The sequence below is a fragment of the Acinetobacter nosocomialis NIPH 2119 genome (assembly GCF_000368085.1).
Taxonomy (GTDB): domain Bacteria; phylum Pseudomonadota; class Gammaproteobacteria; order Pseudomonadales; family Moraxellaceae; genus Acinetobacter; species Acinetobacter nosocomialis.
In genome coordinates this window covers 3345414-3403084 of record NZ_KB849239.1, presented here as the reverse complement: position 1 = coordinate 3403084, position 57671 = coordinate 3345414, and the positions used below count along the sequence as shown (strand labels likewise).

Here is a 57671-nt window from a genome sequence, read left to right as displayed (position 1 = left end):
AAAAGTAAGACAGAAATATGCGACATAGGAGTTAAATCATAGCGTAAAAATGTAACTGCACATTATCACCTTGTTTACGATGAACACCAAACGGCTTTTTGTAGGAAAATATTAATTTTTCATAGAGAAAACCGTTTTCTTTGCATTTTTTAAGCAAAATAAAAAGCAAGCTCACCTTTTCAGGTTCACTTGCTTCAATATGAAAAGTTTAATTAATTTTTAAACTAGGGAGCTGCCCATATTTTATTTACTGTTTCCCATCATAAATCTGATCAAAGATGGCCCCATTGGCAAAGTGAGTTTGCTGAGCTTTTGCCCAGCCACCAAAAACGTCATTAATCGTAAATAATTTAATTTTTGGAAATTGTGCTGCATATTTAGCAGCGACTTGAGGATTACGTGGACGAAAATAATGTTTCGCAGCTAACTCTTGCCCTAATGGTGAATATAAAAAGTTGAGATAGCCTTTTGCTAAAGTACGGTTACCGTCCTTATCGACTGTTTTATCTACAATCGCAACAGAAGGCTCTGCCAAAATTGAAATTGATGGGTACACAATTTCATATTTATCTTTATCGAGACCTTTCGTTGCCAATAATGCTTCATTTTCCCAAGAAAGTAGAACATCTCCAATTCCACGCTCAGCAAATGTAGTAAGCGAACCACGGGCTCCCGAATCTAGCACCTTAACATTGTGATAAAGTTTTTTAACTAGCTCTTTTGCTTTGGCGTCATTGCCACCCGGCTGTTTTAAAGCATATCCCCACGCAGAAAGATAAATCCAGCGCGGTGCTCCACCCGTTTTCGGATTAGGTGTAATAATTTCAACACCTGGTTTAGTTAAGTCATTCCAATCACGGATATTCTTTGGATTACCTTTTCTAACCAGAAAAACCACTGTAGAGGTATAAGGCGCAGAGTTATTAGGAAACTCTTTTTGCCAGTTTGGCTGGATATATCCAGCTTTAACAATCTCATCAATATCATTTGCTAAAGCCAAGGTTACTACATCGGCTTGAAGACCAGTTGCTACAGCTCGCGCCTGTTTTCCGGAGCCCCCATGGGATTGTTTAAAATCGACATCCTGTCCGGTGCGTTGTTTCCAGAATTTTCCAAATGCCTGATTATATTCTTGATAAAATTCACGCGTTGGATCATAAGAAACATTTAAAAATGTAGTCGCAGCCTGTACTGCACTTACTGCTAACCCCATATATGTAGCGAGCGCAATTTTTACTATTCTTTTCATTTATAAATACCAATTTTACTTTTAAACTATATTACATTTTTATATTTTAATTTTTCTATCAAACACTTATAACAATTCAAGGTTTATTAATCACTTTAAACGATATCATTCACGCTTACTTTTTATTCATAATTTCGAAAAGTTTTGTAATTATTCTTATAGTTTATTTATAGTCTTCACTTTATCTACACATTAATTTGTTAAATAATGAGACGTAATGGATACAGATAGGCTACATTTGAAAGATACCAACGTAAAATAAAGGTATTTTTTGTAAAAAGTGTGACATGGTTCTACTTTTTTATTAAAATTTATGTTTGAATCGTAGCGTTACCGTAATTTTACATTTGGTTAAACTCAAAAAATAGACGAAATGTACGTACTGAGGGGATGAGTAAAAATGAAAATTAAGTATGGAAAAGCTTTGAGTTTGGGTTTGGTGCTCAGTTTTGCATCACAATTATCAGTTGCCGCAGCACTCAAAGACACACCAACCAAAAGCGTTTCTGACCGCCAGTCTTCGCTTATTGAAAAAGCACTCGACCAGCAAAAACGCAATACTATAGCTCTACCATCTACAGATGATGAGTTAAAAGTACTTAACACTATTCGTGTAACACCTACTCAAAACTTTCTTGCAGCACAGCATGAGCGTTTCTCACGTTTTGTTCAGGCCATCTTCCAGCCACATACTTCTTAATATTTGAAACGACCCCTCATCGTTTCAACTTAAGCCCAGTCTGCCGTTAAATAAAAACGTCAGAATACTGGGCTTTTTCGTTATAATAGTTTCAATTTTTATTTTGACCCATTATCTATGAAAGTTCGTACTCGTATTGCACCTTCTCCTACTGGTTTCCCACATGTTGGTACTGCCTACATTGCTTTATTCAATATGTGTTTTGCGAAACAACATGGCGGGGAATTTATTTTAAGAATTGAAGATACCGACCAACTTCGCTCTACACCAGAATCTGAAAAAATGATTTTAGATTCTTTACGCTGGTTAGGTTTAAATTGGTCTGAAGGTCCAGATGTGGGTGGCCCACACGCGCCTTATCGCCAATCAGAGCGTATGGGAATTTATAAGCAATACGCGTTAGAACTTGTTGAAAAAGGCCATGCTTTTTACTGTTTCGCGACAGCAGAAGAACTTGATCAAATGCGTGCCGAACAGCAGGCTCGCGGTGAAACACCAAAATATGATGGCCGCGGTTTAAAGCTTTCTCAAGAAGAAGTAACTCGCCGCCTAGAAGCAGGCGAACCTCATGTCATCCGTATGAAAGTTCCAGAAGAAGGTGTATGTAAATTTAACGACTTACTCCGTGGGGAAGTAGAAATTCCTTGGGCACAAGTCGACATGCAAGTCCTTCTTAAGACTGATGGTTTACCAACTTACCATTTAGCGAATGTCGTTGATGACCATTTAATGGAAATCACTCATGTATTACGTGGTGAAGAATGGCTTCCATCTGCACCGAAGCATCAATTGCTTTACCAATACTTTGGTTGGGAAATGCCAACGCTTTGCCATATGCCTTTGCTACGTAATCCAGATAAATCGAAGTTATCTAAACGTAAAAATCCAACATCAATTAACTACTACCGTGATATTGGTGTTCTACCAGAAGCCTTACTCAACTATTTAGGCCGTATGGGCTGGTCAATGCCAGATGAGCGTGAAGTATTTACCCTGCAAGACATGATGGATCACTTTGATATTCAACGTGTATCTTTAGGCGGCCCAATTTTCGATGTTGAAAAACTCAATTGGTTAAATGGTCAATGGATTAAAGGTTTAACACCAGGCCAGCTACTAGACCGTTTACTTACTTGGAAGAGTGACCGCAATACATTAGAAGATATTGCTGCTGCAATTCAACCGCGTATTAATTTACTTTCTGAAGCAGTAAATTGGGCTGGTTTCTACTTTAACCATATGCCACAAATTACAGCCGAAATGTTTGAAAGTAAAAAATTGACTCAAGAACAAGTTCGCCAAAGCTTACAATTTGCTATTTGGCGTCTTGAAAGTCAGTTTACTTGGAATAATGACACGGTTAGCCAAACCTTAATGGACTTGGCAAATCAAATGGGTATTAAACTACGTGATTTTATGCCTGCTTTCTTTATCGCAATTGCTGGCTCAACCAGTTCAACACCAGTGATGCAATCAATGGTTACGCTTGGTCCAGATTTAACCTTTGCTCGCTTACGACATGCATTAGAAATTATTGGTGCACCGAGTAAAAAAGAGGTAAAAAACTGGGAAAAGCTCAATGAAAGCTTAAAACTGCCGAAAAATGAAGCAACTAGCGAAGCTTAATTCATTTTTTTGTTGACGTGTGGGCGCATTCACCCTAATATTGCGCTCACACAAACTGGGGCCATAGCTCAGTTGGTAGAGCGCTACAATGGCATTGTAGAGGTCAGCGGTTCGATCCCGCTTGGCTCCACCAAGATCCTTTGTGTTTGCCTCATCAAGTCCCTATCGTCTAGAGGCCTAGGACATCGCCCTTTCACGGCGGTAACCGGGGTTCGAATCCCCGTAGGGACGCCATTTTCTATTTTAAAAATTCCTTTTAAAGACTCTATCGTCACCTTCCTGTCTATTCTTTGACACCTTCTTGATTGCACATTTGTCTATTTTATCTAAAATAGCGTCTTTCTTAAATTCTCTCAATGTGTAATATGCAGCCATCTGACAATCAACTAGATGCTCAGCATCAGAACAGTACTGCACCTTTAAAAAGAGCCATGAGTACTCGCCACCTTGTGATGTTATCGCTAGGCGGTGCAATCGGTACTGGTTTATTTTTGGGTTCAGGGGAAGTCATTTCACAAACTGGACCTATTGGCGCAATTATTGCCTACATTCTTGGGGGTGCAATTGCTTACATGGTTATGCTCTGTTTAGGCGAGCTGGCTGTGCACATGCCTGTTTCTGGTTCTTTTGGTGCATATGCCCAAAAGTACATTAGTCCAAGTACAGGCTACATGATTTCATGGATGTATTGGCTAACATGGACAGCAACGCTAGGGACCGAATTTACCGCCGCTGCCCTACTCATGCAGGAATGGTTTCCGCAAATTTCAATGTGGATCTGGACACTTATTTTTGCAGTGACGATTTTTGGGCTAAATATTAGTTCAACTCGAGTATTTGCTGAATCTGAGTTCTGGTTAGCGCTTGTTAAGGTTGTTACCGTTATTGCCTTTATTGTGCTTGGGTTATTAGCCATTTTTGGTTTAATTCCTTTTCATGGCGCTCAAACTGCTCCTCTGTTTAGTAATTTAACAGCCCAAGGCTGGTTCCCACACGGTTTCCTCCCTATCTTTACTACCATGCTGATTGTGAATTTTGCGTTCTCTGGGACAGAACTAATTGGTGTGGCTGCTGGTGAAACTAAAGATCCTGCACAAAACGTCCCTAAAGCGATTAATGCTGCAATCTGGCGCCTTCTTATTTTCTTTGTCGGCACCATTATTGTGATCAGTGCATTACTCCCTTTCCAGCTTGCAGGCTTAAGCAGTGAAAGTGTAAGTAGCAGTCCTTTCGTTACTGTATTTAATTACATTGGTATTCCATATGCAGATGATATCATTCGTTTTGTAATTATTACTGCACTGCTCTCAGCCGCCAATTCAGGTTTATATGCCGCTTCACGCATGATGTGGTCTTTATCAGAACAAAAGCTTCTTCCAAGTGTATTTGCCAAGCTTTCAAAAAGTGGGACACCTATTGTTGCTTTAGTAGTTACCATGTTTGGCGCAATCCCAGGTTTGTTATCGGAACAGTTTGCACCTGAAACCATCTTTAAAAACTTACTCGGCGTTGCAGCTTTCACCATGGTTATTGTCTGGATGAGTATCTGTTTAAGTCAGTTCAATTTCCGTAGACACTGGTACCGAGCTGGACATACGGTTAAAGATTTAAAATATGCTGCACCATTATTTCCTATTGTCCCAATTTTAGGTTTTCTATTCTGCTTTATTACCTGTTTAAGTATGGCAGCAGACCCTCAAATGCGAGCAGGTTTTGTAGGTTGCTTAATTTTTACGGCTCTTTGCTATATCAGTTATTTTATTTTTTATCGCCATAAGGCCTAAGTGCTTGTAATTAAAAAGTGTAGCAAAAAGCTACACTTTTTTTTGTTTAGATACTGGCTTTATAGAATCTACCGTTGTAGATTAAAATTTATATTAAAAACAATTCCTTGTATACAATGAAAATTATATTTATCCATGGGATGAATCAACAAAATTACACAGCACATCGTTTAAAAGAGCACTGGCTAAGAGTCTTTAAACTGGGCTTAAAACAATTGCACTGTAGAGTTAATTTAAGAGATTTACATATACACATGCCTTTTTATGGCGATTTAATGACGAAATATCAACTCTCTAATCAATTAGATTTAAACACCTTACTTCCAAAATCCTTTAACTTTCATTTGCCTATCCATTTACACTCACAAGCCAACACACCTAAGGAACATACTCCTTTTGTGCCACATCTTCCTCTTTCCCCCGATCAACCCGCAGAAAGCTTATCAGAACGTTTATATCTGACTTCACAGTTAGTAAAAGATCGCGTTCTTAAAGAAATGGTGGTTCTTTTAAATAATTTTCCTAAATTACATGAGAGCTTAATTCAACAATTCTTGATTGAAACTTACATGTACTTATCTAATCCTGATTTTATGTACGAAGTTCATCAAAGAATTTTAAAACAAATGCATGATGATGAAGATTGTATTGTAGTCGCCCACTCTTTAGGTTCCGTAATCGCATTTCACTTGTTATCAGACCCGGCTTATCACTTTTCAGTACAACGCTTTGTTACCTTAGCTTCACCACTTTCTTTTCGGGTGATCCAAAGTAAACTCCCTATTCCGATTGAACGACCAAAATGCCTCAATGGCGATTGGTATAATTTCTACTCAAAAGATGATTTTTTAACAGCTTTCCCATTAAGTGAAGCACCTTTTAATTTCACTCCACCAATTATCAATCAAGAAATTTTTACTTTTGCGAACCAACCCCATGAAATTGTAGGGTACTTACAACACCATGCAGTCATCAAAGCAATTATTGAACCTTTTCAATAAAAATTAGCCATAAATGCCTATATTTTCTACAATTTGAGTTATTTTTAAGCGCTTGAATGTTTTTTTTAATATTTCTTTAGAAAACTATTTGACACTTTTATTAAATCGACCTAATATACGCCCACCTCTGAAACGTCCCTATCGTCTAGAGGCCTAGGACATCGCCCTTTCACGGCGGTAACCGGGGTTCGAATCCCCGTAGGGACGCCACTAAATTCGAGGAAAAGCAAAGATTAATTATCTTTGCCGAGAATTTAGGCAAGCAGTTTACTGCGCGCAGGTAACTAGCCTCATATAAGTCCCTATCGTCTAGAGGCCTAGGACATCGCCCTTTCACGGCGGTAACCGGGGTTCGAATCCCCGTAGGGACGCCACTAAATTCGAGGAAAAGCAAAGATTAATTATCTTTGCCGAGAATTTAGGCAAGCAGTTTACTGCGCGCAGGTAACTAGCCTCATATAAGTCCCTATCGTCTAGAGGCCTAGGACATCGCCCTTTCACGGCGGTAACCGGGGTTCGAATCCCCGTAGGGACGCCAAATTCTAAAAAGCCACTGCATGAAGACAGTGGCTTTTTTCTTATCTACGCAATAAAAAAGCTGATCATCAATCAGCTTCTCATTTATGTAATTTAATTCGCAATTCCAACTTGGACTTCAAGACGACCTGATTGAACCCGTAGTCCTTTTATTTCGAATTGATCTACCAGTTGCTGCACAAGCTCCCGGCTTTCCCTCAAAATATTGAGTCCCGGTAAAATACTAAAGTCTGTCAAACTTAAAAGTTTTTCTACCATCCATGAACGGTTGTTAATAAAATCAATAAACCCTGCCTGTTCAAGGTCAATAAACCACATACGGTGACCATCACGCTGAATACCCGGAATATCACGAATCAAATGATTAATCAGTGATGGTATAGGCAACATGTTAATGACTTCAAAACCTACTCGGCCAATACGGCGGACTGCCCAATTCGACAATGTTCCACCATGACGAATTTGTACATCTAGGCTTTCATCCATTTGACGTAAACGTAAGAATTTTTCTTGCCCAATACGGCATTCCAATACCCGAAAATCTAAACTCAGCCGATATAGGAAACGGTGATAGTGCCCATCGATTTCCACCTGAAACCGATCATTGCCACATTGAACTTTAATATCATCAATTTCTGACCGATCTATACGTTTACGAATTTGACTGTTTAACAACATCTCAGGCAAATATAAATTCAGCGTACTTTTTCCCAGAAAAGTACGAGCCATAATTAAGGCAACCTGACGCGCAGTTTCACTGGTTTCAGACACCATATCTCTAACAGTTCCTGCTGCCAGATTGGTCATGCCAACGACCCCACGCTTTGTATGAGTTGTTACATGATCTAAAGCATCCAAGGCTGCATCTGCAACCTCTGCAAGATTACGTGTCGTATCACTAGCGAACCCAACGGCATCATGAGCATGTTGCAAGGTCTTATGCAGCAAACGGCGTGAGAATGACAGTTTTATAGGGTCAGGGTTCCCTGAAACTGTTGATGTCGTTATAGGCTCCGTCTTATTGTCATCTTCTTGACCCAAGTCCCTCTCCTTTTTATATTTCTTTCGCATCCCATTAATCAGCTTTTCAGCTCATTTCCAGTGTTGAACACACTTGGTTTTTATCTAGATTAGCATGCTCTACGGTACTATTTTAACTTTTATGTGTACGCATAAATCATCATTTTTTCATATATGCTTGTTTCAAAAAAGTATTTTTATATCTAACTTTTATATCACTTTTTAAAAGCCCTACAATTTTTTTCCTTTCTTTGCATTTCCGTTAGAATAGATTCAAATTTAATGTGGAGCTGTCATGCAATATCGTTGCCCTCAATGTCAAAGTGTTAAAATTATGCCAGTAAGCCAAGGTGTTAACAGTGCCAAACCTGTTGTGCCTAAGAGCTTAGTGATTTTAGTTCCTGCCATTTTTGTACTATTACTCTTGGTTGTAATTAGTATTTTTATGTGGATTTTTGGCAATGGTGCAGGCACTTCTCTACAAATTGCAACGGTCGTTGTTTTTGTTGTGACTCTAGGGGCGGGTTTTATGTTCTGGCGTGATTTGCCGGACTTTAAATTGTCTATGCAAGCATTTATGCAGTCACAAAAACATTGGAAATGTCGTGACTGCAATCACGAATGGGAAATTTAAAAAAAGTATTCACATCAGCTTAGTGCTGATGTGAATGTTCTTTATCAGTCTCATCATGTTCATGTGAAGCATGTTGAGCGATATGCTGACAATTGATCTCGGCATCATCTTCAATTTGCAATGTCACTTCGCCAATACCATGCTCATGAGAAAGCATTTCAACAGCATCTTGATAGAGCTTAGTACGGTCAGCTTCAGGCGCAAATAAGTGCACAGTTAAATGAATGTTTTTAGAAGTAATCGCCCATACCTTGAGTTGGTGAATACTTTCAACACCATTTAAAGACAATAAATCTGCACGTAACTTTTCGATATCGACTTCTTCAGGTACGCCTTCGAGCAAAATATTAATACTTTGTTTCAGTAAAACCCAAGTTCTTGGTAATACCCAAAAACCAATCAATACCGCAATAATCGTATCGACCCAGTACCAGTTGGTGAAGTAAATCACAACTGCACCAATAATAACGCCAACCGAGCCTAGTGCATCACTCAACACCTCTAAATAAGCACCTTTCACGTTTAAGCTGTTATTGGCACTCGACATGAGGATTTTCATTGAGATAAGGTTAATCACTAAACCAATAGTTGCCACAATGAGCATGCCCACACTTTGAATTTCAGGCGGCTTAGAGAAGCGGATATAAGCTTCATATAAAATATAAATTGCCACTACGAAAAGCATGAGCGCATTAAATAATGCAGCCAAAATTTCAAAGCGCTGATAACCAAAAGTACGTTTATTATCGGCTGGACGCTTCGCAATCTGAATTGCAATCAGAGCAATTGCCAGAGCAGCGGCATCGGTAAACATATGCGCAGCGTCGGAGAGTAAGGCCAAACTTTGTGTAATTAATCCAGCAACGACCTCAACAATTAAAAATGTTGAAGTTAGTGCTAAAGCAATCATTAATTTCTTAGCATTACCTTCAGTCACTACAGCATGACTATGATCATGACCATGTTGTCCACCCATTTTGCGGACTCCTTATTATTTATCTTTATGGTGAGGTAAAGATAACGATGGAAACATCACTACCTTTACTTCTTTCAAACACTTTTTTGAATTGACGCTGTCATCAAAAAAGATATCTCAAAACGATGACATTATGAATGCTCAGCGCTTTTCGCTTTGCTTTCATTCATCCATCGATAAATGACCGGTAATAAAACCAAAGTTAATATCGTAGATGAAATAATGCCACCGATTACGACCGTTGCCAAAGGTCGTTGCACTTCGGCTCCAGTTCCTGTTGCCAAAGCCATCGGAATAAAGCCAAGTGAAGCAACAAATGCTGTCATTAATACTGGACGTAATCGTAATACCGCTCCTTTCCAGGTTGCCGCATGAACATCTAAAGTTGTTCTCAGCTCTTTAATAAACGTGAGCATGACCAAACCATTTAATACTGCAACACCCGATAAAGCGATAAAACCGACCCCAGCGGACATAGAAAGTGGTATATCTCTCAGCCATAAAGCCACTAATCCACCAGATAAAGCGAAAGGAACTCCACTAAATACCAGTAAGCTGTCTTTAAAATTACTGAATACAGCCATGAGCAACACAAAGATCATGATGAGCGCCATCGGCACGACGATTTGCATTCTTGCTGTAGCAGAAGCAAGATTTTCAAACTGTCCTCCATAGCCTAACCAGTAACCGCTAGGTAGCTTTTGCTGTGCCAGTTTGCTTTGCACCTCTTGTACAAAAGACCCAAGATCACGGTCACGCACATTTGCTGTCACAATGACGCGGCGCTTACCATTTTCACGACTTACTTGAGCAAGGCCTAGAATATTCTCAACCTTAGCGACATCTTGTAACTGAATCAGACCACCATTTGGTAAGCGAATCGGTAACTGAGCTAACTGCTGAGGCGTACGCATGTTTTCCTGCAAACGAATCACAAAATCGAAACGTCTATCACCCTGTAAAATTTGCCCTACACTCTGCCCACCAATACTGGCAGCCACAATATCTTGAATAGATTTGACTGATAAACCGTATTGGGCCGCCAATGCATGATCAACATCTACATTCAGTAATGGCAAACCGTCAGTCTGTTCAACTTTGACTTCACTGGCACCCGGAATGCTACGTAGCTGTTGAGCTATTTTTTCCGCTTCCTGATTGAGAACCTGCATATCGTCCCCAAAAATTTTCACCCCAATATCACTACGTACACCTGAAATAAGCTCATTAAAACGTAGTTCAATCGGTTGTGAAAATTCACTGTTATTACCAGGAATCTGGTTCACGAACTGCAGCATTCTGGCACGCAGTTCATCTATCGTTTCTTTAGGGTTTGTCCATTGATCGTGTGGTTTTAATAAAACAATACCATCGGAAATATTAGGAGGCATGACATCTGTAGCAACCTCGGCTGTTCCTGTTCTTGCAAAAATGGCTTTAATTTCGGGAAAAGCTTTCAATAACTGCTTTTCCACATTCTCCTGAATCTTAAGCGACTCTTCTATGCCAGTGCTCGGTGCACGCATGAGTTGCAGTGCAAAATCACCTTCACTTAACTGAGGTGCGAACTCACTACCCACTCGTGTTGCAATTGCACTTGTCAAAATCAAGATGCTGACCGCTGCTGTGACAACAACATATCGGAAGGCATAAGCCTTATCGAGTAAGCCTGCATAACCTTTTTTCAAGGTCATCATCCAGCGGCTTTCTTTTTCCTTCACCTCACCCGTAACAAACAAAGCAACAGCTGCCGGCACAAAGGTCACAGATAAAATAATTGCTCCCAATAACGCTAAAACGACGGTCATTGCCATAGGATGGAACATTTTTGCTTCTACGCCTGCTAAAGCAAAAATTGGTAAGTACACGACCATAATGATGATCTGACCAAATATTAATGGACGTCGTGCTTGTTTAGCGGCTAGAAAGACCTCTGTAAAGCGTTCTGAACGTGTTAGTAAGCGACCTTTTAAATGCTGCGCTTCAGCTAAACGCCGAATACAGTTTTCAACAATAACAACTGCTCCATCGACAATGATCCCGAAGTCTAAAGCTCCCAAACTCATCAGGTTGGCACTGATTTTTTGTTCTGCCATGCCCGTTAAGGTAAAAAGCATTGCCAATGGAATAATACAAGCAGTAATTAAAGCGGCACGAAAGTTTCCTAAAAAGATGAACAGGATAACGATGACTAAAATCGCTCCTTCAATCAAATTTTTAGCTACTGTTTTAATTGCTTTATCTACGAGGCTACTACGATCATAGACTGTTTCAATCACCACACCCTGAGGGAGTGATCTTTGGATTTCCTGAACTTTTTGATCAATCGCTTTGGCAATGGTTTTACTGTTTTCCCCCATCATCATCATGGCGATACCTAAAACAGTTTCCTGTCCATTATAGGTAGCACCACCAGTACGCAAATCATGACCAATCGATACTGAGGCCACATCAGCAACCCGTATAGGCAAACCGTTTTTCGTGGCGACCGTAACGTTCTGGATATCTTGTATCGACGTCAGCATACCCGGAACACGAACTGTGAGTTGCTGACCATTCTCTTCAATAAATCCGGCACCGCGGTTTTCATTGTTATTTTGAAGCGCATCTTGTAAATCGGTGAGAGGAATCTGCAACTGTTGTAACCGCGTTAGATCTGGTGAAACCACATAAGTTTTGTTGTATCCACCAATGCTATTAACCTCGGCTACCCCTTGTACACGTTGTAACTGGGGCCGAATAATCCAGTCTTGAATTTCACGCAGATCCATTGCGCTATAGGCTGAACCATCTGCTTTTTTAGCATTAGGTTCCGCTTTTACCACCCATTGATAAATCTCACCAAGTCCAGTTGAAATTGGAGACATTTGTGGATCAATACTATCGGGTAAAGCACTCTTAGCTTCTTGTAAACGTTGATTAATTAACTGTCTTGCCCAGTAAATGTCAGTACCATCCTTAAAGATAATCGTGACCTGAGAAAGACCATATCTGGAAATTGAACGAGTCTGTTCCAGATTTGGAATGCCGGACATGGCATTTTCAATCGGATAAGTAATCCTTTGCTCAACTTCCGGTGCTGTAAAACCATTAGCCTGACTATTGATTTGTACCTGTACGTTGGTGATATCTGGCACGGCATCAATTGAAAGTTTCTGGTAGCTATAAATTCCGACACCAATCCAAGCAATGACAAACATCATGACCCAAATGGCGTTATTAATTGAAAACTGAATGATCCGATCAAACAAACCTTCAGCCGCTGGCAAATCAGGTTTATTAATGTCCATGCTCAGCCTCCCCTTTTTCAAGTTCGGACTTGAGCAAGAAACTACCTTGAGTCACATATTGCTGCTTTTCAGTAATTCCGGATTTAACTTCGACCCATTGTGCATCTGAAGAATAATTGCCTAACTCTACAGCAACAGGAGCAAAATGAATTTTGTCCTTCTCCTGTTTTGCAACAAAGACCACATTCTTTCCATCAATCTGTTGTACCGCTGCCTTGTTAATTCGTAATACAGTCGCTGCATTATTTTGTTTGAGTAATACATTGACCATTAAATTAGGGCGTAATTCTTTTGAAGGTGTCAGCACCTTGGCACGAACCTGTAAACGACCAGTTTGACTATCCGCTTCTGACGTTAAACTTTGTACCTGTGCTTTAAAAATATTGTTCGTTTGCAGCGATTTAAATTCAATTTCCTGATTAGGCTGAATATTGGTATTTGTACTTGGCAATACAAACTCAACCCATAGCTGATCTAGGCGATCAATAACAAATAACTGTTTTTCAGGGCCAATTTGCTCACCAATAACAATATCTTTACTGCTGATTACACCGCTTAAAGGTGCAGTTAAAACATATCGACCTTTACTTGAGCGAGTCGCTCCCAAGGCACTTAAACGGCTATTTGCAGCTTGTACCTGAATTTGCGCTTGACGATAAGCATTGTAAGCACGCTGATAATCTTGACGTGCTGAAACACCTTGCTCCCACAATTGCTTTTCACGCTGATAATCTTGCTGAGCTAATGTTAGCGCTTCTTGCGCCATGCTTAAGTTAGCTTGTTGATCGACCAAATCTGGTACAAATAAAGTCGCAAGCACCTGTCCCTTTTCAACTTGTTGTCCCAGCGCAACATTTACACTATCCACTCGGGCAGAAAATGTTGAAGAGACATGTGCTTGCTGGTCTGTATTTACAACAAGTTTGGCAGGGTATGAGAGATTCTGCTCAACTTCTCCGCTCCCTACTTGCTCTAACTTCACACCATATTCAACCAGTTGCTTGGAAGTGAGATTTAAACTTCCTTCCTCTTTTTCAGTCTCTCCATGACCCGCTTCACCTTCTGCATGCCCTTCTTCACTTTTTTCAGTAGTGGACTGCTTTTTCCCTGAGAAAAATAACCAAGCACTTAAAGCAAGACAAGCAATCAGCAGCGAAAGAGCAATAATCCATTGGTTTTTCATTTTTTTAACTGACATTACTCTGCCCCTCCAACTGTTGGCAACTTATAGGTGTCTTGCCATAAATTTTGATTAATTTGATTTAATGCATCTCCGGACATCACCATATTTGGATCAATCCCGAGAGCTAAACTTTCAGCCTCAATAGCTTTTTGCCAAGCAGATTTAAGGAGTTGAACTTTCTTCAATCGTTGTTCTTGTAATTGCAGGGTAGATTGCTGAACATCAGTAATTGCAAATTTACCGACTTTGAAGCCAAGCAACATTTTCTCCTGTACCGTCTCTGATAAAGGAATCTGTTGCTCATTCATCAAGTTGTATTGCTGCTTTAAACCAGCCAACTCGTACTGTAGAGTACGAATAGAATCTAGGCTTTGCTTTTTATAAAAACTTTGCTGTTGGGCAATTAAATCAAGTTTGCTTTGGGCAATTTTCAGGGCATATTGCTGGCGATTAAAAATGTTTAAGGGAACCGCAATACCTACTCGAATCTGATTTTCGGTACTGCTCGTTTCTGCGGTTTTGCTACGAACCACGCCCATATTTACGGTAGGTGTTGGACGATTTTTTGCTTTTAAATAATTAATTTCAGAATTTTGTTGGATGGCTTGAAGTCGCATGGACTGTTCTAACAAATTCTGTTTTAAGTATTGATCGATGTCACCTTCATTTTTTAAAGGCCACGCACTTTTTATATCTGGACGTAAGGTGAAGTTATTTTCAGTTTCACCCCATAAGTTCGCCAATTTTCTTTTGGCACTACTTAGTGATAATTCAACTTCCTGATATAAACGTTGGTTTTCAACATGCGTCATTAAAGTCCGGTCTAAATCAACCTGAGCAATACTACCGGCCTGAAAGCGTAAACGAGTAGCATCTAAAAGGTTCTTACTCGTTTTTAATTGTGCTTTGGCGACTTCATGTTCAAGCTCCAAAATCGAAACTTGTGACCATAAATATTTGACAGCAAGCTTTAGCTGAGCATCATATAAAACCTGATTTAACTCAACTTGATTTTGCTGGACACTTGCCAGTTTTTTTGCTGCGGAACGTACACCAAAAACATCTAGTTTTTGCGATATACCAAGTTCTAGTTCCTGATCTTTTCCAGATTTAAAACCCGTTTGCTGTACAGAAACCGTCGGATTTTCCCATAACTGGCTCTGTCTGATATTGCTCTCTGCGATATCTTGTTGAGCTTGCCAAATTCCTGTTTGTGTCTGAAATTGCTTAACCTGCTCTAGTACTTGCTCAAACGTTAAAACATTCTGTACACGTTGCGGTTGAGTATTTTCAGCAAGGTTTTGATTTGAATTAGCCGCAGTTGTTACAACACTAGTTGAAAGCGCAACTGCAACAACTAATGATTTAAGTATCCAAGATGAGCTCAGACTAACGAAACGTTTTTCGTATATAAAAATAGACATAAAGTAACCCTATGAAATAAATAATATTTCTGGTGGGTTATTTTTCGGCTACCCCACCTATAGCAGGGTTAAAACAGGAGGCGGGTCTTGTTTAGAGATATGAGGAGACTTATAAGAATTAGACCAATAATATTGTTGTTTTGGCTCAGATGACTGTATTAACGGTGAAACAATTTTTTCTTGTGCTTCTACAATCACAACATGAAAACATGAAGGTAAATGGTCATGATGATCGGACAAGCTTAGGGGAGATTTATGCGTAATCCCTTCAACCTCAGTCTTTTCAGTATGGTTATGCTGTGAAGATTCATAACTCAAAGCAGCATGATGTCCAAAATGATGTAATGCTTTTTCCTGATTTTCATGGGCGCAAAATACCGCTGCCACATTCCATAAACTTTGGAATATAAGCAAACAGAATAAGACGGACATGAAAAGTGCAGAACGTGGCAACAGCACACCATTAAACTAAAAAGTTGAACAAAGCCACTATAGCAGGCTCCCGCCATGTAATAAAATTACAAAACATTGAATTATAGGTTCACTTTTTTACTCAGAAATTTTCCAAATTTTTCTGCATAAAAGAATTTTTTTAGAGCAATATGTATGTATAAAACTTTAACTACTTTCATATTAGTAACTTGCCTCGGTTTATGCGGTTGTGCAACTACAATGTTGTCCAATACCCTTCCTAGCGAAACCACCGAAGTTAAGACAAATATTTTAAAAACTGATCAGATTATTGCACTCGGGCAAGCCGTTAAAGATGACCAAAAACAAGGTATTGTCTTTGTTGGTCAAGACTATAATTACTTAATGACTGATGGTAGTTCTGAATTTTTAAAGATTATTAAAACTATACCTGCTAATGACAGAACACTTAATATCCCTTCCCCTCTTATACTCACTATGGAAGATGCCAATCATTTCAATGGCGTAATCCAAGTTCGCTATAACACCCAATTAGGAAATCTCAACGAAAAACAAAAAGATATGTTAAAAAAATTGGGGTTTAGAGAAAATTTTAATGCAGTACTTGAGCAACAAAAAAATCAGTACCCATATATTAATATTTTTTTCAAAGGACAACTGTATGAAGCTAAAAATCCAAAAGATATACAGCAAAAATTAGAAAAACCATATGCCGTTGAACTACAAGAAAAAATTGAAACAACAACGAAACACCCGTTTAAAAGCGCTACTCGCAAAGTACTCTATCCATTAGCGATGACTTTTGATGTGGTAACTATTTATCCGTTATTAATTTGGTCTGATTTAAGAGGCGATTTTAATAAATAAAAACTTTTTACTTAAATACAAAACCAGCTTTAAAGCTGGTTTTGTTTAAAAAAATTTCTTTTGTTTGATATTGATATCTCTTATTGAATTCTTCGCATTTCAAAAAAATTATGTTCTAGTTTTAAATTTACTCAAGAGAGTCTTTGTTTACCTATAAATTTCGCTAAGCGTAAAAACATCTGTAACTTTTATGTAAGCTAAAACCTCATCATTTTTCATCCAAATGCGCTATATCACATTTACAAAATAAAACATAAGATTTCAATATAAGGGACTAGCTTAAAAGTGTGAGTCAATTCAATCAGATTGAGGAACAAGGGGAGACTATCATGGATATGAAAACAATCAAGCATGGGCTTAATCACTTGTTTGCCTTTGAAAACTTACCAGCCGATATGCATTCACAAGCTGAGGATGAAATTGAACAAGGCTTACGCTTTGAAGAGTTAGCCGTACAAGATCATGAACGTATGCAAAATTGGCTAGATATTACCCCAAACGACCGCAATGCGATGTGGTGTTACCTCCGTGCAGCTTTAAGAGGTAATGCTGACGCTTCTTTTAAACTTGGTATTGGCTATTTAAATGGTCAATTTGGTTTAGATAAAAACTACACTGAAGCTGAAAAGTGGTTAAACAAAGCAGCAAGTCAAGGTCATCCCGACGCTGAACGTTGCTTACAAGAAGCTTTCAGTAAACTTGCCTTCTAATAAAAAACCAGCCCTTAGGCTGGTTTTTCAATTTAGGTGTAATTAGCCACCAATTTTTTTGTATTTCTTACGATGTGGTTGAGCATCATCACCAAGCTTAGCACGGCGATATGCTTCAAACTCGGTATAGTTACCTGTATAGAACTCTGGTTGCTCATCTTCAAATGACAAGATGTGAGTTGCAATACGGTCAAGGAACCAACGGTCATGCGATACAACCATTACCGTACCAGGGAACACTAAAATTGCATCTTCCAGTGCACGTAAAGTTTCTACGTCCAAGTCGTTTGATGGCTCATCCAGCAAGATAACGTTTGCACCTTGCTGTAAGATTTTTGCAAGTTGTAAACGGTTACGCTCACCACCTGACAATTCACCTACTCGTTTTTGCTGATCTTGGCCTTTAAAGTTAAAGCGACCAATATAAGCACGTGATGCAATTTCATAATCGCCCACTTTCAAGATATCTAAACCGCCAGAAACTTCTTCCCAAACTGTTTTGTTATCATCTAAAGTGTCACGAATCTGACCAACATAAGCAACTTTAACCGAATCACCCAGTGTTACAGTACCAGTGTCAGGTTTTTGCTCGCCTGTCATCATGCGGAATAAAGTCGTTTTACCCGCACCGTTAGGACCTACAATACCGACAATCGCTGCTGGTGGTACCGTAAATGATAAATTTTCGTAAAGTAAACGGTCACCAAATGATTTGCTGATGTTCTCTACTTCAACAACCTTGTTACCTAAACGTGGACCAGGTGGAATATAGATTTCAGAGGTCTCGTTACGTTGTTGGAATTCACGTGAGTTAAGTTCTTCAAAACGCTCCATACGCGCTTTGTTTTTCTTTTGCTGACCTTTCGCATTTTGACGAACCCATTCAAGTTCTTTTTTCAATGCTTTAGCAAAAGATTCTTCTTGTTTCTGCTCTTGTTCTAAACGAGCATTTTTTTGCTCCAACCAAGAAGTATAGTTACCTTGGTAAGGAATACCATGCCCACGGTCAAGCTCTAAGATCCACTCTGCAACGTTATCAAGGAAATAACGGTCATGCGTAATCGCAACAATTGTACCAGGGAAGTCTTTTAAGAAACGCTCTAACCACGATACAGACTCTGCATCCAAATGGTTCGTCGGTTCGTCAAGAAGTAACATATCTGGTTTAGAGAGCAATAAACGACAAAGTGCTACACGGCGGCGTTCACCACCTGAAAGCTTACTTACGTCTGCATCCCATGCTGGAAGATTCAAGGCATCTGCCGCGATTTCAAGCTGGTTATTTAAGTTGTGTGCATCCCAAGCATGGATAATTGATTCTAATTTTTCCTGCTCTTTTGCAAGTGCATCAAAATCTGCATCTGGGTCTGCATATTCTGCAAATACCTGATCAAGACGTTCTAAAGCATCTAGAGCTTCACGTACGCCATCTTCAACGTTACCACGAACGTCTTTAGTTGGATCAAGCGGCGGTTCTTGCTCTAAATAGCCGATTTTAATTCCAGGTTGTGCACGAGCTTCACCAGAGAAATCTTTATCTACGCCAGCCATAATACGAAGCAAGGTAGATTTACCCGCACCGTTCAAACCGAGCACACCAATTTTGGCACCCGGGAAAAATGATAAAGAGATGTCTTTTAAGATTTCGCGCTTTGGCGGAACCATCTTAGACACTCGGTTCATCGTATAAATATATTGGGCCACGCAGGACTCCTCAATTGAAAAACCAACAGATCGCAATGAGCGAAAAATAGTAGCTATTATATGCTGAACGCAGCAAAAAAATAAGGCGTGATTAAGTTTAATCGTTTTTTATAACTGATAAATGACGTCAAAATTGTTTCCTGATATAAAAAATGCATGATCTTGAATCATGCATTTTTCGCTTATTACAGTGCTTGAAGATGAGTTCTTCTACATAGATTTATTTAATAAAATTATTGACTAACAAATTTTTAACATCATCTACCCGACCCGAAATTAACGCTTTAATCGCATAGAGAGAGGTTGAAGAAACCTGATTCAGGTTAGGATCTGGCGGCATTACCAGCTCCATCGGATTGGTATGCACATCGAGTAAAGCAGGACCATCGTGTTTTAAAAAACTTTCCACTGCCTGTTCTAACCCGTTACCATGCGTTATCGTTTGTCCATGCAAACCAATTACGCGAGCAAGCTGACCGAAATCAGGATTGAGCAGGTCAGTATAATGGTCGAGCAAACCTTCCACTTTTTGTTCAAGCTCTACAAAATTGAGCGAACTATTATTAAATACCACAATCTTGATTGGCAGTTTTTCTTGAATTGTGGTGAGCAGATCTCCAAGTAACATGGCTAAGCCACCATCTCCACATAATGCAATGATCTGGCGGTTCGGGAATGCTTTTTGGGCTCCAAGTGCCTGCGGCATGGCATTGGCCATAGTGCCATGTAACAAACTGGTAAAGGTTCGACGTTTTCCATTTACATCAATATGCCTTAATACCCATACCATCGGTGAGCCACCATCTCCGAAGAAAATTGCATCTTGATCTGCATAACGGTTGAGTAAAGACACCAGATATTGTGGATGAATCAGCCCATCTTTACCTACCCGCTCTTCTTTACGTCGTATTTCATCGCTCTCATGTTTCAACGCAAGACAATGATCTAGAAAATCACGCTCATGACGTGTTTCAAGCAGTGGCAATAATGCATCGAGTGTAGATGAAATTTTACCCACGGTACCTAATGTAATCGGATGGCGACGCCCCAAATGGGTCGGATCAATATCAATTTGCAAGATTTTGGCATGGCTTGGATAATACTGTGCCCATGCAAAATCGGTACCTAGCAAAATCAGCAAATCGCAATCCATGAGGGTGTGATAACCCGCTTTATTACCAAAAATACCCGTCATGCCCATATTGTATGGATTGTCGTATTCGACAAAATCCTTAGCACGTGAAGTATGTGCTACAGGAGCTTTTAACTTCTCTGCAAAAGCCACGAGTTGGTCATGCGCATCCTCACACCCAGCACCTGCATAAATTCCAATTCTTTGATGCTGTGAAATCAACTGAACAATCTGGTTGAGTTCGGACTTATTCGGCAAAATATCGGGATTTGTTTGGCGCGGTACAAAGGGTAGACCCGCCTCAGCCGACGCTGCACTGATATTGGCAGGAACAATAACCACCGCGACACCACGTTTGGTCAGCGCAGCCTGACACGCCATGCTCATAATATGTCTGGCTTGTGAAGGTTGGGTAATCTCTTCACAAAAAACCGAATTTTTTGCATAAACCGATTTAAAATCGACATATTGTGGAAAGTCGACAAATCCTGCCATCTCGGTAGAAATCTGGCTTGCAATCAAAATTACAGGCGCACGATTACGATGCGATTCATACAAACCATTAATGAAGTGTAGGCTTCCTGGCCCACACGATCCTGCACATGCCGTCAAGTGACCACTGAGTAAAGCATCTGTACCGGCTGCAAAACCACCAACCTCTTCGTGGCGTACATGAATCCATTCAATTTTACTCTTAGACATGGAGTCAGTGACATGGTTTAAGGTGTCACCCACAATACCGTAGCAACGTTGAACACCTGCTTGTTCCAGCACCTTAATGATAATATCAGATACTTTTTGAGTACTCATTAGTTCACTTCTCCAGCTTTTTTATCATGAATTGAATTACTTGTGCTTTTATAGTGTTCTTGCGGACGGCAGACCGCCAGTAAGTTTTTGTGGCGTTCTCTCAACTTCATGTAAATTTAATTGAGTGATTCGAAAAAAATAAAATAAGCTCTTTTATACTTAAAAATGCTGAACTTTACATAAAAATATCTAAATCATGAATAAAGAGTATGCTAAAAAATCTGGATTATTCTTTAACCACTTCGATGATAACAATGTCAAATACATACCGAGACGAAACCTTAGCCATTCACGCAGGCTACACACCTGAAGCAACAACAAAAGCAGTAGCTGTTCCAATTTATCAAACAACTTCATATGCATTTGATAATACCCAACACGGTGCAGACCTTTTCGACTTAAAAGTTCAAGGCAATATTTATACCCGTATTATGAACCCGACCACTGCTGTGCTTGAGCAACGCCTTGCTGCTCTCGAAGGTGGCATTGATGCTCTAGCTTTAGCATCCGGAATGGCAGCAATTACATATGCCATTCAAACCATTACTGAGACGGGAGACAATATTGCTTCAGTCTCAACTTTATATGGCGGTACATACAACTTATTTGCCCATACGCTGCCAAAACAGGGAATCGAAGTTCGCTTTTTCGATTATCAAAAACCCGAAAGCTTACGTAACTTAATAGACGATAAAACTAAGCTTGTTTTTGTCGAGTCAATTGGTAACCCGCTCGGCAATATCATCGATTTAGAAGCAATTTCAAAAATCGCCCATGAATATGGTGTACCTGTCGTTGTCGATAACACGGTTGCCACCCCTGCTTTATTAAAACCATTTCAATATGGAGCTGATATCGTTATCCATTCGCTTACTAAATATATTGGTGGTCATGGTAATAGTATTGGCGGTGCAATCGTCGATAGCGGTAAATTTCCTTGGGGTAAATATCCAGAACGTTTTAAAGTTTTGAATACACCCGACCCAAGCTATCATGGTGTGAACTATGTCGAAGCATTAGGTGAGGCAGCTTATATTGCACGAGCTCGCGTTGTGCCATTACGCAATACAGGCGCAGCTATTAGCCCGCTCAGTGTTTTCTTAATTTTACAGGGTCTCGAAACTCTAAACTTACGCATTGAACGTCATACTGAAAATGCTCAGAAAATTGCGGAATATTTGCAAAACCATCCGAAAGTAAAATGGGTCAATTACGCAGGTCTAAAAGATCATCCACAACATCAACTTGCACAAAAATATGTAAAAGGCAAACCTTCTGCAATTTTATCTTTTGGCGTTCAGGATGGCCGTGAAGGCGGTACTCGTTTTATTGATGCACTAAAGTTATTTACCCGTCTTGTGAACATTGGCGATGCGAAAAGTTTAGCTTGCCACCCCGCAACCACAACTCACCGCCAGCTCAATGAACAAGAACTAAAAGCTGCCGGCGTAAGTGAAGATATGGTTCGCCTATCTATTGGTATTGAGCATGTAGATGACCTAATTGCCGATTTAGAACAAGCACTTTCATCTGTATAAATTTTAAACTCATCTATCAAGCCTCTGGAATATAGAGGCTTTTTTATTTTTAAGTCATTTAACCATTGAAAATAATTAATGGATTAGGGTAATAATTTAGAGTTTTTACTCTAAATAAATTGTTAAATTTCATATATTTACACACTAGACAATTTTTAAACATCTATTAAGATAGGGCAATATTTAGGAGTTCATCAGGATGAACCAACGGTTGTAAAAATAAAAATTACATACCGGAATAAATAGCCCCTGCCCCTACTTAGGTAAAATGCTGTGAATAAAAAATTAGAAGCTCTGTTCCAGGAAAAGGTACAAGGTAAAGTCATTTTAGTGACAGGCGCCTCAAGTGGAATCGGTTTAACGATTTCCAATAAACTTGCTGACGCTGGTGCGCATGTTTTACTGGTTGCCCGTACTCAAGAAACATTAGAAGAAGTCAAAGCAGATATTGAAAGCCGTGGCGGTCAGGCATCAATTTTCCCATGTGATCTGAACGACATGGAAATGATTGATCAGGTTTCTAAAGAGATTCTAGCTTCTGTTGATCATATTGATATTTTAATTAATAACGCTGGTCGTTCTATCCGTCGTGCTGTTCATGAGTCTTATGACCGTTTCCACGACTTTGAGCGTACCATGCAATTAAATTACTTTGGCGCTGTGCGTTTGGTTCTTAATATTTTACCGCACATGATTCAACGTAAAGACGGACAAATTATTAATATTAGTTCAATCGGCGTATTAGCCAATGCAACACGCTTCTCGGCTTATGTCGCTTCTAAAGCTGCACTTGATGCATTTAGCCGTTGTCTATCTGCCGAAGTTCATGCACATAAAATTGCAATCACCTCAATTTATATGCCTTTAGTGCGTACTCCAATGATTGCGCCAACTAAAATTTATAAATATGTACCGACTCTTTCACCTGAACAAGCAGCGGACTTAATTGCTTATGCGATTGTGAAACGTCCGAAACGTATTGCCACAAACTTAGGCCGTTTAGCTTCTATGACGTATTCGGTAGCACCTGGCATCAACAACATGTTTATGTCGATTGGTTTCCGTCTATTCCCAAGTTCAGATGCAGCAAAAGGTAAAAAGACTGAGAAACTAAATTGGGCACAAAAAGCTTATGCACGTCTTTTCCCTGGTGAGCATTGGTAATCCGCCATATTAAGGTTATTTAAAAATAAAAAAGCGCCTCTCATTAGGCGCTTTTTTATTAATCCTCTTTAAGCATCTAAAAACTCAACATGCCCTGTTTTAACATCATAAATCGCACCAATAATTGCAATCTCCCCACGATCTAGCAGGTCTTTCAGTACTGTGCTGTTATTAATAATATATTGAATATTGTAGTGAACATTCATTGCTGTCACCTGATTAATAAAAGCTTTGTTTAACTCACGTGGCTGCATAATGTCATATACACTTTCTACCGAACGCATGAGTGGGCCAAGCACATATTGAATATGCGGCATCTCTTTGACATCAGAAACTTGCTTTTGCTGTAAACGTAGCTGACATGCACTGGTCACTGCACCACAGTCAGTATGGCCTAAAACTAAAATGACTTTTGAACCTTTTGCCTGACAAGCAAACTCAAGTGAGCCAAGTACTTTTTGACCTGCAATATTACCGGCAATCCTTAAACTAAATAGATCACCAATACCTACATCAAAAATCATTTCAGTTGGAGCCCGAGAGTCCATACATCCCAACACGGCAGCAATTGGGTGCTGACCTTCATCTGCGGTGACACGAATTTGACGGTAAATATCACGTTGTAAACGTTCATTTTTTACAAAGCGTTCATTACCTTCTTTAAGTAGAGTAACGACCTGCTGCGGACTTAATTTGCGCTGTAGATCTCTCGTACTAATGTAAATATCCAAAACTGCATCATCCACCTCTTCATAGTGCTGCTTAAATCCAATAAGCTTAAGATCGACTTGGCGTTTAACTGCCGTCTCATTTTGATAGTCTTGAATGACCTGATAGATATCGGGATCAATCGAATCGCATTGAGTGGCATCAATAATCAACTGCTGATCTTTATGAACATGTTCCAATGCAGAAATGAGCGCTGAACGATTCAGAAAAGTGACCTGTGATGGAAGCTCAATACGCGTCACAATTCCATGTAAATGCTTTTCTTTATATACGCGAACTCCTTTATTAAAGTTGCCATACAAAATAAATGCACTACTGGTAAATAGACCTACCAAAATTCCGGTTAACAAGTCTGTCAGTAAAATTGCAACGAGAGTGATAATGAAAGGTAAAAACTGTTTCCAGCCTTTTTGATAAAGCTGTTTAAATAACTTTGGATGAGTCAGTTTAAAACCAGTCACAATTAAAATCGCTGCGAGTGCAGACAATGGAATCATGTTCATGAGTTGAACAAAGAATAAAACAGCTAGCAGCAATAATATGCCGTGAATAATCGTTGAATATTTACTCCGCGCACCTGTATTGGCATTTACAGAACTACGGACAATGACTGAAGTCACTGGCATTCCGCCAATTAAACCTGAAACAATATTCCCCGCACCTTGTGCCCACAGTTCACGGTTAGGTGGAGATGAACGCTTTTGAGGGTCAAGTTTGTCTGCAGCTTCTAAGTTTAGTAATGTCTCTAAAGACGCCACGATCGCGAGTGTAATTGCTCCAGTATAAATTAATGGTTCAGCCAGATAGCTAAAGTCTGGAAAAACCAATACCTCTTCTGGTGCTTGTAATATATTTGGTAGTTGAATCAAATTATTGGTTTGGACTGCCCAAGATGAGCCAATATTCATTAAGAAGAAATTTAAAACTGCAGCAATGACTACAGCAATTAAAGCTGAAGGTAGTGCTAATTTTTTAAGTGGGCTGCTGTCCCAAGCTAAAATTAAAAATAAGCTCAGCAGTCCAATCAACGCCGCGCCAGTGTCAAACTTTTGGATAACCGTATCTGGTGTAGCAGTCCAAACGTCTTTCCATGAAAAATCAGTCAACCCAAATAAATACGGTAGCTGCGTCACAATAAGAATGGCACCAATGGCAGCCAGTAATCCTAAAATGACATTGTTTGGAATAAAGTTGGCAAAGAAACCCAACTTAAATACACCAAACAGAATTTGTAAAATTCCTGCAAATACAATACACAATAAAAAGGCGGCATAATTGCCGCCTAATTGATCGAGTTGTACAAGGATGACCGCAGTCAACCCTGCTGCTGGGCCAGAGACACTGATGTGAGAACCACTCAGCAGGCCAACAATAATTCCACCAACAATCCCGGCAATAATACCAGAAATGATTGGAGCGCCTGAGGCTAAGGCAATACCCAAACATAAGGGTAAGGCCACGAGAAATACGACCACTCCCGAAAGGAGATCGTTTAAATGAAATCTATTTTTCAGTTCTAAAGCCGGCATAAAAATAACCATTTATAATATAAAAAAACAATCAATTTTTAATGTAACTGCCTGAAAGTGAGGAACTTACTTCAAGGCTCTATCGATATTGTCTGACATCGGGAAAGGGTTAAAGTTGAGTTATGCTATAACGTTGTATAGTTGATTGTAGATTTCACACCGTTTTTGTTGATCTTAAGATTCACCTCATCTTTACCACTGTGATTTCTAAAAAATCGAATTTCACAATCTCTTAAGCAAACTTTAAAAATAATAAAAAACCTCCCGTTTGGGAGGTTTTTAGGTGTTCTAAAGGCTCTTATTTAGAACCTTTAATTCCAGCTTGCAGTAACAATGCACCAAAACCACCAATTTTTTGCTCTTGAGGTTTCTCTTGCTTGCTACGTTGTGGACGTTCAACCTGATCTCTACGTGGTTGTTGAGGACGCTTACCTTGCGGCTTACGCTCAGAACGCTGTTCGTTATTTTGCTCACGACGCGGTGGACGCTGTGCCTTAACAGGCGCGGCACCTTCTGCACGCATACTCAAGTTCACACGGTTACGCTCAGCATCAACTTGCATCACACGCACTTGTACGATTTGACCTGGTTTTACCACTTTATGCGGATCAGAAACGAATTCATTCGCTAATTCAGAAATATGAACTAAACCATCTTGGTGTACGCCAATATCAACAAAGGCACCAAAATTCGTCACGTTCGTTACCACACCTTCAAGTTGCATGCCTTCAGTCAACTGAGCAACTTCGGTAATGTCTTCACGGAATTTAGCTGTGCGGAATTCTGGACGTGGGTCACGACCCGGTTTTTCAAGTTCTGCTAAAACGTCTTGAATGGTTGGCAAACCGAATTTGTCATCAACAAACTCTTCTGCTTTCACCTGACGAATAATTTCAGTATTACCAATAATGTCTTTAACAGTTGTCGCTTTTGCTGCAACAATTTTCTCGACAAGACCATAACTTTCAGGGTGAACAGCAGAAGCATCTAAAGGTTCAGAACCATTTTGGATACGTAAGAAACCAGCTGCTTGTTCAAAAGTACGCTCGCCTAAACGTGGTACGCTTTTCAATGCTTGACGGTTATCAAAACGGCCATGTTCTTTACGGTATTCAACGATTTGCTGAGCAATCGCTTTATTTAAACCTGCAATGTAAGCCAAGATTGCTGGTGAAGCAGTATTTACATCAACACCAACAGCGTTCACACAGTCTTCTACCACTGCATCAAGCGTTTTTGCTAAACCAGTTTGATTTACGTCGTGTTGATACTGACCTACACCAATCGATTTCGGGTCAATCTTCACAAGTTCAGCAAGTGGATCTTGTAAACGGCGCGCAATAGACACTGCGCCACGAATTGAAACATCAAGCTCTGGAAGTTCTGCTGCAGCAAGTTCACTTGCAGAGTAAACAGATGCACCTGCTTCGCTTACAGTCACACGTGTTAATTTAAGGTCTGTATTTGCAGCCATCATTTCTGCAACTACAGCTTCTGTTTCACGGCTCGCAGTACCGTTACCAATCGCAATAAGCTCGACATTATATTCACGGCATAGACGTGCAAGCTCAGCAATAGAGCCTTCTTTGTCTTCTTTAGGCGCAAATGGGTAAATCGTGCTGTGAGCAAGTACATCACCAGCATCGCTTACAACAGCCAGTTTCACACCAGTACGAATACCAGGGTCAACACCCAAAGTCGTACGGCTACCAGCTGGCGCTGATAACAATAAGTGACGAAGGTTTTCAGCAAATACCTGCATTGCTTCTGCTTCGGCAGCAAGACGTTTTTCTGTCAGTAATGAATGCTCGATTTGAGGACGAACTTTACCTAACCAGAATAATTTTGCAGTTTGCTTCAAGAAGTCTTGGCGAGCTTGTGGCTGAACTTGATCTAGGTTGTATTCAGTTTCAATACGTGCCAATGGTGCATCATCTTCACCATCTACTTTTAAACCAAGTACGTTTTCTTGACGGCCACGTAACATTGCCAATAAACGATGAGAAGGTAATTTGTTGAGGCCTTCAGAAAATTCAAAGTAATCGCGGAACTTTTTGCCCACTTCTTTCTTTTCTTCAGAAGCAACAGTACTTTTTAGCACTGCTGTTTTTGCAAAAGTCGCTTTTAATTCTGTAGTCAGCGCAATGTTTTGTGCCCAATCATCAATCAAAATATGCTGGATTGCGTCTAACTGACTTTCTACATCTGGGTAGTCTTCATGACTAAAACCAGCTAATGCTTCTGTCGGATCAATTTGTTCTGAAATAATTTTTTCGGCAATTGGCCCCAGACCCGCTTCTTTCGCCTTGAAAGACTTGCTCGTACGTTTAGGACGGTACGGCGCATAAATTTCTTCTAAAGCATTTTTTGTTTCGGCTGCATTCACCCGCGCCAACAAGTCATCATTCAATTTATTCTGTTCTTGCAATGACTGAATGACCTTTTCACGGCGCTCATATAAATCACGTAAATACGCTAAACGAGTATCTAATTGGCGTAACTGCGTATCATCTAAACCTTGTGTTACTTCTTTACGGTAACGGGCAATGAATGGAACACTGGCACCTTCATCAATTAAGCGGATGGCAGCTTCTACTTGGTTTGGACGTACGGCAAGCTCACTTGCCAACTGCTGAACTAAGTCAGTCATCGTGTTTGATCCCACAAGGATAAAGTTTAAAAGCACTGATTATAAAGACCAAGACTATAAAATCCACACTTGTTTGCGTATTCAAAACGTTTTTTTGTATTGACTGTGAATTTTTCACATTCTTTACTTCATACAAAACGTTTTAGCTATTCATTTTGGTCTTCAAACCCATATTTTACTTTTTAAAAAATCTGAAATTTATAGGATATCCGTTAAGTAAAATGAAATTTTTAATATAAATTACGAGAAAATGAACATATTGATACAGTATCAGAATGAACAAAATTATAGTTTTTCTTATCTGTCTAAATAGATTATTAAGCTTTAATATTTGAATGAGTTCTCAACCTCTTAGAAAACAAACTTTAAAAAGTAGTATTAATTTTTAAAATAATCTATTTGAAACAATTATTTATTAGAATTTAATCGAATAGAATTTAATGAGTGATCGAATGCTTGGTTTTTTCTTTAAGGCTTTGCTAAATTATGGGCATAAGATGTTGTTTTTTGGTTTCAAGCCCCTACGAAAATTGTAATTTTGAGCAAATTGATACATAGTCTTAACAAGAACATCGGCATTATACTGAGGGCTTGTTGGCAATAAGCCTAACCGATCCAATAATATATAAATTATGACTTTAAAAGGGAGTACATCATGAGTTTAGTTGTACCTGCTGAACATCCTGAAACCGTACATAACGAAACGGATCGTGTCGAACGCATTTTAGTGGTCGATGACGATGTGCGTTTACGTACCCTCTTGCAACGTTTTTTGGAAGATAAAGGCTTTGTTGTAAAAACTGCCCACGATGCCTCACAAATGGATCGTTTATTACAACGTGAGTTATTTTCACTTATCGTACTCGACTTTATGTTGCCCGTTGAAGATGGTTTAAGTATCTGTCGTCGTTTACGTCAGTCAAACATTGATACACCTATTATTATGCTAACTGCACGTGGTAGCGACTCTGACCGTATTGCTGGTCTTGAAGCTGGTGCAGATGACTATTTACCGAAACCATTCAACCCAAATGAGCTTTTAGCACGTATTCGCGCAGTATTACGTCGTCAGGTTCGTGAAGTTCCGGGTGCTCCAAGCCAACAAGTTGAAGTGGTTAGCTTTGGTCCATGGTCTTTAGATTTATCTACACGTACGCTTACTCGTGAAGGACAAATCGTTACTTTGACCACGGGTGAATTTGCCGTATTGAAAGCATTGGTACAGCATCCACGTGAACCGTTAACGCGCGACAAACTTATGAACTTGGCTCGTGGCCGTGAATGGGGTGCAATGGAGCGCTCAATTGATGTTCAAGTGTCTCGTCTACGTCGTTTAATTGAAGATAACCCAGCACGCGCACGTTATATTCAAACGGTATGGGGTGTAGGTTATGTATTTGTTCCAGATGGTGCTGAATAAGCTTGAGATAAATTAGAGTGAGTTTAGAGCCAATACCACCGCAAAACTTTACCGACTACGTTGCGTATTCAGAGCGTAAACGGACGAGATGGGAACGTTTTCTCGACAAAATTAAGCCACGTTCTGCTGCCATGCGTACCACAATTTTGGTACTGCTGGTGGTGTTCTTTAGCCTCTTTATGTCATTGTGGTTTTTTTGGCGAACCCTCTATTTACCCGAAATTCAACAGCATGCCCGTTATTTGGCTGTTGAACTCGAGCTAGTGAACAACCCTAATATACGTATTTTTCATCGTGATACCGAAGTTGATGTTGATACTTGGTTGCGTAATCGGGTTGGCATTGAATATATAACCGACCCTAAAGAGTATCCAAGCGTTCGCGATAAAGTCATTGCGGAGTTTTTTACCAACCAAGTTGAACAAAAACTTGCAAATGAAATCGGCGCAAAAGACGTTACAGTTTACTTCCAGTTTAAACCTAGCCCACGCATCTGGATTCAAACACCAGAAATGCATGGCAATTGGGTTCGTGAGCCTTTAAAAACCTATGCAAACTATAGTCCTGAGCTATTAATTGGTTGGGTTGTGGGTGTGCCATTAGTTTCGGCCATCATTATTTTAATTTTGATTCGTCAAATGAACCGCCCATTACGTCGTTTGCAAAATGCTGCCAACGAATATAGTAAGTCTGGAACAGCACCATATTTAGATACTAACCATGGCCCTTTAGAAATTCGCCAGGTAAACCAAGCATTTAACCGCATGGTGTATACACTTGAGCAGACCGAGCGTGAAAGACGGATTATGCTAGCGGGTATTTCACACGATTTAAGAACCCCGCTTACACGTATTCGCTTAACTGCAGAGATGCTACCTGATGAGTTTCTACGTGAAGGTCTGGTTTATGACGTAGATGATATGGATGCAATTTTGAATCAGTTCATCTCGTATATGCGGGATGGTTCAGATGAAGAATTAAAAGACACCAATATCAATATATTATTGCAAGAATTAATTGTTCAATTTAAACCGCTTGATATTCGTTTTGAGGTGCAAGATGTTCCGATTATTCCTGCACGTAGCCTTTCTTTAAAACGTCTGATTGCCAACCTCATTAATAACGCAAAACGTTATGGTGCGGAGCCAATCGAACTCAGTGCAAAAGTCGAAAATGAACATATTTTAATTACAGTTGCCGACCATGGTGAAGGTATTCCAGAAGACCAGATTGAAGAATTAATGCAACCATTTGTAAGAGGCAACTCTGCCAGGACCATTCAAGGCAGTGGTTTAGGCCTTGCAATTGTTAAGCGTATTGTCGACATTCATCAAGGTGAAATTCAAATTCATAACCGTGAACAAGGCGGTTTAGAAGTGATTATTTCATTACCTATTCCAAAACCAGCGGCCGAAGAAAACACAACGCCAAATCCTTTGGAAAAAATTAAACAAACTTTAAGTGAGCGCTTCTAATTTGATCAACTGATCATTTAAAGCGCTATTTTAAAATTTATTAAATACTAAACAAATCAATACATTAAAATACATAACATAAATTTATACCGCCATTTATTTAAAAAATTAGACCTTAGCCTAACACCTATGCACTTTTCATTTTTTCATAGCTAAAATCCGGTATGTTTTGACAATATTGAGGATGTCCAATGTCTTTAAGTCGTATTCGCCTAGCTTCTCTTCATGACAAGGTCATCAGTGCTGAACAAGCTGCGCAATTCATCGAAAATGGAATGACTGTTGGTATGAGTGGTTTTACTCGTGCTGGCGAAGCTAAAGCTGTTCCTCAAGCACTTGTAGAGCTTGCAAAAAAGAATCCGTTAAAAATCACGTTAATTACGGGTGCTAGCTTAGGTAATGACTTAGACAAACAACTCACGGAAGCAGGTGTTTTATCTCGTCGTATGCCATTTCAGGTAGACAATACTTTACGTCGTGCGATTAACAACGGCGAAGTTATGTTCATTGACCAACATTTATCAGAAACTGTTGAGCAAATGCGTAACCAGCAACTTAAACGTCCAGATGTTGCGGTGATTGAAGCAATTGCAATTACTGAAGATGGCGGCATTATTCCAACAACTTCTGTGGGTAACTCTGCAAGTTTCGCAATTTTTGCTGAAAAAGTTATTGTTGAAATCAATACCTCTTTAAGCGAAAGCTTTGAAGGTTTGCACGACATCTATATTCCAACTTACCGTCCAACACGTACGCCAATTCCATTAACAAAAGTGGATGAGCGTATTGGTACAACAGCCATCCAGATCGATCCTGCAAAAATTGTAGGTATTGTCTTTAACGATACACATGACTCACCATCAACAGTCACTCCTCCAGATGGTGAGACTCAAGGCATCGCAAATCACCTTATTGCTTTCTTTGAAAAAGAAGTTGCTGAAGGCCGTTTACCTAAGAACCTTGGTCCATTACAAGCAGGGATCGGTTCAATTGCCAATGCAGTATTAACAGGTTTAAAAGATTCTAATTTTGAAGACCTCATCATGTACTCAGAAGTACTACAAGACTGTACTTTTGAACTCATTGATGCAGGCAAAATGAAGTTTGCTTCTGGTAGCTCAATTACCCTTTCAGCTAAATGTGGCGAGAAAGTTTTTGGCAATATCGAAGCTTACAAAGACAAATTAGTACTTCGTCCACAAGAAATTTCGAATCACCCTGAGCTTGTACGTCGTTTAGGTATTATCGGCATTAACACTGCACTTGAGTTTGATATTTACGGCAACGTGAACTCAACTCACGTATGTGGTACTAAAATGATGAATGGTATCGGTGGTTCAGGCGACTTTGCTCGTAATGCTCACTTGGCAATTTTTGTGACCAAATCAATTGCTAAGGGTGGTGATATCTCTTCTATCGTGCCAATGGTAAGCCACGTTGACCACAGTGAACACGACGTTGATATTTTAGTAACAGAGCAAGGTTTAGCAGACTTACGTGGTTTAGCACCTCGTGAACGTGCTCGCGCTATTATTGATAACTGTGTACATCCGCTTTACCGTGATGCACTGAACGACTACTTTGATCGTGCATGTGCCAAAGGTGGTCATACTCCTCATTTACTTCGTGAAGCATTGTCTTGGCATGCAAACTTCGAAGAAACAGGTCAAATGCTTCAAGCGGCACCTGTTGCAAAATCAGCGTAAGCAATATTTTTAATTTAAGCACTCCTACGGGGGTGCTTTTTTATTTGTTTAAATTATTCACAAACTACTGCTCAATTGCGTATTTTTATTTTATCTTTTCAATACATCAAAACAAAAAGTAGAAATCCATATGTTTATTATTCGTCAATTTACAAATGCAGATCTGGATGATGTGGTCAATTTATGGGAAAGCTGCGACCTAACCCGTCCATGGAATAATCCTGAAACCGATATATTTAGAAAAGTCTCACAACAGGATGATTTGTTTTTGGTTGCTATTAAAGATGAGCAATTGATTGGCACGCTCATGGGCGGCTATGACGGTCATAGAGGCTGGATTAACTATTTGGCTGTTCATCCCCACCAACAACGTTTAGGAATCGCTACAGCGCTTGTTCAGCAGCTTGAAAAGCGCCTTATCGCTCGCGGCTGCCCAAAACTTCAATTATTGGTGCGTAAAGACAATCTAAATGTGCTGAACTTTTACGAACAGCTCGGTTATGACGAAGTAGAAGCCGTATGTTTAGGAAAACGACTCATTAAGGATAGTCCTCACGACTAAAGACAAATTTCAGTTGAGCCATTTCTAGAAAGTTCAAACATTGTTGGGGATAACTGAGTTTACTTGTGGATAAAATGAGATTTATACACAAGTGAAGTCTTAATATTTTTTATTAAATAAATAGGCATGAAAAAAGCCCCATACTTTAAAGTATGGGGCTTTTTCGAATATGGTGGCGAGACCCAGGATCGAACTGGGGACACACGGATTTTCAATCCGTTGCTCTACCTACTGAGCTATCACGCCGATGGCCTGTATTAAGCCGCATCTCAGAACAATAGTCAACAATTATCCTGAGTTTCTGATTTAAATGAGTATTTTTTATACTTAAAAAAAATCCCTGATGGGATCAGGGATTGAAAACACAAATAATGGTGGCGAGACCCAGGATCGAACTGGGGACACACGGATTTTCAATCCGTTGCTCTACCTACTGAGCTATCACGCCGAAGTGGGCGTATTAAACAATGTTTATAAGAAGACGTCAAGCAACTTCCGTATTTTTTGTAACAAGTGTTTAATTTTAAATCACAAGTACAGTAAAAATGGAATTTTAGCTATGCAATTTACCAATATGCGCTAAACAGCGATGAATGGCACCGCAGCCTGGCTCAAAAATTTTAACGCCTTTTGATTCTTCTATACGACAAGCTTCTTCTACCAAGCGCTCAGCTACCCCACGACCACGGTTAGCAGGGTGTACAACAATATATTCAAGTACCTTGCTTTCGCCTTGTCCTGAGCACCAGATTGCACCTATAATTTTGGTGTTAAATTCGGCAGTGTATAGCGTGGTATACTGCTGTAAATCTTGTTCAAGTTGTTCAATCGCATCGTGCCCGTCACCAAACTCCGGACTTGTGTCATACAGTCGCTCAAGCTGATCGCGAATCTCTGAATTATCTAGAGAACTATAAGCATGTACGGTAATAGGCATTGATTAACCCTCCTGAGCAAACTATGATGCTGTCACGAATTCGTCACAGCGAAATTGTCGTTAACATCCAATCATTTTTGACGTTTTTTGAGGAACGTGTCCATGACGCAACGTATCAGTGAAGTGGTTAGAAATACCAATGAAACCAAAATTCGAGTTCGTTTAAATCTCGATGGTACTGGTCAAGGCACACTAAACACCGGAGTTCCATTTTTAGACCATATGATTGATCAAATCAAGCGACATGGCTTATTTGATATCGATATTCATTGTGATGGAGACTTGGAGATTGACGATCACCATACCGTAGAAGACTGCGGTATCACGCTTGGACAAGCTTTTGCACAAGCTTTAGGTGATAAAAAAGGTTTACGTCGTTATGGTCATTTTTATGCGCCATTAGACGAAGCTTTATCTCGTGTGGTTGTAGATTTGTCTGGTCGTCCGGGTTTATTTATGGATATTCCATTTACTCGCGCGCGCATCGGCACCTTTGACGTAGACTTATTTTCCGAGTTTTTCCAAGGTTTCGTAAACCACGCCCTTATGACCTTACATATTGATAACTTGAAAGGTAAAAATAGCCACCATCAAATCGAGAGTGTATTTAAAGCACTAGCGCGTGCTTTGCGTATGGCATGTGAAATTGATCCACGTGCTGAAAACACGATTGCATCGACAAAAGGTAGCCTCTAATGACACGTATCGCGTTGCTTGATTATGGCATGGGCAATCTACACTCAGCTGCTAAAGCACTTGAGCATGTAGGTGCTACAGTCGATGTAACTAACGACCCAAAATTAATTGCACAAGCCGACAAAATTGTTTTCCCGGGTGTTGGGGCAATGCGTGACTGTATGCAAGGCATGCGTGAAGCAGGTATTGATGAAGTCGTACGCAACGCTGCTTTTAATAAGCCAGTTCTTGCAATCTGTGTAGGCATGCAAGCGCTTCTACAAAGCTCTGAAGAAAATGGCGGTGTAGATGCCTTAGGTATTTTTGAAGGTGTTGTCAAACACTTCCCTCAAATGGAGGGCTTAAAAGTCCCACACATGGGCTGGAACCAAGTTCACCAAATGGACCCAAGCCATCCAATGTGGAACAACATTGATCAAGATGCTCGCTTCTACTTTGTACACAGCTATTATGTTGAACCGAAAGATGAAAATCTTGTAGCTGCAACATGTGAATACGGCGTGAACTTCTGTACGGCAATTCACAAAGATAATTTATTTGCGACTCAATTCCACCCAGAGAAAAGTCACACTGCAGGTTTACAGTTACTGAAAAACTTTGTGGAATGGAATATTTAATTTCACAAAAGCTTTAAACAGATCAGGTCTAGATGGCCTGATCTTTTTTTTTATTTATAATAACAAGCAATCATTTATAGAATGATATTTTATTCAACAAAATATTGAATATTCATACTTTTAAATAAAACCAAATGAACAGGATAAACACAATGAATTCACCTTTTGAAAATCAGCCACTTCAGCAAGATTCGCCCTTTAAGGCAAATGGACGTTTTGGACGACTCTCTTATGCCGCTTGGACCTTCCTATTTACGTTAACCCTCGCTGCTGTTGTTCTACTTATTATTTTTACTTTCGGTCTTACACAAAATGAGGGCACCCCAGGTTTTACTGCGCCGGGCATCATCGCTATTGCCATTCTCTATATCGTCGGTATTTATATTAGCTTCGTATTTACTATTCGCCGTTTGCATGACCGTAATAATACAGGTTGGTTATCTTTACTCATGCTCGTACCGGTCGTGAACATTGGCCTTGCCGTTTATTTATTTTGTGCAAAAGGAACTGAAGGCCCTAATGATTATGGACCAAAGCGTCCAACGCCAAGCTGGGAACGTGTTTTAGGCTGGATTTATATTGCGCTTATTCCACTTGCAGTCATTTTTGCTATTGTTGCCACAATCATGGCTCCTACCTATGAAGGCTATGTTGAAAAAAGCGAAAGCGTTATCATTGGGTCCCCATCTCAGTCTCAATAATTTTTTAAAGTTTCGTAAAGCCTAGTTCTCTAGGCTTTATTCATATATAAAGGGAATAGCTCAATTTATTTGTACGCTGTGAAATATGTCCGAAGCCCCGTCCCTCCTTGATAAAGCCTCTATTCAGCAGCTTCCACCTTTTAAAAATCTTAACCACCAAAATATTGTGGTGATTGAAAATATTGAGCAATGCAAAACGATTGAAGAAGAATTAAAAGCAGCGATCTTTTTAGGATTTGATTCCGAATCTAAACCGACATTTCGAGTGGGCGAAGTCTCGACAGGTCCACACTTAATTCAACTTGCCACTGAACATAAAGCCTATTTATTTCATGTAAATTCATCGACTTTAAAATTTTTACAACCTATTTTATCGAACCAAAAACAACTTAAAGTCGGCTTTGGTCTTAAAAATGATAAGCACATTTTTCATAAAAAAGGCATAGAGCTAGAAAGCAGTATTGACCTCGCCAAAAGTTTTAGTCACTTTGGTTTTAAACACCAAATGGGTGTACAAAAAGCTGTAGCACTGTTGTTTGGACAGTATCTTGCAAAGTCAAAGAAAGTCGGAACATCAAATTGGGCACAAAAGCCACTTAACTCACAGCAAATCAGTTATGCCGCCGCTGATGCTTATGCTGCCTTACTAGTATTTTTAGAGCTGCGTAAACAAAACCTATTACCGGCTCACATTTCACAAACGATTCAAACCGCACTTCATGCGTAAAGTTATAAAAGTCTTTTCTAAGGCTTAGCGATTGATCAATACTTTGCTAAGATGTGCACAATTTCATAAACATGATGAAGCAAGGAGCGAAAGCATGCTAATCATTCCAGCAATTGACCTGAAAGATGGTAAATGTGTGCGTTTAAAACAAGGGCGTATGGAAGACGATACCGTTTTCTCTGACGATCCGGTTGCAACTGCCCAGCATTGGGTAAATGAAGGCGCACGTCGTTTGCATTTGGTCGATTTGAATGGTGCTTTCGCAGGTACGCCTATCCATAAACCTGTTGTTGAAGCAATTGCTAAAGCTCAGCCAGAGTTACCAATTCAAATTGGTGGTGGTATTCGCTCATTAGAAACAATTGAACACTACTTAGAAGCTGGCGTGACTTTTGTCATTATCGGGACTAAAGCAGTTCAAGAGCCAGAATTTGTAGAAGAAGCTTGTAAGCGTTTTGCAGGCCACATCATTGTTGGTATTGATGCCATGAATGGTATGGTTGCAACTGACGGTTGGGCAAACGTTACTGACGTTAAAGCAACTGATCTAGCAAAACGCTTTGCAGATGCTGGCGTGTCTAGCATTGTTTATACCGATATTGCGCGTGACGGCATGATGCAAGGTGTAAACGTTGAGCAAACTGTCAACTTGGCTCAATACTCAGGTTTACCAGTGATTGCTTCAGGTGGGGTAACGAACCTTGATGATGTTCGTAACTTAAAAGGCAAGCCAGGGATTTTAGGTGCGATTACAGGCCGCGCAATTTATGAAGGTACTTTAAACCTTCGTGAAGCTCAGCTTTTATTAGATGAAAATCGTCTTTAATTTTTAAGATGTAAAAAAGAGCCGCTTTAGGCTCTTTTTTATTTATTGATATGAAAATATATTCCGAATCAATACACCACATTACGAATAAATTTAAGCACTTGATTACCACTATTAATATAAGTGTAAGTTACTGAACTGGCATATATAATTGAAGAACCAGCCGCTATAGTTTTTGTGCTATCTGCAAATTGTATAGTTAGCTCACCTTCTAATACATAAATAAGTTCTTGCCACCCTTCTGGGTCTGCTTCAGCAATATAAGACTCCCCTACTGCCAAAGACCATGTCCAAAGCTCAACTTGAGAACGGGAAGGAACTGAAGCCAGTAAAGTTGCTTTGCTTTCTTCTTTTTCGCCTTGCCAAGCAAGTACATTAACCAAGGCATGTTCTTTATGCTCTGGTGCACTTACAATCGTTCTAAAGTTTACGCCCAACACTATCGCAATCGCATCGAGCTTAGCTAGGCTGATATTGACTTGTCCTGTCTCTAAAGCAGCAATAGTACGTCTACTTACACCCGCCTGATCTGCCAATTCCTGTTGGCTTAAACCACGCTCATCTCTTAATGAACGAATATTTGTGCCTACGTGCTGTAAAACGGTACTCGAATGGCTCATAGAATAGGTTAGCAAAGAAAATTTGAGCAATATATTGCACAAAACAGAAGAATAGCGCAATATGTGCAGTATATTGCACAATTCATTCTAATTTTGAGTATGTCACCAATTTCTTTGAGTTCAAGCAAAGCCCCACAGTTAGCACTCGTTTTGATTACTATGATTTGGGGCGGAACATTTCTTACAGTGCAATATGCACTGAATTTTACATCGCCTATGTTTTTTGTAGGCTGCCGCTTTGCTGTAGCAGCACTAACGTTATTGCTTATTTCATTCAAAAGCATGAAAGGCGTTACGTTAAAAGACTTAGGTGCTGGTAGTGTGATTGGTCTAGTGATTGTGGGCGGCTATGGAACTCAAACAATTGGCCTGCAAACCATTCCGAGTAGTGAATCGGCTTTTTTAACGGCGCTTTATGTTCCGCTTGTTCCTATTTTAATGTGGCTCATCTTTAGAAAGACACCACATGTCATGACTTGGGTGGGAGCAGCTCTAGCTTTTACTGGTCTTGTTTTATTGACAGGGAATGGTTTTGAGCAAATTTCATTAAGTTTTGGGCAGCTTTTAACAGTACTCGGCTCAGTTGCGATTGCTTTAGAAATTATTTTTATTAGTTACTTTGCTGGCAAGGTAAATTTACGCCGTGTGACCATCATTCAGCTCGCTGTCGCATCTCTACTTTCTTTTGCCATTATGCCTATGGTGGGTGAACACACAATTCCAGCATTTTCATGGCCGCTTGTACTTACAGCTGTTACATTAGGTTTAGCAAGCGCACTGATTCAATTTGTAATGAACTGGGCTCAGCGTATGGTTGACCCTTCACGTGCTGCAATTATTTATGCAGGAGAACCTGTTTGGGCAGGAATTATTGGCCGAATTGCAGGTGAGCGTTTACCAGTTATTGCTCTTTTTGGCGGTGCTTTAGTGGTGTTAGGTGTCTTAGTCAGTGAGCTAAAACTTAAGCTACCGCTTAAGAAAAATAAAAGAGTTCGAGAATAAAAAAGAGAGCTTAACGCTCTCTTTTTTATTTATTAAGGTTGGTACATCGGGCGGTTATCGTTTAATGCAATCAAGCCGCGAATGGCACGATATACAATCCAGATCCATGCCGCGGCAATGACACCTACACAGAATACGGTTGAAGAGATCGCAACGCCTGCAAATAGATCGGTATTTTCGCCTGTAAAGAACAAGAAAATAAACGGCAAAAAGGCAATAATATTCCAAGCCAAATACCACCAGAATGTTCTGATTTGCCATGTAAAGTGGCTCGCAAAAATTGAACCTTGTACATCAGAACGTTTTACGTAGTTAATAATTAAAGCAATAATCGCAAGTAAGCCGCCTGTAAAAATGGCAACAATATAAAGTACATACAAAATAAGTGTTAAAGTACGATTTGGATCTTGGTCGATAGAACTATTCATTTTTATACCTCTCAAGTGTAATAAAACAATTTACTTTTATAATCCCCGCAAAACGTTTAAAGGAGAAATTAGCCACAAAATCAAAAGTAAATGAAAGAATATGGTACAAAAATAAATCTTACGAAATGGTTGTTTTTGTGTTTTATGTCTCAGTTTTTGTTGTGCCCACCACGCAGCTGGCCAGCCTCCTAAAAAACTTACAATGTGCAAAGTCTGTTCAGGAACACGGCGATTGCCTAGTTGTGCAGCCTCTTTATCTTGTGAATATAGCCAATAACTTAAGACATTCATCATTAAGATAAACAATAAAGTATAAGCTGGCAGAACATGCATAAAGCTCATAATGCCCATTAAAACAAAATAAAATACGATCCCCATTTGCATAGCAGACCATGGTTTTGCTTGAAATGAAGATTCTGTTTTTGTTGATTTTAAAGCTTTACGAGTTTGAGATGCCTTTAAATAAGTGACCTGCTGAGCACGAAAACGGCCTCGTTCATCCAAAATGACCAGATATTCCAGTGCACAGCCAATAATTGGCCGAGGACCGGGGCGTGCAAAATCTTTGATATGCAAAAAGACTCGCTCTTTTTCAGCATCATCTGGCTGAATAAAGCCATAACCCTTTTCGTCGAACCATTCGACTAAACGCCCCTGATCTCGCATCTTTATTCCTTTTATGCTTTTACATGACTTAAACGGTCTTGCATCATTGCTCGCATTTCTTGCGGATCTTTTTGCAAAATGTCGTCGCCTGTACGTCCTTCTTCTTTATTTTTTTGAGCAACTTGTAAACGCATTGACCAGAAACGGCACGCTGCCATTGCCAAGAATACATCTAAACATTCAAGTTCATCGGAAGTAAGCACTCGAACTTTTTGGTATGCCGCTAAGTAAGCTGCCACTTTGTCTGGGTTTAAATGTGCTGCTGGATATTCGGTACAAAAATCATTGATGGTAATCGCAATATCAAACAGTAATTCATCTTGATTTAACTCGTAAAAATCTAAGATACCTTGTAATTGATCACCTTCAAACAATGTATTGTCGCGGAATAAGTCTGAATGAATAAAACCTGTTGGTCGGTTCGAATACTGTACTGTTTTCGCATTGAAAGCTTGATAAACCTGCTCAAGTAGAGCTTGGTCATCTTGAGACATATTTGGCTTAAGCTGCTCTGCAACGCCTGTCCAGTATTGATGATCGCGTCGATATTCACGCTCAAGCGGAAAATCTTGTAAAGCCACATGCAGTTTCGCTTGTGCATCTGCAATTGCCGCAACTTGTGCTACTGTGGTTTGCATGGGATGGTGTCCCATTAAGCGTGGTGCAATCTGTGCAGGCTTTTCTGCAATAACGTGAACCGCTTGGCCGCTATGCTTTAATGGCACGGCAACGGGTACATCATGAGTGCCTAATTGTTCAAGTACAGGAATAAGTTCACCTGCCCCTTTGGCATCTAACTCTTCAAACACGGTAAGTACATATTGTTTGCGGTTTACATCAACCAAAAAATAATTGGTGTTTTGAATACCTCCCTGAATTGGGTTCAGCTCCAACACCTCTAATCCATAAGGTGCAGCAAAGGTGCGAACTTCATCTAAACTCAACGGGGTATAAACCGACATGGAAAACCTGCAAAAAACATCTGTGAAGTTTGATAGAATACCTCTTCCCTCCATGAAGGTGTAGCGCCTGTGTAGGAACTTTCACCAACGGCGATTATTTTTGGAAAAAGCTATGCTTGCTAAACGTATTATTCCTTGCCTAGACGTTGATAACGGACGCGTAGTTAAAGGCGTTCAATTCCTCGATATTCGTGATGCAGGCGACCCTGTTGAAGTGGCACGTCGCTATAACGAACAAGGTGCAGACGAAATTACTTTCTTAGACATTACCGCTACACATCATGGCCGCGATACCACTTACCGTACTGTTGAACGTATGGCCGAAACTGTATTTGTGCCCTTAACTGTCGGTGGTGGAGTACGTAAGGTTGAAGATATTCGTGCGTTATTAAATGCAGGTGCAGATAAAGTGAGTATTAACTCGGCTGCCGTATTTAATCCGGAATTTGTTCAAGAAGCTTCACAGCACTTTGGCGCACAATGTATTGTGGTTGCGATTGATGCCAAAAAAACTGGCGACAACAAATGGGAAATCTTTACTCACGGTGGCCGTAAACCAACGGGTATTGATGCGATTGAATGGGCTGTAAAAATGGCTGACTACGGTGCGGGTGAGTTACTCATTACCAGTATGGACGCCGACGGCACTAAAGCAGGTTACGATATTGCTTTAATGCGTGCCATTAATGACCGCGTTACTATTCCAACGATTGCCTCAGGCGGTGTAGGTAACTTACAACACCTTGCAGACGGTATTTTACAAGGTGGTGCCGATGCAGTATTGGCAGCAAGTATTTTCCACTTTGGCCAATATACGATTCCAGAAGCTAAACAATATTTAGCTGAACAAGGCATCGAAATGCGCTTGTAAGCTTATTTATATTTAAAGGGGCAATATGCCCCTTTATTTTTTTATGCAGCGCCATCGACCATATTGATGTCACTAACGACTTGAGGCTTTTCTTTTTTCTCGACCCATTTTGCAGGGAAAATTTTTTCTACAGCTTGAGAGAGTGGTCTAGCAAGCATAGTAGGTAACCTTATCCCCAAAGGGTTTTGTTCTTTTAGGTCTGCCGAAGATACCACGCGTGTTCCCATCACATAATCAAACCAAGGTTTGGTCACGCACCAGTTGGCGTCTTGGTTCGAGTTCATGTGGTGGTCGTAATGCCACGGAATTTTACGCTTTGCCCAGTCGGGTTCTAAATGTGCACGGCGATGAATATAGTAATAATTTCCTGCACTATACCAAGCTGCAAGCGCCATACCTTTTGAAAATGGGTAAAACATTGCACTTGAAACGGTTGCCACCACAGCAAGTGAAATTAACTCATTTTTAGTACGCCAGTTACTAACACCTTCAACATAGCAATCATCATGAAATTGTTGTTTACGGACTTCACGATGGTGCGCCCAATGGGACTCCATGCTTTTTGGTACTGGGCTATAACGCGGTTGTCCAGCACGGTGTACACCATGCAAAATATATTTATGCGCCACCCATTCAAATGCATTCGCAACTGCTATTCCTGCAATAAACCCTTTTAGCATCGCCTTACTCCTTTTTCTTTTTATTTAGAATATAAAATTCGCTATGCTAGGTATTGACCAGAATTTATGGTTTCATTGACAAATCACGACAAGAAAGAGGTGGTCAAGGATGCCACAACTAAAAAATTATACAGGCTCGGTATATGGAGGACTGGGACATCTATTAAAAGCTTATTGCGAAGCTAATGGCTTAGCTATTCCGGAACAATTAGAACAAATACAAAATCTGGAACGCTTTGACTATGTGGTTTGGCGTGATCTATTAGAAGTCATTTATAAACTCGACCCGAAGCCGGGTTTAGGGCTAGAAATTGCCAAATATGTTCAGCCCAAACACTTAGGAATAATTGCCTACCTTGCTCTCTCTTGCGATAACTTAGGTGAAGCTTTAATTCGCTATCATGACTTTCACCGCCTAATTTATGACGGAAGTCCTTTAGTAGTCGAGTTACAAGGTCAATATGGCTCTATTCGCTGGGAAGCGGCTGAGTTACACCCGACTCAACTTACCGATGAAATCGCGATTGCACTGGTGATTCAATTCTTACGTCTTTTTATGTCTCATGAAGATGTACATTTACATGAAGTACGTTTCTTAAATGCTGCCCCTAAAAATATCAGGGTTTACGAGCAGTACTTTCAATGCCCTGTTCGTTTTAGCCAGCCCCGTACAGAGTTACTTATTCCAATTACCGAAATTCATAAACCGCTTAGCAACGCTGACCACACTCTACAGCAGCTATTGGTTCAGCAAGCACAAGCACTTTTAGAACAGTTACCCAATTCGACTCAACTCGATCAACGTTTACAGCATTCAATTTTGACTGGCTTACAAAAAAATCAGTACCAAATTGAATATATTGCCACTCAATTAGGCTTGTCTGTTCGGCAACTTCAGCGGCATTTACAACAGCAGAACACCACCTTTCAGGAACGTGTTCAACAAGTACGCTTTATGCTCGCAACCGAGTATTTAAAAGATCCGCATTTAAGCCTACAAGAGATTGCACTTTTACTGTGTTATTCAGAACAAAGCGCATTTCAAAGAGCATTTAAACATTGGACCAATCAAACACCCCAACAATGGAGAGATCAATTTTTAGACAAAGAATAACCAACCAAAACTTACAAATCTTTTCTTGATTAAAACAACACTGAAAACAAAAATTTCATATAGTCACATGCTTAATTTTTTGTGACATATTTCACATTAATTAAAAAATAGATCAATAGATGAGTAATCACAATGAATAAATATTTTGCTGAATTCCTAGGTACGTTTTGGCTAGTCTTTGGTGGTTGTGGTAGCGCAGTGTTAGCCGCAGCTTTCCCTGAACTTGGTATTGGCTTTGCAGGTGTAGCCCTTGCCTTTGGTTTAACCGTACTCACTGGTGCTTATGCTCTAGGGCATATCTCTGGTGGACATTTTAACCCCGCGGTCAGTGTCGGTCTTTGGGTCGGTGGCCGTTTCGATGTTAAAGATTTAATTCCATATATTGTTGCGCAAGTGGTTGGTGCGACTGCTGCTGCATTTGTTCTTTATATTATCGCTCAAGGTCAAGCTGGCTTTACTGGTGTGGGCGGGTTTGCAACCAATGGTTTTGGTGATTTATCACCAAATAAATTTGGTTTAGGTTCTGCTTTTATTATTGAAGTGGTACTTACTGCGTTCTTCTTGATTGTTATTTTAGGATCAACACATGGTCGTGCGCCTGCTGGTTTTGCACCTATTGCGATTGGTCTTGCATTAACGCTTATTCACTTAATCAGTATTCCGGTTACAAACACTTCTGTGAACCCTGCACGTAGTACAGGTGTTGCATTCTTTGCTCAAACTGGTGCTTTAAGTCAGCTGTGGTTGTTCTGGGTAGCGCCGATTTTAGGTGCTGTGATTGGTGCAATTATTTATAAGGTAGTTGCTGGAGACAAGGATTAATTCTTTATATCTATAGCCTTAATATGCTATCGCGGTGGGGTGACATGGATGTCACCTGTTGAGCAGGGGTACACGGAAGTACCCTCTGATCAACAAAGACTTTTGCTTACTTTTGGTCTTTCAAAAGTAAGAAATGTCTATACAAACTCACTAAGACCTAACGTGATACTAAAGACTGTATGGCAACATGACTATGCTAAACATCACACATAAAATGTATAAATTATAAAAACGGATTATTTACTTCTTGTTCAGCTGGGCGTTCAATTTTCTCAGGCAATTCTTCTTTTTCCAAAGCTGCAACCACATCATTTAAAAAGCTCTGTAGTGCTTTTGCCTGCTCTAGCCCAACTTTGTCTTTAGTAATTTGCAAATTGCCATAAATGCTCACGCAATCGACATCATTTTCTAATGTTAAATCTTCAATTGAAGAAGACTCTGTACCCTTTTCAAATGGCTTAAACATAAGTGTTGTCTCGTTGTTATATGTTGATAGTGTAATACGACCAATCTATAAAAAATCAATCAAAATTAAAAGTGCCGATAAAATTAAAAAAGCACCCATTAAGATATTAAAATATTTCAAACGGTTGCCGTGATTGAGTAGCACTGAAAATTTATCACCACAGAATCCCCAAAAGAACAAACACACATAACAGGTGAAAAAATAAATCACGATAAAAATCGGCAAAGCCTTTGGATGTTCAATGCTAGTAAACATGGTAATACCCGATACACAGGCTAACCATGCTTTAGGGTTCAGCCACTGTAACAAGAAGCCATCTTTAAAATTGGGAATGATCATCTGTTCTAGTGAAACACTAGAAATAGAAATATTTGCTGCAGAAAGAATAATTTTAATCCCGATATAACAAACAAATAGCGTTCCACAAATGGCAAGAATTTTTAAGACAACAGGAAATTGGGTTAATACACTTTGCAGCCCAAACGCCATAAATATTAAAAGCAAGGTAAAACCAATCGTGGCACCTGAAATATAGGGAAGTGATCTTTTTAAACCATGATTTAAGCTGGTTGATAAAATAACGGTATTGACGGGACCCGGGGTAATCGACATCGCAAAAGAAAAAAGAAACATCGAGGCAAACATTGTTATTGTCCTTATTTGAATAAATAGATGAGTAGACAGATCTGTATATTCATCTTATTGTATTGAATAAGAACTGTACAACAATGCCTGCAAACGATTTATTTGATGATTTGCAAGAAATAGTTCACCAAAGCTTCTACTAGCTGTTTCACAATGGCTTTTCTAGTTTCTTCATCAATACTTGGAACTTTAGATTCCATAGGCTCAGAAGACGTGCTTTTCTGCTTTTTAAATTGGTCTTGTAATGCGTGGATCTGATCTGCACTTAAGTCTTGTTCACACTGGCTTTCTCCATCCCAGTGTAAATAGTCTAACTTCTGGTTTGGCTTAACTTGACTCGATGTTAACGGCAGACGATAAACATTACGTTTTTGTTGTTCAGTTAACTGAGGAAACAGGTTAATTCCTAACTTTTCCTCTAAATAACAAACACTCACAACCTTAACCTGTTGCGAGTTGTTATTTGGTGCATAGTAAGCGCCAATTGCACCTGTTTTAGGATAGTAAACAGCCTTATACACTGCACTTGGAACAATAACACCACGTCCAATCGTTTTGAGTCGTTGACCTTCAAAGATTGGTCCTGTCACAACATATGCATCTTGCTTTTGCTTAGTAACCACTGCACGAGTGGCATCTTCAAGCTTACGCCAAACTTCCTGATTATTTTTGGGTGCCTGTGGAACCATGTTACTCAGCGAAAAACTATCGAACTGCGAGTCCTTGGTCGGCATATCGCCATTTGGTGACATATGTCCACGGTCATAGCCTGACCCACGATAATCGCTTAAAAGTGAACGGTGGCGCTCAGGAACACGTGTTTCTTCATGGAAATTATCTTCGCGTTTAATTTTAGTGCTTAAACGTTCAGGACTAAGATATTCAGCTGACCATAACGGTGTTTTAGACATCCCCGAGTACAAAACATTAAAGCCATTAAAGCACAGCGGATAACTGTCTTTTTTTAAACTTTCTTTATTTAAAGCAGGAGGAATTTCGCGATAAAACTGATTGAGACAAGTCGAGTTGGTACTTAAGGGCGAAAACCACTGTGAAATCTTTTCACTTCCAAAAGCAATTGCAAAACTTCCAGCAGCAACACAAGCAAGAATAATCTTGCCAAAATGCTGACTTAGAGAGAATGAATTTGTACCTGTACTACGTTTTTTACTTGCCATGTTTCTATCAATACCACTGTCCATATGCAGCTTAACAATCCTGCTTTTTTAAGTATATCGCTTAACTTTCAAATGGTTAAAACATGGTCATCTTTTTTGTAACTCTATTTCTTGTTCGGTAACAGTTTGTTGGCCTTGTGAGGAACTTTCACTATTGAATTGGGTTAATTGCGTATCTTTCATTGAAAACGACCAATCGCTTATGACATGGTTAGCTCCACAAATTTGGATAAAAATATAAACGGAGTCCATTTAATGATCCATTCAAAGATTATTGGTATTGGCGTAATTGCTGGACTGTGCAGTATGGCAGCCTTAGCTGAACCTGCGGTCCAACCCGGTGAGACTTTAGAAAGTTTATCTAAAGTAAAAGTGACTACAACCGTCAATGGCCAACCTGGCTCTATTAGTGATTTAGTTAAAAGTGGTCAAGTACAACCTGTTTCTGCTGCCCCTACAGGTGCTGCTCCTACAGGTGCTCCTATTCCAGCCGATGTACCGCCGGCCCCTCCTGCAGATGTACCACCAGCACCTCCTGCTGGCGCTGAAATGGCTGCTCCGGCACCACAAGACCCAAATACACCGCCACCACCGGCTAACCCGAATCAGTCAGCAGACCCAATGGCAAAAGATGGTGCATTGCCAGCAGATGCACCTATGCCACAAGCTCAATAATCAGAGCCATAAAAAAACCAAGACTTATGTCTTGGTTTTTTTATTACATCAAATTTCTATATTTCGATTTGACTACCTAACTCCACCACACGGTTGGTTGGAATTTGATAGAAGTCACTCACCGGACTGGTATTACGTTGCATCGAAATAAACAGTTTTTCTCTCCACGGCGACATACCATCACCCACCGAGTGAACAATACGATCGCGCGAAATAAAGAAGCTAATATGCATTAAGTCATATTCAAGACCTAACTGCTCATAAGCTTGCATAAGCGCTTTTGGTACATTCATTTCATCTTTAAAGCCGTAGAAAATTTTAAAACGGTAGAAATGTTCAGCTAAAGCTTCTGTTGTAATACGCTCTTCTGGTGCAACAAAAGGTACATCTTCAATCACCACAGTGACCAAGATATTACGCTGATGCAGTACTTTGTTGTGCTTAATGTTATGCAGCATGGCATGCGGTACAACGTTTGGCGTACCTGTCATAAACACGGCATCACCCGGTACCCAGTGCACGCTATTACCAATACTTTTTACAAACAAATCGAGCGACAAAGTATCGTGTTCAAGCTTAGCAAAAGTAAGCTCACGGCCACGTTTCCATGTCATCAAGATGGTGACTGCAATACCACCAATCAGTAATGGCACCCAACCACCTGACAACACTTTAAGTGAAGTTGCTGCGACTAAAACCGACTCTAAAATAAAGAATGGAATAATCAGTAACACCACTTTTGGCCAGCTCCATTTCCACGCTGAGTAGATAAAGATGGAAACCAAAATCGTGTCACACAGCATGGTTAAGGTCACTGCTAAACCATAAGCACTTGCCAAGTTTGAGCTGGTTTTGAAAATCAGAATTAAGATAATAATTGCGATTAAAAGTAACCAGTTTAAGAACGGCACATAGATCTGACCTTCTTCAGACTCAGAGGTATGCTTAATACTTAAACGTGGTAAATAACCCAATTGAATCGCTTGGCGAGCAAGAGAGAACACCCCAGAAATTACAGCTTGAGAGGCAATCACTGTTGCCATGGTCGCCATAATAATCATTGGGTAAAGTGCCCACTGTGGAACCAGTAAATAGAACGGATTTTCAATTGCTGCAGGGTCACGAAGTAACAAGGCGCCTTGTCCTGCATAGTTTAAAACCAAGCATGGCAACACCACAAAGAACCACGCAAGACGAATCGGAACAGGTCCAAAATGCCCCATGTCGGCATAGAGTGCTTCACCACCTGTCACTGTTAACACCACAGCACCCATCACAAAAAACGTCATGACTGGATGATGGTAGATAAACTGAATTGCCCAATGTGGACTAAACATGCCGAGTACTATCGGTGTTTGAATGACGCTATGAAGGCCTAATGCACCTAAAGAGATAAACCACACAAGCGTAATTGGACCAAAAAACTTACCTACAAAGGCCGTACCATGTTTTTGAACTAAAAACAGCGTCACAATAATGGCAATTGCAATAGGCATAATGAACGGGTCAAAAACGTTGGTTGCAATAGACAACCCTTCGACCGCAGACAATACCGAAATGGCTGGGGTAATAATACCGTCACCAAAGAACAGTGATGCCCCAATAAAACCAATCGCAATCATGTAGATTTTTTTGTTGTCGGCAATTTTTGCTTTACGCAAATTCAATGCGAGTAAGGCCATAATACCGCCTTCCCCATTGTTATCTGCACGCATGACAATGGCGACATACTTGATGCTGATAATCAGCATTAAGCACCAAAAAATAATGGATAAAATTCCTAATACGTTTTCAGGCTGAATTCCCAAACCATGGGCAGCATGGAAGGACTCTTTCAAGGCATAGAGCGGACTTGTTCCGATGTCTCCAAAGACCACCCCAAGAGCTGCCAAAGCCGTGGCAGGCAAGGTCGCTTTTTTGGCCGTATTTTGCATTGTGTAATTAAACCAATATGATTTTTAGCGCAATCTTATCACCTCTATTATTTTTTTTCTGTAATGCTCGTCTTAAATCTTGGCAGAACCTAATTTTTTAGTTACTATCGCACGCCTTGGTGAGGTGTCCGAGTGGCTGAAGGAGCACGCCTGGAAAGTGTGTATACGTTTGCGCGTATCGAGGGTTCGAATCCCTCTCTCACCGCCAGAATTCAAAAAAAGACCTAAATCGTTTTGATTTAGGTCTTTTTTATTTTTAATAAAAATTAAAAGTTTAGTTAATAGCTAAATGTTTAGAAACATCCTTAGCGACTTGTACAGCAATATCATCCCATGCTTTATCTAACAAACCTGTTTGAGATGAGCCGCCTATTTTTGGATCTTTTAGCTTAGAGTTAAATGTATTTGTCCATTTCTGCCCCTTATATTCAAAGGTAGCAACTAGAGTTACATCAGCTACGTCTATGGCTGGTGCCCTATTTAAAATACCAGCAGTGTATTCAAAGCCAGATCTGGCTTTTTCGACCGTAATTGTTAATGGACTTCCATTTGATGATAGTTTTGCTATCTGAGCAATCGCTTCTTCTATACGACTCGATAGAGCTACGCCTGTAGGAATACGTGTTCTAGTACCGCCTCCTACAAAACCATCCGAACCTTGAATATCAATACGTTGAGGGAAAGTATCAGGATTCCATTTGATATACACCGTATCTTGCACTTTCGGAAGAGCAGATAATTCTGAAATAGACGTATAGTTTAGACGATTGTTATAAGGTAAATTAACTGCACACCCTGTTAATGTAGTTACTAATACTAATGCACTTAAACTGAGTAGTTTTTTCATACTTTAATCTCATCAAGTTTTAAAAAATAAATATTGGTTATCTCGAATTAACTTAATCCAAATCGAACACTTCTAATGACTCTACATAAGGCAAAATAAGATATTCATGATGAGATAAATGTTGTTCTAACTGGTTATGCGTTGTTTGATTGAATTGATAAAAGCTGCTCAACTCATTAAGTAATTGAGGCGTTTTATTTGCATCAAATTTTGGTGTTTTCATAAAGAATAATAAGCTTGCCCCTAAACCCACATACTCTAAGCCATAGTTTTGATCTAAATGCTCAATCAAGCTAAAAGACTCAAACGGGTTCAAATCACAACTAAAATATCCATTGAGGCATGCTGCAAATTTTTGAGTTTCAGTTTGACTATTGACTAACTTTACTTGAATAACGGCATCTAAAATTTTGTCGGGTTCAGCATTAATCTGTAGCAGAGTTGCTTGATCTTCATCGCTATACTTAAGTTTTTTAGGCAAATTATTAAAGTTTATATAATTTTCTGGCTTTAATAATTGTTCAATGTGATATTGAAGCTCTAAAGGTCGAGTATTTTCCCAACTTGCTTCACTGTCATCTTCAACGAGTTCTGTGGTATCAAAATAAAGCCCATCTCCCATTGAAGCATGCATGGAAGTGTATTGGCACTGTCCTATATCTTCTAAAAGTAATAATACTTTTTTAGGTAAATGCTTATGCTTAATTTCTGAATATAAGTTAACAACATCATTCCATGAGTTTATTTCACTGATTGTTGCGTAGCATATTAATTCATGAGCATCGTCAGTTATAAGGGAGTTTTCTTTTTCTTTAATATCAAGAATAGTCATAAATTTTTAAATTTAATCTATATTTAGCGGACATTTATATCATAAATAAATTGTATATTTAACTTAAAACCTTAATGTAATTTTTTAAAAATCTTCTATATAAAAAGCCCAAACTCTCAAGTTTAGGCCTCCCCTTAAACCTTACTTAGACAACGCTAATAACTTCTGAACATACTCAATCGCATTATTTGCTACGTCTTGATGAGTCGGAACATCGTCATCTTCTGAAGGGTTTGTGTCTAAACCATAAAATGCATGAAGTGGTTGATAGTCCGCCCCAACATATAAGGCAGTGAGCTGAAAAGAACTAAAAACTTGGTCCAACGTAAGTTTATATTCACCCTGCTCTGAATAAATATATTCTTGACCACCCGCAGATACAGCCAGCATAAACTTCTTATTTTTAACTTTGTCACCTGTTGAACCGTAAGCCCATCCATATGTTAAAACTTCATCAAGCCATTGTTTCAAAAGCGGCGGACAGTTAAACCAATACACTGGAAATTGAAAAACTAAATTTTCGTGTTCTTCTACAAGCGCTTGTTCTTTTGCAACGTCAATTACGCCATCTGGGTAGGCTTGATAAATCTGGTGGACTGTAAATTGGTCTGGATATTTTTCTAATTCCTCTACCCATCTTTTATTTACGACTGATTGGTCTATGTGAGGATGAGTAACAATAGACCTCTTGCGAAAGTCGTTATTGCAAGTTCATCCGATTTACCAGTGCAGCGATTAAGTTAATGCGTAAACCGAATCTTTTCCGTCTATTTCGATAGCGTTCACTTAATATTCTAAATGTTTTCAATTGACTATTAATATGTTCGATCACAACTCGTATTTTTCCAATCATTTTATTGTACTTTTTCTCAACATCAAATAAGGGTAAATTCTTCTTTTTCTTTATTGGCATCAATAATTTAAAGCCATCTTGCTCTAATCCGTAGTACCCTAAATCGGTCATAACATATTTACAATGTTTGAATTTTTTAACCGTTCTTCTTGCCAATTTAATGTCATGCTGACTGCCATTCGATATATCTAGCCCTATGATTTGTTTGCTGTTCGGATGATAGATCACTTGTGCTTTTAGCGTATGTTTCTTCTTTTTACCACTGTAGAACTTACTCTGATTTTTTTTTCGGACGTTCTATTGAACATTCTGTCGCATCAATAATGACCCAGTTAAACTGTTCGTCTGCTGTGGTAATGCTTCGTTTTGGCAGAGTAAACCGTCTTGATTTCATCAATGCATCTTCAACCTTTTTAATGGTTCGATTCACATTACTTTCAGCGATATGGTAATTTGCAGCCAACTCCAATTGAGTGCTGTAATTCCGTAAGTAATTGAGTGTTAATAATAATTGATCCTCTATAGCTAAAGTATGAGGACGCCCAGATTTCTTTTTAAGTGATTCTACTTCTTTTAAAACTTCGATCATTTCACTAAAAACTGGTCGAGGTACACCAACCAAGCGCTGGAATTCAGAATCTGAAAAACGATTTAATTTCTGATATCTCATGAAATTTAGATTGAGGTGGTTTTTACTTTCGCAAGAGGTCTAATGACTAATGTCTTTTTCATTATAAAAACACTCTTATCGAAAAGTTGATAAATCGATTATAGAAGTGTGCTTTCCTAAATATAAGTACGGTAATTTATGTTATATACTATACCAAAAGATAGTGTAGATTTTTAAAATGACCGAGTGCGTTCCATCAAACACGCCATTAGAAGAAACGGGATTTGGATATACCCTTTCTTTGATTAATGGCAAATATAAAATGATTATTATGTATTGGCTGTATGAAAAAAATGTCATGCGTTTTAATGAAATGCAACGCTGCATTGGCAATATTTCTTTTAGAACGCTGAGCAATACACTCAAAGAGTTAGAAAGAGACGAACTTATTATTCGTAAAGAATATCCTCAAATTCCGCCAAAGGTTGAGTATCGGCTTTCTGAAAGAGGGCAATCTTTAATTCCTTTATTAGATATGATGTGCCAATGGGGCGAGCAAAATAAGCCGTCTTAGTTTTATAGACTTGAAGTGATACTCAATATGAGAAATGAATTAAGAGAAATTTTTATTAAGGGATGCGACGATAAAATTGAAAAGAAAGGAGACAATGTCGGTCTTTCTTTTTATGCTTTTTTTAAAAATAAGAATGATAACCCTGAGCTACTGATGGAAGCAGCGCATTGGTGGATTATGGAGCATAAACTAGATCATTTTGAAAAGGCCGTTAAGATTAAACAGATGGTTTTAAGTGGGCAGTAAAAGTTAGAGTGAAAGACTATTCTGAAAGAGGATAGTCTTTAATTTTTATACTAGAGATAAAGTGAGAAAGGTTAAAATTGTTTATAAATGCTTTATCTAATTTTCTTGGAAAATTAGCCTCAAAAGAAGAATTGGATGAATGGTATTTATCTACTTTCATTGATGAGAATATTTATTCGCTATTACCAGCAGAAGCTTTTGAATTTTCTTCACATGTTATAAAGCTTATTAAAAATGACGCTCAGCCAGAATATACCTATGAATTACTAACAATTTTATTAGCACTCCAACATCAGTCTGGCACAACTCAGGTGCCTGAAATTCTAAAAAATAGTCCTAATTTTTTTGATGAAATTATTAAAAAGAATCCTGAAAAATATATTCTAAATTTAGCTCATGAGTTGGCTCAAAATTATCGAATCATGAACTTTCAGAGTAATTAAATAATAATCTAATTCATATATAAAATAGGATTAAAAAATTTCTATTCATTTTTGTATAAAAGCCCAACTCCCGTCGGGCCTTCTCCCCTCAAACCCGACTTAGAAAATAATCAATCAAATATTCCCTTTCATCGGTTTGATTTGATCCTAAAAGCTGCACCATCGCGCCATCGACCACAAACAAAAACATATGCGCATCTTCAACTGTAGCGGCAGGTTTTACAGTTAAAAGCAGTTTATGAATTTCCTGAATAAGCCAGTTTCGATAATCAACCACCACTTTATAAGCCGACGGATAGTGCTTTTCTATTTCAAAAATTGCTTTAAAGGGCAAACGATAAAACCCTTCTGAGTCAGCATGTAAAAAGAAAATTTTCTTGAGTTTATCGAATACCATCAGTTCGCTGTACGAATAGATCGTGGAAAACACCTCTTCTTTTAAAGCGTCTGTTTGAAAAGTTAAACTCATCTGAATGAGTCGTTCTTTGGAGCGAAAGTAGTTGTAAAAGGTGCCTTTATTGATTTGGGAGTCGGCAATAATTCGGTCTACCCCGACTTTGTGAAACCCATATTGGTTAAATAAATCTTTTGCCGTGTGGAGCACTCGCAATGCTCTAAATGAAGCGTCTAAATTTTTCATGTATATCGCTTAAAATAATTTTTTGTTGTAAATAAAAGAGATAGAAATGCCGTCACTCTTAAATTGAGCGCTAAATACAGGCGTGCAAAAGCAGCACAAAAAAGGTGTGCTCGCCTATCTCAGGTTTTATTGTTGCTATGATTTTTTAGTCGTAATGACCTATGGCTTAAAACCTAGAGTCGGTTAAACCGTTTTAAAGACCAGTGGGATGTAGATGTAAAGATTTTGGCAAAGGTTGCCAATGAGAGAGATAAAATAGTACGCATGTGCGAACTCCTTGGGTAATTAAGAAGCTTCGCCACATCACTGCTAAATGATTATGGTGGCGAAACGAAAAGGGGTTAGCAGACTGATTTACCCAAAAATCAGCACATCCGAAGATGTCCCCCTCCCGTTCCGCCGCAGAGAGGGACACGTAGGGATGCCCACAAAAAAGAGAGACTTTTTCGTGTGCGTTGGGTAAATACGGCCTGCTAAAACCGACTGGCAATGTGGCCAGCAGGCAAAGGATAATCCGCGTGTTTTTAAGTGTCAATGTAAGGTTGAATAGAAATTAGTTAAATAATTATTGTTGTTTATTCAATTAGATATTTAAGCTAAAAAGACCTTCAACTTAAATTTAACGATGTCATGATAATAATAAAAATGATGACAGAGCGAAAAGGGATTAGCAGACTGGAAACAAAGAAACCAGCACACCTGAAGGTGTTCCCTTATCGTTCTATCGTAGAGTGGTGAAAGAACGATAAAAGGTTAGCAGACTGGACACACAGAACCAGCACACCCGAAGGTGTCCTCTTATCGCTTTATCATAGAATGGTGGCAGATCGATAAGGGGTTAGCAGACTGGGTACAGCACCAGCACACTCGAAAGTGTCCCCTTTTCGTTCTACCGCAAAATCGTTTGCAAACAAAGAATAGTTATCAATTTTTTAAGTGTCAATGCTCATATACTATTAATTTATAAAATATTTTTATTTCTATTGATTCATTCTTTCATTATTAATTTATCATTCATTTTCAAAACTGTTTAAATGAACAGATTGATCACGCTATAAATAAAAGCTACAGTAAATAAAGTTTGAATTTTATAACTTTAAGTAAATTGATAACGCATGCAGGCAAAAACATGGAAACCATACATGATTTTTATCGCCGCTTTTCTTTAACCAAAGATAGCGGCTACTCGGTTCCATCAACTTCGTTTGGACATTTTAATGTGTTCCAACGTGATGCCTGCTCGTTCCTCACGCCTTATAGCCGCCGCGATTATTATAAAATTTCACTGGTTTTAGGCACAGGCGAACTTCACTATGCCAACCGCTGGATACGAGTCGACCGCCCTGCTTTACTGTTTTCAAACCCAATGGTGCCCTATGCATGGGAAATTAATTCGCCCGAACAGGCAGGCTGGTTTTGTCTATTTACCGAAGAGTTTGTAAACCAAGAATCGAGACAAAGCTTTTTAAAAGACTCACCACTGTTTAAAGTCGACGGCGACCCGCTGTATTTTTTAAATGACCAGCAGGTTGAGGAAATTTCATTTATTTTCAAAAAGATGATGAATGAAATAAACTCAGACTATATTCATAAATACAACGTTTTAAGAAACTATTTGCACCTGATTGTGCATGAAGCCATGAAAATGCAACCGACCCAGCAGTTTGAAAAACATAGTAATGCTGCGGTTCGGATTTGCCATTTGTTCTTTGAGCTATTAGAGCGCCAGTTCCCGATCGACTCGCCACATTTTCAGCTTAAACTCAAAACTGCAAATGACTATGCCTATGGCTTGTCGGTACATGTAAACCATTTAAACCGCGCTGTAAAAGAAACTACAGGTAAAACCACCTCTGAGCATATTAGCTCGCGCATTACGCAAGAAGCCAAAGCGCTGCTACAACACACCAGTTGGAATATTTCCGAAATTGCCTATAGCTTAGGCTTTGAATATTCAGCGTATTTCACCAACTTCTTTAAGAAAAATACTGGCTTTTCGCCTAAAAAGTTCCGCGAAGACTGTGTAGCCTAAAAACAGATTGTTTGAATTTTATAATTATTGGTTTGAATGTTATACGTCAGTTTGAGCCAAAGCATTTTATAGTTTTTCTACTCAAGTGATTTTGCAAAAAGAGTGTGAAAAATGAAATATAGAACTTTAGGACAAACAGGCGAAAAAGTATCAGCACTTGGTTTAGGTTGCATGG

56 protein-coding genes and 8 tRNA genes (2 of these 64 cut by a window edge) are annotated in these 57671 nt (G+C 39.4%); 35 read left to right on the top strand and 29 right to left on the bottom strand.

Annotated elements, in window-relative coordinates:
• A protein-coding gene (rsmH, locus tag F984_RS19740) for a 16S rRNA (cytosine(1402)-N(4))-methyltransferase RsmH (RefSeq protein ID WP_004711646.1) crosses the window boundary here: on the bottom strand, positions 1 to 26 show its start. 898 nt of this gene lie to the left of the window's left edge; only the first 26 of its 924 coding nucleotides appear in the window; the start codon lies at positions 24 to 26; its stop codon lies off the left edge, out of view.
• Between the two features lie 221 nt (positions 27 to 247).
• Positions 248 to 1249 carry a sulfate ABC transporter substrate-binding protein gene (locus F984_RS19735; protein ID WP_004711643.1) on the bottom strand — a complete coding sequence of 334 codons (1002 nt, stop codon included), beginning with the start codon at positions 1247 to 1249 and terminating at the stop codon, positions 248 to 250.
• A 400-nt stretch (positions 1250 to 1649) separates the two neighbouring features.
• Between F984_RS19735 and F984_RS19730 the strand changes: the two genes are divergently transcribed.
• The 9 genes from F984_RS19730 (at position 1650) to F984_RS19690 (ending at position 6898) form a co-directional block, all read left to right on the top strand.
• Entirely contained in the window at positions 1650 to 1949 is a 300-nt protein-coding gene (locus F984_RS19730; protein ID WP_002051642.1) for a hypothetical protein, read from the top strand.
• A gap of 117 nt (positions 1950 to 2066) precedes the next feature.
• On the top strand, positions 2067 to 3575 hold the full coding sequence (gene gltX, locus F984_RS19725; protein ID WP_004711640.1) for a glutamate--tRNA ligase: 1509 nt from the start codon (positions 2067 to 2069) through the stop codon (positions 3573 to 3575).
• A 57-nt stretch (positions 3576 to 3632) separates the two neighbouring features.
• A tRNA-Ala gene (locus tag F984_RS19720) sits at positions 3633 to 3708 on the top strand.
• Positions 3709 to 3733: 25 nt separating this feature from the next.
• Positions 3734 to 3809 (top strand) — tRNA-Glu (locus F984_RS19715).
• Between the two features lie 131 nt (positions 3810 to 3940).
• On the top strand, positions 3941 to 5359 hold the full coding sequence (locus F984_RS19710; protein ID WP_004711637.1) for an amino acid permease: 1419 nt from the start codon (positions 3941 to 3943) through the stop codon (positions 5357 to 5359).
• A 116-nt stretch (positions 5360 to 5475) separates the two neighbouring features.
• On the top strand, positions 5476 to 6360 hold the full coding sequence (locus F984_RS19705) for a lipase family protein (RefSeq protein ID WP_004711635.1): 885 nt from the start codon (positions 5476 to 5478) through the stop codon (positions 6358 to 6360).
• Between the two features lie 134 nt (positions 6361 to 6494).
• A tRNA-Glu gene (locus F984_RS19700) sits at positions 6495 to 6570 on the top strand.
• A gap of 88 nt (positions 6571 to 6658) precedes the next feature.
• Positions 6659 to 6734 (top strand) — tRNA-Glu (locus F984_RS19695).
• A gap of 88 nt (positions 6735 to 6822) precedes the next feature.
• Positions 6823 to 6898: transfer RNA gene (locus tag F984_RS19690), tRNA-Glu, on the top strand.
• Between the two features lie 92 nt (positions 6899 to 6990).
• Here the strand turns inward: F984_RS19690 and F984_RS19685 are convergent.
• Entirely contained in the window at positions 6991 to 7938 is a 948-nt protein-coding gene (locus F984_RS19685; protein WP_004711633.1) for a hypothetical protein, read from the bottom strand.
• 274 nt (positions 7939 to 8212) lie between these two features.
• Between F984_RS19685 and F984_RS19680 the strand changes: the two genes are divergently transcribed.
• Entirely contained in the window at positions 8213 to 8551 is a 339-nt protein-coding gene (locus F984_RS19680) for a zinc-ribbon domain-containing protein (RefSeq protein ID WP_002051673.1), read from the top strand.
• 19 nt (positions 8552 to 8570) lie between these two features.
• Here the strand turns inward: F984_RS19680 and F984_RS19675 are convergent, their stop codons facing one another.
• The 5 genes from F984_RS19675 to F984_RS19655 all read right to left on the bottom strand — a co-directional run bounded on the left by F984_RS19675 (position 8571) and on the right by F984_RS19655 (position 15877).
• Complete coding sequence (locus tag F984_RS19675; protein WP_002051646.1) at positions 8571 to 9527, bottom strand: cation diffusion facilitator family transporter; 957 nt, start codon at positions 9525 to 9527, stop codon at positions 8571 to 8573.
• Positions 9528 to 9658: 131 nt separating this feature from the next.
• Entirely contained in the window at positions 9659 to 12817 is a 3159-nt protein-coding gene (locus F984_RS19670; protein ID WP_004711629.1) for an efflux RND transporter permease subunit, read from the bottom strand.
• Positions 12807 to 14015: an efflux RND transporter periplasmic adaptor subunit gene (locus F984_RS19665; protein ID WP_004711627.1), complete on the bottom strand. Its 1209-nt coding sequence runs from the start codon at positions 14013 to 14015 to the stop codon at positions 12807 to 12809. The genes F984_RS19670 and F984_RS19665 overlap by 11 nt, the downstream gene beginning before the upstream one ends.
• Positions 14015 to 15424, bottom strand: a complete 1410-nt coding sequence (locus tag F984_RS19660) for a TolC family protein (protein WP_004711625.1) — start codon at positions 15422 to 15424, stop codon at positions 14015 to 14017. The genes F984_RS19665 and F984_RS19660 overlap by 1 nt, the downstream gene beginning before the upstream one ends.
• Before the next feature lie 57 nt (positions 15425 to 15481).
• On the bottom strand, positions 15482 to 15877 hold the full coding sequence (locus F984_RS19655; protein ID WP_025469369.1) for a cation efflux protein, CzcI-like: 396 nt from the start codon (positions 15875 to 15877) through the stop codon (positions 15482 to 15484).
• 153 nt (positions 15878 to 16030) lie between these two features.
• Between F984_RS19655 and F984_RS19650 the strand changes: the two genes are divergently transcribed.
• Complete coding sequence (locus F984_RS19650) at positions 16031 to 16723, top strand: YidX family protein (RefSeq protein ID WP_004711622.1); 693 nt, start codon at positions 16031 to 16033, stop codon at positions 16721 to 16723.
• Positions 16724 to 17052: 329 nt separating this feature from the next.
• Complete coding sequence (locus F984_RS19645) at positions 17053 to 17433, top strand: tetratricopeptide repeat protein (protein WP_004711619.1); 381 nt, start codon at positions 17053 to 17055, stop codon at positions 17431 to 17433.
• Positions 17434 to 17475: 42 nt separating this feature from the next.
• Here F984_RS19645 and ettA read toward each other — a convergent pair whose 3' ends face one another.
• Both ettA and F984_RS19635 read right to left on the bottom strand, forming a co-directional pair.
• Positions 17476 to 19137, bottom strand: coding sequence for an energy-dependent translational throttle protein EttA (gene ettA, locus F984_RS19640; protein ID WP_002052196.1), 1662 nt, complete (start codon positions 19135 to 19137; stop codon positions 17476 to 17478).
• Between the two features lie 220 nt (positions 19138 to 19357).
• Positions 19358 to 21079 (bottom strand): thiamine pyrophosphate-dependent enzyme, encoded by a 1722-nt coding sequence (locus F984_RS19635; RefSeq protein WP_004711617.1) that lies wholly within the window; start codon positions 21077 to 21079, stop codon positions 19358 to 19360.
• 254 nt (positions 21080 to 21333) lie between these two features.
• On the opposite strand from F984_RS19635, the gene F984_RS19630 reads away from it, so the two are divergent.
• On the top strand, positions 21334 to 22617 hold the full coding sequence (locus tag F984_RS19630) for an O-acetylhomoserine aminocarboxypropyltransferase/cysteine synthase family protein (protein ID WP_031944830.1): 1284 nt from the start codon (positions 21334 to 21336) through the stop codon (positions 22615 to 22617).
• A 273-nt stretch (positions 22618 to 22890) separates the two neighbouring features.
• On the top strand, positions 22891 to 23781 hold the full coding sequence (locus F984_RS19625; RefSeq protein ID WP_004711613.1) for an SDR family NAD(P)-dependent oxidoreductase: 891 nt from the start codon (positions 22891 to 22893) through the stop codon (positions 23779 to 23781).
• A 68-nt stretch (positions 23782 to 23849) separates the two neighbouring features.
• Here the strand turns inward: F984_RS19625 and F984_RS19620 are convergent, their stop codons facing one another.
• Positions 23850 to 26039, bottom strand: coding sequence for a bifunctional SulP family inorganic anion transporter/carbonic anhydrase (locus F984_RS19620; protein WP_004711611.1), 2190 nt, complete (start codon positions 26037 to 26039; stop codon positions 23850 to 23852).
• Positions 26040 to 26337: 298 nt separating this feature from the next.
• Positions 26338 to 28689: a Tex family protein gene (locus tag F984_RS19615; RefSeq protein ID WP_004711610.1), complete on the bottom strand. Its 2352-nt coding sequence runs from the start codon at positions 28687 to 28689 to the stop codon at positions 26338 to 26340.
• 655 nt (positions 28690 to 29344) lie between these two features.
• Here F984_RS19615 and ompR point away from each other — a divergent pair.
• The 5 genes from ompR (at position 29345) to F984_RS19595 (ending at position 33852) form a co-directional block, all read left to right on the top strand.
• Entirely contained in the window at positions 29345 to 30109 is a 765-nt protein-coding gene (gene ompR, locus F984_RS19610) for an osmolarity response regulator transcription factor OmpR (protein WP_000060753.1), read from the top strand.
• A 17-nt stretch (positions 30110 to 30126) separates the two neighbouring features.
• Entirely contained in the window at positions 30127 to 31584 is a 1458-nt protein-coding gene (locus F984_RS19605) for an ATP-binding protein (RefSeq protein WP_002052250.1), read from the top strand.
• A gap of 63 nt (positions 31585 to 31647) precedes the next feature.
• The gene (locus F984_RS23090) at positions 31648 to 31740 is read left to right on the top strand and encodes a hypothetical protein (protein ID WP_080631676.1); all 93 of its coding nucleotides are present in this window, start codon (positions 31648 to 31650) and stop codon (positions 31738 to 31740) included.
• A 35-nt stretch (positions 31741 to 31775) separates the two neighbouring features.
• Positions 31776 to 33290: an acetyl-CoA hydrolase/transferase family protein gene (locus F984_RS19600; protein ID WP_004711606.1), complete on the top strand. Its 1515-nt coding sequence runs from the start codon at positions 31776 to 31778 to the stop codon at positions 33288 to 33290.
• Between the two features lie 130 nt (positions 33291 to 33420).
• The gene (locus F984_RS19595; protein ID WP_004711605.1) at positions 33421 to 33852 is read left to right on the top strand and encodes a GNAT family acetyltransferase; all 432 of its coding nucleotides are present in this window, start codon (positions 33421 to 33423) and stop codon (positions 33850 to 33852) included.
• Between the two features lie 170 nt (positions 33853 to 34022).
• Here F984_RS19595 and F984_RS19590 read toward each other — a convergent pair.
• The 3 genes from F984_RS19590 to F984_RS19580 all read right to left on the bottom strand — a co-directional run bounded on the left by F984_RS19590 (position 34023) and on the right by F984_RS19580 (position 34789).
• Positions 34023 to 34098, bottom strand: a tRNA-Phe gene (locus tag F984_RS19590).
• Between the two features lie 126 nt (positions 34099 to 34224).
• A tRNA-Phe gene (locus tag F984_RS19585) sits at positions 34225 to 34300 on the bottom strand.
• 105 nt (positions 34301 to 34405) lie between these two features.
• A complete protein-coding gene (locus F984_RS19580; RefSeq protein ID WP_002052206.1) occupies positions 34406 to 34789 on the bottom strand; it encodes a GNAT family N-acetyltransferase in 384 nt (127 codons plus the stop codon).
• A 102-nt stretch (positions 34790 to 34891) separates the two neighbouring features.
• Here F984_RS19580 and hisB point away from each other — a divergent pair, with 102 nt between their 5' ends.
• The 5 genes from hisB (at position 34892) to hisA (ending at position 38356) form a co-directional block, all read left to right on the top strand.
• Positions 34892 to 35485: an imidazoleglycerol-phosphate dehydratase HisB gene (gene hisB, locus F984_RS19575; RefSeq protein ID WP_000194096.1), complete on the top strand. Its 594-nt coding sequence runs from the start codon at positions 34892 to 34894 to the stop codon at positions 35483 to 35485.
• On the top strand, positions 35485 to 36102 hold the full coding sequence (gene hisH, locus F984_RS19570; protein WP_002052198.1) for an imidazole glycerol phosphate synthase subunit HisH: 618 nt from the start codon (positions 35485 to 35487) through the stop codon (positions 36100 to 36102). Before hisB ends, hisH begins: the two co-directional genes overlap by 1 nt.
• A 152-nt stretch (positions 36103 to 36254) precedes the next feature.
• A complete protein-coding gene (locus tag F984_RS19565) occupies positions 36255 to 36803 on the top strand; it encodes a DUF805 domain-containing protein (RefSeq protein WP_004711601.1) in 549 nt (182 codons plus the stop codon).
• 85 nt (positions 36804 to 36888) lie between these two features.
• Positions 36889 to 37530, top strand: coding sequence for a 3'-5' exonuclease (locus tag F984_RS19560; protein ID WP_004711600.1), 642 nt, complete (start codon positions 36889 to 36891; stop codon positions 37528 to 37530).
• A 94-nt stretch (positions 37531 to 37624) separates the two neighbouring features.
• Positions 37625 to 38356 carry a 1-(5-phosphoribosyl)-5-[(5-phosphoribosylamino)methylideneamino]imidazole-4-carboxamide isomerase gene (hisA, locus tag F984_RS19555; RefSeq protein ID WP_002052186.1) on the top strand — a complete coding sequence of 244 codons (732 nt, stop codon included), beginning with the start codon at positions 37625 to 37627 and terminating at the stop codon, positions 38354 to 38356.
• Positions 38357 to 38424: 68 nt separating this feature from the next.
• Here hisA and F984_RS19550 read toward each other — a convergent pair whose 3' ends face one another.
• Complete coding sequence (locus F984_RS19550; RefSeq protein WP_004711597.1) at positions 38425 to 38976, bottom strand: helix-turn-helix domain-containing protein; 552 nt, start codon at positions 38974 to 38976, stop codon at positions 38425 to 38427.
• A 99-nt stretch (positions 38977 to 39075) separates the two neighbouring features.
• Here F984_RS19550 and F984_RS19545 point away from each other — a divergent pair, with 99 nt between their 5' ends.
• Entirely contained in the window at positions 39076 to 39978 is a 903-nt protein-coding gene (locus F984_RS19545; RefSeq protein WP_025469368.1) for a DMT family transporter, read from the top strand.
• 32 nt (positions 39979 to 40010) lie between these two features.
• On the opposite strand, the gene F984_RS19540 is transcribed toward F984_RS19545, so the two are convergent.
• Genes F984_RS19540 through F984_RS19530 form a run of 3 tightly spaced genes read right to left on the bottom strand, consistent with a single transcriptional unit; the run spans position 40011 to position 42034 of the window.
• Positions 40011 to 40406, bottom strand: coding sequence for a DUF4870 family protein (locus tag F984_RS19540; RefSeq protein ID WP_001088855.1), 396 nt, complete (start codon positions 40404 to 40406; stop codon positions 40011 to 40013).
• A 36-nt stretch (positions 40407 to 40442) separates the two neighbouring features.
• Positions 40443 to 41072 (bottom strand): DUF1294 domain-containing protein, encoded by a 630-nt coding sequence (locus F984_RS19535; protein WP_004711593.1) that lies wholly within the window; start codon positions 41070 to 41072, stop codon positions 40443 to 40445.
• Between the two features lie 11 nt (positions 41073 to 41083).
• Positions 41084 to 42034 carry a homoserine kinase gene (locus F984_RS19530; protein WP_004711590.1) on the bottom strand — a complete coding sequence of 317 codons (951 nt, stop codon included), beginning with the start codon at positions 42032 to 42034 and terminating at the stop codon, positions 41084 to 41086.
• A gap of 112 nt (positions 42035 to 42146) precedes the next feature.
• Here F984_RS19530 and hisF point away from each other — a divergent pair, with 112 nt between their 5' ends.
• Positions 42147 to 42905, top strand: a complete 759-nt coding sequence (gene hisF, locus F984_RS19525) for an imidazole glycerol phosphate synthase subunit HisF (protein WP_000880078.1) — start codon at positions 42147 to 42149, stop codon at positions 42903 to 42905.
• Between the two features lie 41 nt (positions 42906 to 42946).
• Here the strand turns inward: hisF and F984_RS19520 are convergent, their stop codons facing one another.
• Positions 42947 to 43585, bottom strand: coding sequence for a hypothetical protein (locus tag F984_RS19520; RefSeq protein ID WP_004711587.1), 639 nt, complete (start codon positions 43583 to 43585; stop codon positions 42947 to 42949).
• A gap of 109 nt (positions 43586 to 43694) precedes the next feature.
• Between F984_RS19520 and F984_RS19515 the strand changes: the two genes are divergently transcribed.
• The gene (locus F984_RS19515; protein WP_004711586.1) at positions 43695 to 44699 is read left to right on the top strand and encodes an AraC family transcriptional regulator; all 1005 of its coding nucleotides are present in this window, start codon (positions 43695 to 43697) and stop codon (positions 44697 to 44699) included.
• Between the two features lie 132 nt (positions 44700 to 44831).
• Positions 44832 to 45521 carry an aquaporin Z gene (gene aqpZ, locus F984_RS19510; protein WP_002052229.1) on the top strand — a complete coding sequence of 230 codons (690 nt, stop codon included), beginning with the start codon at positions 44832 to 44834 and terminating at the stop codon, positions 45519 to 45521.
• 223 nt (positions 45522 to 45744) lie between these two features.
• Here the strand turns inward: aqpZ and F984_RS19505 are convergent, their stop codons facing one another.
• From F984_RS19505 to F984_RS19495, 3 genes are all read right to left on the bottom strand, one after another.
• Positions 45745 to 45987, bottom strand: coding sequence for a hypothetical protein (locus F984_RS19505; RefSeq protein ID WP_000476056.1), 243 nt, complete (start codon positions 45985 to 45987; stop codon positions 45745 to 45747).
• A gap of 45 nt (positions 45988 to 46032) precedes the next feature.
• Positions 46033 to 46632 (bottom strand): LysE family translocator, encoded by a 600-nt coding sequence (locus F984_RS19500; RefSeq protein ID WP_004711582.1) that lies wholly within the window; start codon positions 46630 to 46632, stop codon positions 46033 to 46035.
• 98 nt (positions 46633 to 46730) lie between these two features.
• Entirely contained in the window at positions 46731 to 47810 is a 1080-nt protein-coding gene (locus tag F984_RS19495; RefSeq protein WP_023188101.1) for a DNA/RNA non-specific endonuclease, read from the bottom strand.
• Between the two features lie 255 nt (positions 47811 to 48065).
• Here F984_RS19495 and F984_RS19490 point away from each other — a divergent pair, with 255 nt between their 5' ends.
• Positions 48066 to 48485 carry a hypothetical protein gene (locus F984_RS19490; RefSeq protein WP_004711577.1) on the top strand — a complete coding sequence of 140 codons (420 nt, stop codon included), beginning with the start codon at positions 48066 to 48068 and terminating at the stop codon, positions 48483 to 48485.
• A gap of 56 nt (positions 48486 to 48541) precedes the next feature.
• Here the strand turns inward: F984_RS19490 and F984_RS19485 are convergent, their stop codons facing one another.
• The gene (locus F984_RS19485) at positions 48542 to 50419 is read right to left on the bottom strand and encodes a potassium transporter Kup (protein WP_004711574.1); all 1878 of its coding nucleotides are present in this window, start codon (positions 50417 to 50419) and stop codon (positions 48542 to 48544) included.
• 118 nt (positions 50420 to 50537) lie between these two features.
• Here F984_RS19485 and F984_RS19480 point away from each other — a divergent pair.
• Positions 50538 to 50627, top strand: a tRNA-Ser gene (locus tag F984_RS19480).
• A 66-nt stretch (positions 50628 to 50693) separates the two neighbouring features.
• Here the strand turns inward: F984_RS19480 and F984_RS19475 are convergent.
• The 4 genes from F984_RS19475 to F984_RS22675 form a co-directional block, all read right to left on the bottom strand.
• On the bottom strand, positions 50694 to 51266 hold the full coding sequence (locus F984_RS19475) for a hypothetical protein (RefSeq protein WP_004711573.1): 573 nt from the start codon (positions 51264 to 51266) through the stop codon (positions 50694 to 50696).
• 52 nt (positions 51267 to 51318) lie between these two features.
• Positions 51319 to 52098, bottom strand: a complete 780-nt coding sequence (locus tag F984_RS19470; protein ID WP_004711571.1) for a hypothetical protein — start codon at positions 52096 to 52098, stop codon at positions 51319 to 51321.
• Between the two features lie 141 nt (positions 52099 to 52239).
• Positions 52240 to 52779 carry an NAD(P)H-dependent oxidoreductase gene (locus F984_RS0104095; protein WP_031944827.1) on the bottom strand — a complete coding sequence of 180 codons (540 nt, stop codon included), beginning with the start codon at positions 52777 to 52779 and terminating at the stop codon, positions 52240 to 52242.
• Positions 52780 to 52798: 19 nt separating this feature from the next.
• A protein-coding gene (locus F984_RS22675) for an IS5-like element ISAba27 family transposase (RefSeq protein ID WP_076611894.1) occupies positions 52799 to 53621 on the bottom strand; the annotation gives its coding sequence in 2 pieces (ribosomal slippage) (positions 52799 to 53239 and positions 53241 to 53621; 822 coding nt in all).
• Between the two features lie 178 nt (positions 53622 to 53799).
• Here F984_RS22675 and F984_RS19455 point away from each other — a divergent pair.
• The 3 genes from F984_RS19455 (at position 53800) to F984_RS19445 (ending at position 54824) form a co-directional block, all read left to right on the top strand.
• Complete coding sequence (locus F984_RS19455; RefSeq protein WP_004711568.1) at positions 53800 to 54135, top strand: winged helix-turn-helix transcriptional regulator; 336 nt, start codon at positions 53800 to 53802, stop codon at positions 54133 to 54135.
• A gap of 27 nt (positions 54136 to 54162) precedes the next feature.
• Positions 54163 to 54381 (top strand): DUF6500 family protein, encoded by a 219-nt coding sequence (locus F984_RS19450; RefSeq protein WP_002052187.1) that lies wholly within the window; start codon positions 54163 to 54165, stop codon positions 54379 to 54381.
• A gap of 77 nt (positions 54382 to 54458) precedes the next feature.
• Complete coding sequence (locus tag F984_RS19445) at positions 54459 to 54824, top strand: hypothetical protein (protein ID WP_004711565.1); 366 nt, start codon at positions 54459 to 54461, stop codon at positions 54822 to 54824.
• An 88-nt stretch (positions 54825 to 54912) separates the two neighbouring features.
• Here the strand turns inward: F984_RS19445 and F984_RS19440 are convergent, their stop codons facing one another.
• Positions 54913 to 55464 carry a TetR/AcrR family transcriptional regulator gene (locus F984_RS19440; RefSeq protein WP_004711563.1) on the bottom strand — a complete coding sequence of 184 codons (552 nt, stop codon included), beginning with the start codon at positions 55462 to 55464 and terminating at the stop codon, positions 54913 to 54915.
• A 1129-nt stretch (positions 55465 to 56593) separates the two neighbouring features.
• Between F984_RS19440 and F984_RS19435 the strand changes: the two genes are divergently transcribed.
• Entirely contained in the window at positions 56594 to 57496 is a 903-nt protein-coding gene (locus tag F984_RS19435; protein ID WP_004711561.1) for a helix-turn-helix domain-containing protein, read from the top strand.
• Positions 57497 to 57607: 111 nt separating this feature from the next.
• On the top strand, positions 57608 to 57671 hold the start of the coding sequence (locus F984_RS19430) for an aldo/keto reductase (RefSeq protein WP_004711559.1). 938 nt of this gene lie beyond the right edge of the window; only the first 64 of its 1002 coding nucleotides appear in the window; it begins with the start codon at positions 57608 to 57610; its stop codon lies beyond the right edge, outside the window.

What these genes read in the sequence shown, in the direction of transcription:
- F984_RS19545 (WP_025469368.1), top strand. Translation starts at nt 39,076, where the DNA reads ATGTCACCAATTTCTTTGAGTTCAAGCAAAGCCCCACAGTTAGCACTC.
- F984_RS19440 (WP_004711563.1), bottom strand. Translation starts at nt 55,464, where the DNA reads ATGAAAAATTTAGACGCTTCATTTAGAGCATTGCGAGTGCTCCACACG.
- aqpZ (WP_002052229.1), top strand. Translation starts at nt 44,832, where the DNA reads ATGAATAAATATTTTGCTGAATTCCTAGGTACGTTTTGGCTAGTCTTT.
- F984_RS19530 (WP_004711590.1), bottom strand. Translation starts at nt 42,034, where the DNA reads ATGTCGGTTTATACCCCGTTGAGTTTAGATGAAGTTCGCACCTTTGCT.
- F984_RS19665 (WP_004711627.1), bottom strand. Translation starts at nt 14,015, where the DNA reads ATGTCAGTTAAAAAAATGAAAAACCAATGGATTATTGCTCTTTCGCTG.
- F984_RS19650 (WP_004711622.1), top strand. Translation starts at nt 16,031, where the DNA reads ATGTATAAAACTTTAACTACTTTCATATTAGTAACTTGCCTCGGTTTA.
- F984_RS19735 (WP_004711643.1), bottom strand. Translation starts at nt 1,249, where the DNA reads ATGAAAAGAATAGTAAAAATTGCGCTCGCTACATATATGGGGTTAGCA.
- F984_RS19560 (WP_004711600.1), top strand. Translation starts at nt 36,889, where the DNA reads ATGTCCGAAGCCCCGTCCCTCCTTGATAAAGCCTCTATTCAGCAGCTT.
- F984_RS19630 (WP_031944830.1), top strand. Translation starts at nt 21,334, where the DNA reads ATGTCAAATACATACCGAGACGAAACCTTAGCCATTCACGCAGGCTAC.
- F984_RS19565 (WP_004711601.1), top strand. Translation starts at nt 36,255, where the DNA reads ATGAATTCACCTTTTGAAAATCAGCCACTTCAGCAAGATTCGCCCTTT.
- F984_RS19535 (WP_004711593.1), bottom strand. Translation starts at nt 41,072, where the DNA reads ATGCGAGATCAGGGGCGTTTAGTCGAATGGTTCGACGAAAAGGGTTAT.
- F984_RS19635 (WP_004711617.1), bottom strand. Translation starts at nt 21,079, where the DNA reads ATGAGTACTCAAAAAGTATCTGATATTATCATTAAGGTGCTGGAACAA.
- F984_RS19515 (WP_004711586.1), top strand. Translation starts at nt 43,695, where the DNA reads ATGCCACAACTAAAAAATTATACAGGCTCGGTATATGGAGGACTGGGA.
- F984_RS19680 (WP_002051673.1), top strand. Translation starts at nt 8,213, where the DNA reads ATGCAATATCGTTGCCCTCAATGTCAAAGTGTTAAAATTATGCCAGTA.
- F984_RS19675 (WP_002051646.1), bottom strand. Translation starts at nt 9,527, where the DNA reads ATGGGTGGACAACATGGTCATGATCATAGTCATGCTGTAGTGACTGAA.
- ompR (WP_000060753.1), top strand. Translation starts at nt 29,345, where the DNA reads ATGAGTTTAGTTGTACCTGCTGAACATCCTGAAACCGTACATAACGAA.
- F984_RS19495 (WP_023188101.1), bottom strand. Translation starts at nt 47,810, where the DNA reads ATGGCAAGTAAAAAACGTAGTACAGGTACAAATTCATTCTCTCTAAGT.
- hisF (WP_000880078.1), top strand. Translation starts at nt 42,147, where the DNA reads ATGCTTGCTAAACGTATTATTCCTTGCCTAGACGTTGATAACGGACGC.
- F984_RS19580 (WP_002052206.1), bottom strand. Translation starts at nt 34,789, where the DNA reads ATGCCTATTACCGTACATGCTTATAGTTCTCTAGATAATTCAGAGATT.
- F984_RS19660 (WP_004711625.1), bottom strand. Translation starts at nt 15,424, where the DNA reads ATGTCTATTTTTATATACGAAAAACGTTTCGTTAGTCTGAGCTCATCT.
- F984_RS19670 (WP_004711629.1), bottom strand. Translation starts at nt 12,817, where the DNA reads ATGGACATTAATAAACCTGATTTGCCAGCGGCTGAAGGTTTGTTTGAT.
- F984_RS19710 (WP_004711637.1), top strand. Translation starts at nt 3,941, where the DNA reads ATGCAGCCATCTGACAATCAACTAGATGCTCAGCATCAGAACAGTACT.
- F984_RS19505 (WP_000476056.1), bottom strand. Translation starts at nt 45,987, where the DNA reads ATGTTTAAGCCATTTGAAAAGGGTACAGAGTCTTCTTCAATTGAAGAT.
- F984_RS19500 (WP_004711582.1), bottom strand. Translation starts at nt 46,632, where the DNA reads ATGTTTGCCTCGATGTTTCTTTTTTCTTTTGCGATGTCGATTACCCCG.
- gltX (WP_004711640.1), top strand. Translation starts at nt 2,067, where the DNA reads ATGAAAGTTCGTACTCGTATTGCACCTTCTCCTACTGGTTTCCCACAT.
- F984_RS19455 (WP_004711568.1), top strand. Translation starts at nt 53,800, where the DNA reads ATGACCGAGTGCGTTCCATCAAACACGCCATTAGAAGAAACGGGATTT.
- F984_RS19540 (WP_001088855.1), bottom strand. Translation starts at nt 40,406, where the DNA reads ATGAATAGTTCTATCGACCAAGATCCAAATCGTACTTTAACACTTATT.
- F984_RS19600 (WP_004711606.1), top strand. Translation starts at nt 31,776, where the DNA reads ATGTCTTTAAGTCGTATTCGCCTAGCTTCTCTTCATGACAAGGTCATC.
- F984_RS19595 (WP_004711605.1), top strand. Translation starts at nt 33,421, where the DNA reads ATGTTTATTATTCGTCAATTTACAAATGCAGATCTGGATGATGTGGTC.
- F984_RS19470 (WP_004711571.1), bottom strand. Translation starts at nt 52,098, where the DNA reads ATGACTATTCTTGATATTAAAGAAAAAGAAAACTCCCTTATAACTGAC.
- F984_RS19730 (WP_002051642.1), top strand. Translation starts at nt 1,650, where the DNA reads ATGAAAATTAAGTATGGAAAAGCTTTGAGTTTGGGTTTGGTGCTCAGT.
- hisA (WP_002052186.1), top strand. Translation starts at nt 37,625, where the DNA reads ATGCTAATCATTCCAGCAATTGACCTGAAAGATGGTAAATGTGTGCGT.
- F984_RS19450 (WP_002052187.1), top strand. Translation starts at nt 54,163, where the DNA reads ATGAGAAATGAATTAAGAGAAATTTTTATTAAGGGATGCGACGATAAA.
- F984_RS19485 (WP_004711574.1), bottom strand. Translation starts at nt 50,419, where the DNA reads ATGCAAAATACGGCCAAAAAAGCGACCTTGCCTGCCACGGCTTTGGCA.
- F984_RS19645 (WP_004711619.1), top strand. Translation starts at nt 17,053, where the DNA reads ATGGATATGAAAACAATCAAGCATGGGCTTAATCACTTGTTTGCCTTT.
- F984_RS19705 (WP_004711635.1), top strand. Translation starts at nt 5,476, where the DNA reads ATGAAAATTATATTTATCCATGGGATGAATCAACAAAATTACACAGCA.
- F984_RS19490 (WP_004711577.1), top strand. Translation starts at nt 48,066, where the DNA reads ATGATCCATTCAAAGATTATTGGTATTGGCGTAATTGCTGGACTGTGC.
- F984_RS19550 (WP_004711597.1), bottom strand. Translation starts at nt 38,976, where the DNA reads ATGAGCCATTCGAGTACCGTTTTACAGCACGTAGGCACAAATATTCGT.
- hisH (WP_002052198.1), top strand. Translation starts at nt 35,485, where the DNA reads ATGACACGTATCGCGTTGCTTGATTATGGCATGGGCAATCTACACTCA.
- F984_RS19475 (WP_004711573.1), bottom strand. Translation starts at nt 51,266, where the DNA reads ATGAAAAAACTACTCAGTTTAAGTGCATTAGTATTAGTAACTACATTA.
- hisB (WP_000194096.1), top strand. Translation starts at nt 34,892, where the DNA reads ATGACGCAACGTATCAGTGAAGTGGTTAGAAATACCAATGAAACCAAA.
- F984_RS19615 (WP_004711610.1), bottom strand. Translation starts at nt 28,689, where the DNA reads ATGACTGACTTAGTTCAGCAGTTGGCAAGTGAGCTTGCCGTACGTCCA.
- F984_RS19520 (WP_004711587.1), bottom strand. Translation starts at nt 43,585, where the DNA reads ATGCTAAAAGGGTTTATTGCAGGAATAGCAGTTGCGAATGCATTTGAA.
- F984_RS19620 (WP_004711611.1), bottom strand. Translation starts at nt 26,039, where the DNA reads ATGCCGGCTTTAGAACTGAAAAATAGATTTCATTTAAACGATCTCCTT.
- F984_RS19435 (WP_004711561.1), top strand. Translation starts at nt 56,594, where the DNA reads ATGGAAACCATACATGATTTTTATCGCCGCTTTTCTTTAACCAAAGAT.